The 55,642-nt window shown below is 57.7% G+C and carries 62 protein-coding genes (1 of these 62 cut by a window edge); 30 read left to right on the plus strand and 32 right to left on the minus strand.

The window, feature by feature from the left end; genetic code table 11:
• Window positions 1–42 precede the first annotated feature (42 nt).
• The 9 genes from LQ232_RS22445 (at window position 43) to LQ232_RS22485 (ending at window position 7,250) form a co-directional block, all read left to right on the plus strand.
• Window positions 43–687: a hypothetical protein gene (locus LQ232_RS22445; RefSeq protein WP_230182629.1), complete on the plus strand. Its 645-nt coding sequence runs from the start codon at window positions 43–45 to the stop codon at window positions 685–687.
• A 72-nt stretch (window positions 688–759) separates the two neighbouring features.
• Complete coding sequence (locus LQ232_RS22450; RefSeq protein ID WP_230182630.1) at window positions 760–1,320, plus strand: phospholipase D-like domain-containing protein; 561 nt, start codon at window positions 760–762, stop codon at window positions 1,318–1,320.
• A gap of 11 nt (window positions 1,321–1,331) precedes the next feature.
• Entirely contained in the window at window positions 1,332–2,519 is a 1,188-nt protein-coding gene (locus LQ232_RS22455) for a replication protein RepA (protein ID WP_230182631.1), read from the plus strand.
• A gap of 1,396 nt (window positions 2,520–3,915) precedes the next feature.
• A complete protein-coding gene (locus LQ232_RS22460; protein WP_230182632.1) occupies window positions 3,916–4,284 on the plus strand; it encodes a single-stranded DNA-binding protein in 369 nt (122 codons plus the stop codon).
• Between the two features lie 4 nt (window positions 4,285–4,288).
• Window positions 4,289–4,735, plus strand: a complete 447-nt coding sequence (locus tag LQ232_RS22465; RefSeq protein ID WP_230182633.1) for a hypothetical protein — start codon at window positions 4,289–4,291, stop codon at window positions 4,733–4,735.
• Entirely contained in the window at window positions 4,692–5,489 is a 798-nt protein-coding gene (locus LQ232_RS22470) for a ParA family protein (RefSeq protein ID WP_230182634.1), read from the plus strand. Before LQ232_RS22465 ends, LQ232_RS22470 begins: the two co-directional genes overlap by 44 nt.
• A 5-nt stretch (window positions 5,490–5,494) precedes the next feature.
• The gene (locus LQ232_RS22475) at window positions 5,495–6,556 is read left to right on the plus strand and encodes a ParB/RepB/Spo0J family partition protein (RefSeq protein WP_230182635.1); all 1,062 of its coding nucleotides are present in this window, start codon (window positions 5,495–5,497) and stop codon (window positions 6,554–6,556) included.
• A 70-nt stretch (window positions 6,557–6,626) separates the two neighbouring features.
• Window positions 6,627–7,025 (plus strand): hypothetical protein, encoded by a 399-nt coding sequence (locus LQ232_RS22480; RefSeq protein ID WP_230182636.1) that lies wholly within the window; start codon window positions 6,627–6,629, stop codon window positions 7,023–7,025.
• Between the two features lie 3 nt (window positions 7,026–7,028).
• A complete protein-coding gene (locus LQ232_RS22485) occupies window positions 7,029–7,250 on the plus strand; it encodes a hypothetical protein (RefSeq protein ID WP_230182637.1) in 222 nt (73 codons plus the stop codon).
• Here LQ232_RS22485 and LQ232_RS22490 read toward each other — a convergent pair.
• Window positions 7,247–7,954, minus strand: coding sequence for a sprT domain-containing protein (locus LQ232_RS22490; RefSeq protein WP_230182638.1), 708 nt, complete (start codon window positions 7,952–7,954; stop codon window positions 7,247–7,249). The two genes, LQ232_RS22485 and LQ232_RS22490, sit on opposite strands and share 4 nt — an antisense overlap.
• Before the next feature lie 197 nt (window positions 7,955–8,151).
• Here LQ232_RS22490 and LQ232_RS22495 point away from each other — a divergent pair, with 197 nt between their 5' ends.
• The 6 genes from LQ232_RS22495 (at window position 8,152) to LQ232_RS22520 (ending at window position 14,725) form a co-directional block, all read left to right on the plus strand.
• A complete protein-coding gene (locus LQ232_RS22495; protein WP_230182639.1) occupies window positions 8,152–9,204 on the plus strand; it encodes a DNA-binding protein in 1,053 nt (350 codons plus the stop codon).
• A 1,269-nt stretch (window positions 9,205–10,473) separates the two neighbouring features.
• On the plus strand, window positions 10,474–11,031 hold the full coding sequence (locus LQ232_RS22500; RefSeq protein WP_230182640.1) for a hypothetical protein: 558 nt from the start codon (window positions 10,474–10,476) through the stop codon (window positions 11,029–11,031).
• Entirely contained in the window at window positions 11,028–12,068 is a 1,041-nt protein-coding gene (locus LQ232_RS22505) for a relaxase/mobilization nuclease domain-containing protein (RefSeq protein ID WP_230182641.1), read from the plus strand. The genes LQ232_RS22500 and LQ232_RS22505 overlap by 4 nt, the downstream gene beginning before the upstream one ends.
• Before the next feature lie 48 nt (window positions 12,069–12,116).
• A complete protein-coding gene (locus tag LQ232_RS22510; RefSeq protein WP_230182642.1) occupies window positions 12,117–12,545 on the plus strand; it encodes a hypothetical protein in 429 nt (142 codons plus the stop codon).
• Window positions 12,546–12,585: 40 nt separating this feature from the next.
• Window positions 12,586–13,419, plus strand: a complete 834-nt coding sequence (locus LQ232_RS22515) for a hypothetical protein (protein WP_230182643.1) — start codon at window positions 12,586–12,588, stop codon at window positions 13,417–13,419.
• Between the two features lies 1 nt (window position 13,420).
• The gene (locus LQ232_RS22520) at window positions 13,421–14,725 is read left to right on the plus strand and encodes a type IV secretory system conjugative DNA transfer family protein (protein WP_230182644.1); all 1,305 of its coding nucleotides are present in this window, start codon (window positions 13,421–13,423) and stop codon (window positions 14,723–14,725) included.
• Between the two features lie 172 nt (window positions 14,726–14,897).
• On the opposite strand, the gene LQ232_RS22525 is transcribed toward LQ232_RS22520, so the two are convergent.
• The 6 genes from LQ232_RS22525 to LQ232_RS22550 form a co-directional block, all read right to left on the minus strand.
• On the minus strand, window positions 14,898–15,161 hold the full coding sequence (locus LQ232_RS22525) for a hypothetical protein (protein ID WP_230182645.1): 264 nt from the start codon (window positions 15,159–15,161) through the stop codon (window positions 14,898–14,900).
• Window positions 15,162–15,163: 2 nt separating this feature from the next.
• The gene (locus LQ232_RS22530) at window positions 15,164–15,379 is read right to left on the minus strand and encodes a hypothetical protein (RefSeq protein ID WP_230182646.1); all 216 of its coding nucleotides are present in this window, start codon (window positions 15,377–15,379) and stop codon (window positions 15,164–15,166) included.
• Between the two features lie 14 nt (window positions 15,380–15,393).
• Window positions 15,394–15,729, minus strand: a complete 336-nt coding sequence (locus tag LQ232_RS22535; protein ID WP_230182647.1) for an H-NS family nucleoid-associated regulatory protein — start codon at window positions 15,727–15,729, stop codon at window positions 15,394–15,396.
• A 647-nt stretch (window positions 15,730–16,376) separates the two neighbouring features.
• Window positions 16,377–16,601 (minus strand): hypothetical protein, encoded by a 225-nt coding sequence (locus tag LQ232_RS22540; protein ID WP_230182648.1) that lies wholly within the window; start codon window positions 16,599–16,601, stop codon window positions 16,377–16,379.
• A 227-nt stretch (window positions 16,602–16,828) separates the two neighbouring features.
• The gene (locus LQ232_RS22545) at window positions 16,829–17,494 is read right to left on the minus strand and encodes a Fic family protein (RefSeq protein ID WP_230182649.1); all 666 of its coding nucleotides are present in this window, start codon (window positions 17,492–17,494) and stop codon (window positions 16,829–16,831) included.
• Window positions 17,491–17,691: an antitoxin VbhA family protein gene (locus LQ232_RS22550; protein WP_230182650.1), complete on the minus strand. Its 201-nt coding sequence runs from the start codon at window positions 17,689–17,691 to the stop codon at window positions 17,491–17,493. The genes LQ232_RS22545 and LQ232_RS22550 overlap by 4 nt, the downstream gene beginning before the upstream one ends.
• A gap of 122 nt (window positions 17,692–17,813) precedes the next feature.
• Between LQ232_RS22550 and LQ232_RS22555 the strand changes: the two genes are divergently transcribed.
• The 7 genes from LQ232_RS22555 to LQ232_RS22585 all read left to right on the plus strand — a co-directional run bounded on the left by LQ232_RS22555 (window position 17,814) and on the right by LQ232_RS22585 (window position 21,141).
• Complete coding sequence (locus LQ232_RS22555; protein ID WP_230182651.1) at window positions 17,814–18,077, plus strand: antitoxin; 264 nt, start codon at window positions 17,814–17,816, stop codon at window positions 18,075–18,077.
• Window positions 18,070–18,525, plus strand: coding sequence for a type II toxin-antitoxin system VapC family toxin (locus tag LQ232_RS22560; protein ID WP_230182652.1), 456 nt, complete (start codon window positions 18,070–18,072; stop codon window positions 18,523–18,525). Before LQ232_RS22555 ends, LQ232_RS22560 begins: the two co-directional genes overlap by 8 nt.
• Complete coding sequence (locus LQ232_RS22565; protein ID WP_230182653.1) at window positions 18,522–18,860, plus strand: hypothetical protein; 339 nt, start codon at window positions 18,522–18,524, stop codon at window positions 18,858–18,860. The genes LQ232_RS22560 and LQ232_RS22565 overlap by 4 nt, the downstream gene beginning before the upstream one ends.
• Before the next feature lie 245 nt (window positions 18,861–19,105).
• On the plus strand, window positions 19,106–19,462 hold the full coding sequence (locus LQ232_RS22570; protein ID WP_230182654.1) for a hypothetical protein: 357 nt from the start codon (window positions 19,106–19,108) through the stop codon (window positions 19,460–19,462).
• Window positions 19,463–19,468: 6 nt separating this feature from the next.
• Window positions 19,469–20,233: a hypothetical protein gene (locus tag LQ232_RS22575; RefSeq protein ID WP_230182655.1), complete on the plus strand. Its 765-nt coding sequence runs from the start codon at window positions 19,469–19,471 to the stop codon at window positions 20,231–20,233.
• Between the two features lie 78 nt (window positions 20,234–20,311).
• Window positions 20,312–20,701, plus strand: coding sequence for a hypothetical protein (locus tag LQ232_RS22580; RefSeq protein ID WP_230182656.1), 390 nt, complete (start codon window positions 20,312–20,314; stop codon window positions 20,699–20,701).
• 14 nt (window positions 20,702–20,715) lie between these two features.
• Complete coding sequence (locus LQ232_RS22585; RefSeq protein WP_230182657.1) at window positions 20,716–21,141, plus strand: hypothetical protein; 426 nt, start codon at window positions 20,716–20,718, stop codon at window positions 21,139–21,141.
• A gap of 278 nt (window positions 21,142–21,419) precedes the next feature.
• On the opposite strand, the gene LQ232_RS22590 is transcribed toward LQ232_RS22585, so the two are convergent.
• From LQ232_RS22590 to LQ232_RS22610, 5 genes are all read right to left on the minus strand, one after another.
• Window positions 21,420–22,709, minus strand: a complete 1,290-nt coding sequence (locus tag LQ232_RS22590; RefSeq protein WP_230182658.1) for a diguanylate cyclase — start codon at window positions 22,707–22,709, stop codon at window positions 21,420–21,422.
• Between the two features lie 353 nt (window positions 22,710–23,062).
• The gene (locus LQ232_RS22595; protein WP_230182659.1) at window positions 23,063–24,154 is read right to left on the minus strand and encodes a DUF3365 domain-containing protein; all 1,092 of its coding nucleotides are present in this window, start codon (window positions 24,152–24,154) and stop codon (window positions 23,063–23,065) included.
• Between the two features lie 2 nt (window positions 24,155–24,156).
• Entirely contained in the window at window positions 24,157–24,774 is a 618-nt protein-coding gene (locus tag LQ232_RS22600; protein WP_230182660.1) for a response regulator, read from the minus strand.
• 17 nt (window positions 24,775–24,791) lie between these two features.
• Window positions 24,792–25,316, minus strand: coding sequence for a superoxide dismutase (locus LQ232_RS22605; RefSeq protein WP_371820369.1), 525 nt, complete (start codon window positions 25,314–25,316; stop codon window positions 24,792–24,794).
• A gap of 204 nt (window positions 25,317–25,520) precedes the next feature.
• A complete protein-coding gene (locus LQ232_RS22610; RefSeq protein ID WP_230182661.1) occupies window positions 25,521–26,219 on the minus strand; it encodes an EAL domain-containing protein in 699 nt (232 codons plus the stop codon).
• Between the two features lie 223 nt (window positions 26,220–26,442).
• Between LQ232_RS22610 and LQ232_RS22615 the strand changes: the two genes are divergently transcribed.
• Entirely contained in the window at window positions 26,443–26,736 is a 294-nt protein-coding gene (locus LQ232_RS22615) for a hypothetical protein (protein WP_230182662.1), read from the plus strand.
• 214 nt (window positions 26,737–26,950) lie between these two features.
• Here LQ232_RS22615 and LQ232_RS22620 read toward each other — a convergent pair whose 3' ends face one another.
• The 20 genes from LQ232_RS22620 to LQ232_RS22715 all read right to left on the minus strand — a co-directional run bounded on the left by LQ232_RS22620 (window position 26,951) and on the right by LQ232_RS22715 (window position 49,134).
• Window positions 26,951–27,703, minus strand: a complete 753-nt coding sequence (locus LQ232_RS22620; protein WP_253074362.1) for a TraX family protein — start codon at window positions 27,701–27,703, stop codon at window positions 26,951–26,953.
• A 4-nt stretch (window positions 27,704–27,707) separates the two neighbouring features.
• Window positions 27,708–28,541 carry an HDOD domain-containing protein gene (locus LQ232_RS22625; protein ID WP_230182663.1) on the minus strand — a complete coding sequence of 278 codons (834 nt, stop codon included), beginning with the start codon at window positions 28,539–28,541 and terminating at the stop codon, window positions 27,708–27,710.
• 6 nt (window positions 28,542–28,547) lie between these two features.
• A complete protein-coding gene (locus tag LQ232_RS22630; protein WP_230182664.1) occupies window positions 28,548–31,106 on the minus strand; it encodes a DNA topoisomerase in 2,559 nt (852 codons plus the stop codon).
• 97 nt (window positions 31,107–31,203) lie between these two features.
• Window positions 31,204–33,927, minus strand: a complete 2,724-nt coding sequence (locus LQ232_RS22635) for an LPD7 domain-containing protein (protein WP_230182665.1) — start codon at window positions 33,925–33,927, stop codon at window positions 31,204–31,206.
• Window positions 33,924–34,679, minus strand: a complete 756-nt coding sequence (locus tag LQ232_RS22640; protein WP_230182666.1) for an OmpA family protein — start codon at window positions 34,677–34,679, stop codon at window positions 33,924–33,926. The genes LQ232_RS22635 and LQ232_RS22640 overlap by 4 nt, the downstream gene beginning before the upstream one ends.
• A gap of 10 nt (window positions 34,680–34,689) precedes the next feature.
• Complete coding sequence (locus LQ232_RS22645) at window positions 34,690–35,253, minus strand: hypothetical protein (RefSeq protein WP_230182667.1); 564 nt, start codon at window positions 35,251–35,253, stop codon at window positions 34,690–34,692.
• A 62-nt stretch (window positions 35,254–35,315) separates the two neighbouring features.
• Entirely contained in the window at window positions 35,316–37,607 is a 2,292-nt protein-coding gene (locus LQ232_RS22650; RefSeq protein WP_230182668.1) for a type IV secretory system conjugative DNA transfer family protein, read from the minus strand.
• Window positions 37,608–37,614: 7 nt separating this feature from the next.
• On the minus strand, window positions 37,615–38,727 hold the full coding sequence (virB11, locus tag LQ232_RS22655) for a P-type DNA transfer ATPase VirB11 (RefSeq protein WP_230182669.1): 1,113 nt from the start codon (window positions 38,725–38,727) through the stop codon (window positions 37,615–37,617).
• Complete coding sequence (gene virB10 / locus LQ232_RS22660; RefSeq protein ID WP_230182670.1) at window positions 38,708–40,183, minus strand: type IV secretion system protein VirB10; 1,476 nt, start codon at window positions 40,181–40,183, stop codon at window positions 38,708–38,710. Before virB10 ends, virB11 begins: the two co-directional genes overlap by 20 nt.
• 9 nt (window positions 40,184–40,192) lie before the next feature.
• A complete protein-coding gene (locus LQ232_RS22665) occupies window positions 40,193–41,083 on the minus strand; it encodes a TrbG/VirB9 family P-type conjugative transfer protein (protein ID WP_230182671.1) in 891 nt (296 codons plus the stop codon).
• A gap of 10 nt (window positions 41,084–41,093) precedes the next feature.
• Window positions 41,094–41,825, minus strand: a complete 732-nt coding sequence (locus LQ232_RS22670; protein ID WP_230182672.1) for a virB8 family protein — start codon at window positions 41,823–41,825, stop codon at window positions 41,094–41,096.
• 24 nt (window positions 41,826–41,849) lie between these two features.
• On the minus strand, window positions 41,850–42,569 hold the full coding sequence (virB5, locus tag LQ232_RS22675) for a P-type DNA transfer protein VirB5 (protein WP_230182673.1): 720 nt from the start codon (window positions 42,567–42,569) through the stop codon (window positions 41,850–41,852).
• Window positions 42,570–42,582: 13 nt separating this feature from the next.
• Window positions 42,583–43,611: a type IV secretion system protein gene (locus LQ232_RS22680; protein WP_230182674.1), complete on the minus strand. Its 1,029-nt coding sequence runs from the start codon at window positions 43,609–43,611 to the stop codon at window positions 42,583–42,585.
• A gap of 2 nt (window positions 43,612–43,613) precedes the next feature.
• Window positions 43,614–44,021, minus strand: a complete 408-nt coding sequence (locus LQ232_RS22685) for an EexN family lipoprotein (RefSeq protein WP_230182675.1) — start codon at window positions 44,019–44,021, stop codon at window positions 43,614–43,616.
• Window positions 44,022–44,033: 12 nt separating this feature from the next.
• Window positions 44,034–46,478 carry a VirB4 family type IV secretion/conjugal transfer ATPase gene (locus LQ232_RS22690; RefSeq protein ID WP_230182676.1) on the minus strand — a complete coding sequence of 815 codons (2,445 nt, stop codon included), beginning with the start codon at window positions 46,476–46,478 and terminating at the stop codon, window positions 44,034–44,036.
• A complete protein-coding gene (locus tag LQ232_RS22695; protein ID WP_230182677.1) occupies window positions 46,475–46,807 on the minus strand; it encodes a type IV secretion system protein VirB3 in 333 nt (110 codons plus the stop codon). Before LQ232_RS22695 ends, LQ232_RS22690 begins: the two co-directional genes overlap by 4 nt.
• Window positions 46,808–46,815: 8 nt before the next feature.
• Window positions 46,816–47,202, minus strand: coding sequence for a TrbC/VirB2 family protein (locus LQ232_RS22700; protein WP_230182678.1), 387 nt, complete (start codon window positions 47,200–47,202; stop codon window positions 46,816–46,818).
• 127 nt (window positions 47,203–47,329) lie between these two features.
• Window positions 47,330–47,968 (minus strand): lytic transglycosylase domain-containing protein, encoded by a 639-nt coding sequence (locus LQ232_RS22705; protein ID WP_230182679.1) that lies wholly within the window; start codon window positions 47,966–47,968, stop codon window positions 47,330–47,332.
• Window positions 47,969–47,974: 6 nt separating this feature from the next.
• Entirely contained in the window at window positions 47,975–48,598 is a 624-nt protein-coding gene (locus LQ232_RS22710) for a hypothetical protein (protein ID WP_230182680.1), read from the minus strand.
• Window positions 48,599–48,804: 206 nt separating this feature from the next.
• A complete protein-coding gene (locus tag LQ232_RS22715) occupies window positions 48,805–49,134 on the minus strand; it encodes a hypothetical protein (protein WP_230182681.1) in 330 nt (109 codons plus the stop codon).
• Between the two features lie 856 nt (window positions 49,135–49,990).
• On the opposite strand from LQ232_RS22715, the gene LQ232_RS22720 reads away from it, so the two are divergent.
• The 7 genes from LQ232_RS22720 to LQ232_RS22750 all read left to right on the plus strand — a co-directional run.
• Window positions 49,991–50,605, plus strand: a complete 615-nt coding sequence (locus LQ232_RS22720) for an LPD29 domain-containing protein (RefSeq protein ID WP_230182682.1) — start codon at window positions 49,991–49,993, stop codon at window positions 50,603–50,605.
• A gap of 11 nt (window positions 50,606–50,616) precedes the next feature.
• Window positions 50,617–50,835 (plus strand): hypothetical protein, encoded by a 219-nt coding sequence (locus LQ232_RS22725; protein ID WP_230182683.1) that lies wholly within the window; start codon window positions 50,617–50,619, stop codon window positions 50,833–50,835.
• Between the two features lie 23 nt (window positions 50,836–50,858).
• Window positions 50,859–51,146, plus strand: coding sequence for a hypothetical protein (locus LQ232_RS22730; protein WP_230182684.1), 288 nt, complete (start codon window positions 50,859–50,861; stop codon window positions 51,144–51,146).
• A 15-nt stretch (window positions 51,147–51,161) separates the two neighbouring features.
• On the plus strand, window positions 51,162–52,103 hold the full coding sequence (locus LQ232_RS22735; protein WP_230182685.1) for a hypothetical protein: 942 nt from the start codon (window positions 51,162–51,164) through the stop codon (window positions 52,101–52,103).
• Window positions 52,097–53,200, plus strand: a complete 1,104-nt coding sequence (locus tag LQ232_RS22740) for a hypothetical protein (RefSeq protein ID WP_230182686.1) — start codon at window positions 52,097–52,099, stop codon at window positions 53,198–53,200. The genes LQ232_RS22735 and LQ232_RS22740 overlap by 7 nt, the downstream gene beginning before the upstream one ends.
• 50 nt (window positions 53,201–53,250) lie before the next feature.
• Window positions 53,251–54,099: a DUF5131 family protein gene (locus tag LQ232_RS22745; protein WP_230182687.1), complete on the plus strand. Its 849-nt coding sequence runs from the start codon at window positions 53,251–53,253 to the stop codon at window positions 54,097–54,099.
• 692 nt (window positions 54,100–54,791) lie between these two features.
• Window positions 54,792–55,642 carry the 5' portion of a DUF3560 domain-containing protein gene (locus LQ232_RS22750; RefSeq protein ID WP_230182688.1) on the plus strand. The gene runs 631 nt beyond the window's last position, so 851 of the gene's 1,482 nt are visible here — the first part of the coding sequence; its start codon is at window positions 54,792–54,794; the stop codon falls past the right edge of the window.

Consider the following 55,642-nt stretch of genomic DNA (forward strand, 5'->3'; position numbering starts at 1 on the left):
CCAAAGAGCAGAGATCAACGAGACGAAGGACGAAGGCAAACCATGAACGCAAGCACAACCAACACCGTCGCGCCCACCACCGATTCGGGCTTTCCTCCCGAACCCTCCGAGGCTCACCAAAGAGCAGGCAATTTGGGGGCCAAGATTCAGAGTTCCTTCATGGTCATTGAAGCTGTACGTGACATCACGGGGCTTCGCTATTCAACGAAAGCCGGTGAGCGTCGTGAGATCCGTTTCGGCTATGGTGATGCGAGTTTTGTGCCGCGATTGGTGGAGCAGGCCCGCGCTGGCCAAGCCATTGATTGGGGTGGTGCTGCTGTTCAGCCTGGCTATTACCGCGTGCTGTTCGATGGACCTGGCCCGTTGCCTGCGCAGTTTCGCAGCTCGTACAGCGTGCAAGAGGTGGCCAACCGCTTGACGCCGGATGCTGCTGGCGACTTGAACCACGGTGACGTGGTGCGCGACCTGGCTGGCCGCGAGTACCTGGCCATGGGTGCTCGGCATGACTGGCTTGAGGTGGCGCCGATTGAGAACGGCAAGGCTCAGGTGAGCCGCGATACCTGTTTCAAGTTCTTGTTGTCGCCGGACAAGCAGGACGCTTATCCCGAGTGGCGCGCGGACCCTGTTTTCTTTGCTGGCCGCAACTTGTACCAAGAGGCCTGCAAGGTCCGTGGCTGTACCATCTAACAGGCAAAAAAAACGCCCAGGGGGGCAAACTCCTGGGCGCCGTCATAAATCGTAATTTTCGGGAAACTCATCATGACGTTCAAACATCTTACCGCACTGGCCGCTGGCTTGGCTATGGCTTTTGGTGCCACCAGTGTCAACGCCGCAGAGCGTGTGAATCTCAACGGTGGTGCCGTTGATGTCTACACAGCACCGCAAGACGACATCACCATGTACGTCGTGGACTTCATCAGCAAGAACCAGCGTCGCGTATGGGTGGCTGCCTACGTGTTGACTCATCCCGACATCGCTCGGGCCATCGCACAAGCCAAAGCCCGAGGCCTTGATGTTCGCGTCGTGCTCGATGCAAAGGAGGCGGGCAAAGGGGATAGCGGTGCAACCTATCTGCGCAACAGTGGCGTGCCAATTTGGCTCCATGGTAGTCGCGCGATAATGCACCACACGTTCATCGTTGGTGATGATGAGCGCGTCGGGTTCGGTAGCGCCAGTTTCACCAAGGCTGCGATGAGTGGTCGCAAGGGTGATCCGCTGAAGTCGAACGCCGAGAATTTCAATCTCTTTGTCGGTGTGCCTGCGCTGAATAAGCAATATGCCGCCGAGTTTGAGCGCCTGGTTGCCGAATCGTCACGCTAAGGAGCCGCAGGATGGATGACAAAGACACATCAGCCTTTGACGAGGCCGCGTTTCGTGAGCGCTTGATTGAAGGCGGTATTGCCGCCGAAGCCGCAGCCGAGACGGCGCGAAGAACCGCCGAAGGCCGTAGCAACAAACCGCAAGCTGCAATCAAGGCCAAGCGCGCGCCTCGGGCACCGAAGATGCCTGCCGAGGGCGATTTGTTCACCCCGTCTGCCGACGCACCAGGTGCGTCATCGCAGCTTGATCGGCTGCCCTCTGGAATCCTTGTGCCGAAAACTGTGCGCAAGCTACTTGACGACAAGATCGTCGATGCCAGCACAGAGATTGCGAGCAACCCGCCCAGCTCGTCAGAGATGGCTTTCATGCACGCGATCATGTGTCAGGTGGGCTTGCCGCGCTCAAGGGTGGGACACAAAGACAGCGCCACAGGCAAGTGGGTGGACGTGTTCGAGTTCGAGCGCCAATGTGGCAACGCGGCCCTGAGCTTGTCCGCTGGCAAGTTGTGGGATGGCGCCAAGTTCGTGCAACAGCCCATTCCCTACGGCACGTTGCCTCGCCTCATGTTGGCGTGGATGAACACGTATGCCGTGCGGTATCAGACCCCCGAGGTGGCCGTGGGCAACAGTGCCAGCGACTTCCTGCGACTGCTGGGCAAGGACACGAGTGGCGGGGAAAAAGGCACGTTCACGATGTTCCGCAAGCAGATTCAAGCCTTGTCGGCCTGTCAGATGACTTTGGGTTTCAACGCGGCTGGCCGCGCGTACACCTACGACGGCAAGCCGATCCGTCAGTTTCAGGCTTGGTTGGCCAAGTCTGATGACCAGCCCGCTTTGTGGCCAGGTGTCGTGACCTTCTCCGACGAGTATTACAAGACGTTGATTTCGCATGCCGTGCCACTCGACATTCGCGCCTTGAGTGTGCTGAAAGGTTCAGCGCTTGCCATGGACGTGTATACGTGGCTTGCTGATCGGCTGCACCGCATTGACGGTCGCCCCGTGCTCCTGCATTGGGCGAACATCCGTAACCAGTTCGGCCAGGAGTACCAAGGCAAAGACCCGGACAAGGACTTCAAGAAGAAGTTCCTTCCTGCCTTGCGCGATGCTTTGGCCGTCTACCCAAAGGCCAAGGTCAAACGGGTCACTGGTGGCCTCTTGCTCCTGCCCTCGCCCCCTCCTATCCCTTACAAGGGCTCCTGATCTCTCGTTCGTTCTTTGCCTCCCTCGCCGGTCATGCCGGTGTTGCGGGCCTCTTCGGAGGCCCTTTTTTTTGGCATTGCGCGCCGTAGGCTCACGCGGGATCGGACCCCCCAGCCCATCGCGGCGCCTTGTCGTTGCGCCAGGCCGGTGTTGCTGACTGGCAGGCACGCGGGATCAGACCCCCTTGGGGCCTACTGATCGCGTTGCCTTGGCCGCGCCCGATGGTGAAGTTGTCCACACATTTGCATCAACTGAGATTTGCCGCTTGAAATCCGTGGACAAGCCTGTGATTCGCAGAAGTTGTCCACGCGGAATTGGCCCCCCCGTTGCGCGGGATCAGACCCCGCTTGTACGCAGGATTAGACCCCTTTAACCACGCGGGATTCGACCCCTCGGCCGTGCGGGATCAGGCCCCCCCTAAACCTGTAAGGTTTGCCTTTAGGTTTTCCGGTAATTTTTCCTCTATGAATTGCTGGTAGTGGGAGGCTCGCGCGCTGTGGAAAAGCCAAATTTCGCGAGGGTCTCCGCCGCCTCACGCGCTTCGCGCTCCGGCTCCTCCGGCTTCGCCTCCGCCCGGGGCCTTTGGCCCCTTCCCGCCCGGGAACAGCCAATTCCAGCGCCGCAAGCGGCGTGCATAGGAACCAGAGGCGGCATCACCAGTCAACACTTGAAAAAGACTGCGGCCCAGAACCGGAGGATTGAATAGCCCCGCAAGCGGGGAGAACTGGTCCCCACACACGCGCAGACCGCATCAAGAACAGCAGCGACTTACTGGCACGAACCAAATACCAGTCTTGATGGTGGAAGTCGGTTTTGGCCAGGCTGGTGCATCAACAACCGACATGGCACTGCGACCGCTGGCCCCAACCCCCCGCCCTTCCCCGCCCTGCGGGGAAGGGAGCCAAATACAGGGCGCATACGCGCAGCAATTGCGTCGGGCGCCCCAACCCATTGACTTGGCCAAATGCGTGCGTTGTAGGCCCTGTGGTGGCCTGCTGGCCTGCCTTGCAGGCCTGGGTGTGAACTCAATGCCGTCTTGATGGCGCGAAGAGGTTGGGTTTGCTGGGGAAGAGCTGCACTCGCGACAAACCTGGGTGGCATGCCGATGCACATGGTCTACCAGGCGGTGGCGTTCAACGCTGATCTCCGGGCGGCCTTCGGCCACCCACCATGCAACCTACCAGGCTTCGATTGAGAGTGCTGCTGACTGGCCAGCTCGGGCGGTGCGATCGTGGTGGGTGGTGATGGTGGTTCGGATGAGGTCGAAAATCCGGTTACTTTGTTTTACACGTTCTAATGTGTTTTAATCGTTTTATGCTTGCTTGTTTGTTTTACTTGCGTTATACTTTCTTCTGTCGGGTGATGCCGACGCTTCTTCAACTTCGGGAAACTCATCATGAGCAACAAAGGTTTTTTCACTGGCCGCGTGGCCAAGGCCCCCATCTTCCGCGACGGCGGCAAGACCCCGGTGTGCTACTTCACGCTGATCCGCAACGAGTATGCGGGCAAGGACAGCAACACGGGTGATGCCCGTGAGCGTCAAGTCTCCATTCCCTTCACGGCGTTCGACGCGAAGGCCAAGTCCATCGCCGACCATGTGTGCGTTGGCGATCAACTGATCGTCGAATACCGCCTGGACAACAACAACCGCGATCTGGGCAACGACCAGGTGGAGTACGGTTTCAGCTTCATCATTGATGAATTCGAGTTCGGTGCCCCTGGCGCCATCAAGCGCGAGAAGCTGGCCGCGAACAACCGAGGCTGATGGCATGAGCAGCGATGCAGTTACAGCCGAGGAATTCGATCGGATAGCAAGGCTGCATTGTCGTCGCTGGGAGGCCCGCTCGCTCGATGTTGTGCGGGCCTTGCTGGTCGATCAGCGACGGATTTCGGAGGTGGCTGAAGCATTCGGGATGAAGCCACAGCAAGCCAATGTCTTGCGCACCCGGTTCCTCGATCGCATGAAGAGCAAAGGGGCGGTCAAGCTGCCTGCCGAGCAGTTCATGCAGTCAGTGAACCCAGCAGCTCAAGCATCGGTCCTTGATCCTTTCAAAGACGACATCAAGCAGCTTGTCAAACGCGGTTACTCGGAAGCGCAAATCACTGAATTCCTGAACGTCAACGATGTGCAGGTTTCAGACACCGAACTCACCACTTTTTTAGGGGCAATGAATGAAAACCTTGGTTCTGGCGAATCAAAAGGGCGGCGTCGGTAAAAGCGCTGTCGGTAGCCAACTCGCCTACTACCTGGCCGAGAAGGGCAAGCGTGTCTTGTTCTTGGACTTCGACCATCAGAAAAACTCAACAAAGCCGATCGTCAAGAGCGGTCGAGCAGCCGTGGCCAGCTTTCACACAACCGACCTTCTGTTGGGTCAGGCCGGTGTGATGCCTGATGGCAACTTCGTGATCGTGCCTGGCGATGACTCGCTGAGCAGCTTGGAGCGTCAGCCCGACAAGCACAACATCATCGCGAACGCGCTCAAGGCCTTCCTTGAAAAGTACGATGCTCAGTTCGATGTGTGCATCGTCGATACCAACCCCAACCCTGACATCCGCTATGCGGCTGCGCTGATTACCGGCGACTTCGTGTTGTCCCCCATCCAGCTCAACCAAGAAGCGATTGACGGCATTGGCTCACTGCTGAATCACAGCCGTTACGGGTATCGCAAAATCAAGCAGGCGATCAATCCAAAGCTCGAACTGATTGGCATCTTGCCAAACATGGTTGAGCCCACGCCCTTCCAGCGCGCTAACTTCGCCCAGCTCGCCAAGCACTTCGCTCAACTGCTGATCGCCACGGGCAATCCTGACATGCCTTACGCCCACATCCCGAAGCGCTCTTCGATTGCCGAAGCGCAGGCAGAAGGTGCGTTCCTGGCCACGGTCAAGAAGACTGCTGCGCGTGAGGCCTGGCGTGAGATCAAGCCTTCGTTTGATGTCATCGCCCAACGTATGAAACTTGAGGTTTAAGCACCATGGCACTTGATCTTTCTGCGCTGGATGATGCGCCCTTTGTTGAGCCTTCTGCGAAGGCTGCGGCACCCACTGGTGTTGCGCCCCGAGCCCCTTTGTCTCAGTTCGTCGAAGACCCCGACCAGCCCCGGACCGAGTTTTCCGGCCCTGAGTGGGAGGACTTCAAAGCTGATGTCAAAGCACATGGCGTGCTGCAACCGATCATCGTGATTGTCTTGCCTGACGGCAAGCTGAAAATCCGCTTCGGTGCTCGCCGCTACCGTGCTTGCTGCGAACTCGGCCTGGCTGATGCACCCTACGTCGTCACCGAAGACGAACGGCAGATGGATGACTACGCCCAGGTGTCCGAGAACGAGCAGCGCAAGCCGCTGCAACCTCTTGAGCTGGCGACCTTCATTGCGAAGAAGCTGGCCGGTGGCGCCGCTAAAAAGGAGGTAGCCGCGAAGCTGCGTATTGACCCAAGTGCTGTCACGCACTTGATGTCCCTGGTTGAAGCGCCTGACTTCATGCTTGAGCTGTATCACAGCCGCAAGTGCCGCGCGCCGCACTACCTGTACGAGCTGCGCAAGCTGCACACGAAGAATGCCGAGATCGTGGAGCGTCGCTGCGCCCAGGCCGAAGACATCGACAAGGCCTTGTTGGTTGCGATTGCCGCCGAGATCGATCCCCCCAGCTTTCCCGATGCTCAAGGTTCGGGCAGCGTCAAAGATGCGCTGGACAACCCCGGTTCATCCGGTGGTGGCAACGGTGGTGGTTCTGGTGACGCTGGCGGCGGTGCCGGTGATGACCTCGGTCAAGGCCAGTCCGATGCGAAGGTCAAGAAACTGCCTTCACACAATCCCGAGATCGAGAAGGACAACGGGGGCAAGGCCGATGATCCGAGCAAGATCAAGAAGCCTTTGCTTCTGGCCAAGTACAAGGACCGTGAGGTGATGGTCGTTTTGTCTCAGCGCCCATCGACCGAGGGCATGGTTCTGATCCGCTACGAGGATGGCAGCGGTGAAGAAGAAGTCGTCATCGGTGACGTCGTTTTGACGTTGCTGACCGAGGCGAGCAAGGGCTGAATTCAATCGGCGGAACGGGGCGTTAGAGCGCCCTGCCCGCCTGACCACATTGCACTATTGGAGAGCGCAAATGGCTGTCATCAATCTTAATCCTTTCATCGCCTTCGTCATGGGCGCTGTGCTGATCGCTGGCATCGCTCGCGTTATTGGCGCGACCCCTCGAACTGCCATGGGCGTATTCAAGGCTCGCCCAATGTTGGGCCTGTTTGCGATTGGCGCCGCGTTTCTGGCGCCTCAGGCTCTGTTGGCCAGCATCGTTGCTGTCCTGGCCGGTGTGTTCATGCTGGCCAGCAGCTTGACACCGCAGGTGACAGCCGTCGCCCCGACCGTCGAACCAACCCACCAGGTCGTGACCGTAGCTGAGCCGGTCACTCAACGCATCTTCCTGGCCGGCGGCGGCGTTGTGGTATTCACAGAGATCAACGGCAAGCTCGTCAGCCGGTTCTACCGCGATCACATCAAGGCTTGAGCCATGGACAAGCCCAAACCATTGTCAGAGCGTGGCAAGCACCGCTTGCGCCTTGCTGCGGGCTTTCTGCGCGCAGACGGCTTCAAGCTCGATTGCCCTCGCGATCAGTTCTACGACAAGGTTCAAGAGGTCTTGGCCAGTCTCCCTGCCGACAAACAGGCCGACCTCAAAACCCTGGTTGATTGGGTCGAAGACTACGACCGTCACGACCCCACGCAGCGCTAGTCGCCCGCGTCCACAAACGCAACCTGGCAGTCACCGCAGACGATGTTCAGGGTTGGCTTGCCCCATGCGTTGTTTGAGCAGTTCGGGCAACTGAATTTGCGCCTGGTTGACTTCGTCTCACCTTGTGCAGGGTCTTCAACCTCAATGCCAGCCGCAGCAAGGGTTTCAACGTCGATGCCCTCGACTTCCCCGGCAATGACATGCTCAAGTTGTTCCTGGTCGGGAAAGCGATCCTTCCAACTGATCGCAAAGCCACTGCTCACCAGCTCGTCGCAAGCCACCTCAAAACGACCGCCAGGGATGGCGTAGTCGTCCATCTTTTCGCCGACCCTCTTTCCACCGGGCTCCCCGGTGTCTGACGGCATCACCCCAATCTCTTCGAGCTTCGCCGACCACTCGGTGTTGTGATACCCACGACGCCCAGGCGTGCCGAAGTGGCTTTGCCATTGGTGCGTCATGCAGTGCACCAGCTTGCGCAACACGAACGCAACCGGCTGGACGGCAAACGTCGCCGGGTTCAACGCGATCTCGTCTGTCTTTACCTCTGCGTCTTTAGCGAACCTTTCGGACGAGAAGTACCCATCGCTCCGGTTATCTCGTTGCAGGGTGATAAGGCACCCCGGCAACTGGCCGTCAAACAGAGCGTCATTCATGTGCGCGTAGGCAGTCTGTAGCTCGCCATACGCCTCTTCCGTTGGTTCCATGGTAGCCCCGTGGATTGTGCAATCCATAGTGTGCCTTTAAGTGCTGGATTGTGCAAACCAGAGAGACGCCAACCCCCTCGCACGCTGCCCCAGGCCTCACGTCCGGGCGCTTGAAATTTTCAAGAAATAACGCTTGACCAATAATAAGAAGAAGATTATTATTCTTCTTATGTATTTTTGGGCCCGGGAGATCGCACATGGAAGTCAATCAGGAGACGCGCGCCAAGATCATGGCCGCAGCCAATCAGCTCTACGAGCGCGCCGAGCGTGCTGGCTTCCCTCGTGTCGATGAGGTGCGCTCATTGGCCAAGGTGGACATGAACGCCGCCAGCACGGTCATGAAGGAGTGGCGCCGGATGCAGACGGCAATCCCCGCGACCGTGGTCGCCGCCGTCCCCGATCGTCTACGCCTGGCTCATGAAACCGCCCTCACCACTTTGTGGGGTGAGGCCCAGGAGATCGCGAACGAGGCATTGAAGGCGGCTCAGGCGTCTTGGGACATCGAGCGTGCTGAGGCCGATTCGTTGCGCGATGAGGTGTCATCGGCTTACGAGGCTCAGGCGGTCGAGCTGCGTGAGGCCTTGGCCAAGACGCAGGAGCAAGCCGAAATGCTGGAAGACGCGGCGAAGAAATCCGCCGACGATGCCGAGCTATTGGCCACTGTCACCAAGGAGCGCGACGAGGCTTTGACTCGCGCAGCCATCGCCGAGCAGAAATCGCAAGACCTTGAGGCTCGCGTTACTGACCTCAAAGGTGAGTGTGACCGGGCTTACGCTGACTCAGCCCGACTCAGGATCGAGCGTGATGAGGCCGTCAACCAGGTCGAGCACATCCGCCAGGAGTCAACGCACCAAGTTCAGGCTGCGCAAGCACGAGCCGACCAGGCCAAGGAAGAGGTCGCAGGGGCAAGCGCCAAGCTGGATGCATTGCGCGACGAGCTGGCCAACGCTAAAGCCAAGCTCTCAGCAGATGCAGCGGGGCATGCAGAGCAGCAGCGCCTTGCAACACTTGAGGCGCAGAGACTGACCGATCTCGTGGCCACTGCGAATACCGCCCGTGACCAGGCGGTGTCAGCAGCATCCCTTGCCAAAGAAGAGGCAGCAAACCTGCGTGGTCGCACCGAATCGCTTCAAGCGCAGTTGGCCTCACTGATGACCTTGCTTGGTGATCGAAAGCCTGAATCGCCCTCCCCTGCCCCGGCTGACCAGAACCAGAAGACCACCGGCAAGGGTGGCAAGAAAGGCGGCTGACATGATCGACTTTTTCGAGTGGAGTGGTTCAATCCTCGGTTTGCTGGGGGCCTTGCTCTTGGCCTCACACACTCGCGTTTCTCGTTATGGTTGGGTTGCGTTCTTCCTGGCTAACGTCGCAATGATCGCCTTCGCCTATGGGCTTGACCGTCGTGGACTTTTGCTGCAACAAGTGGGGTTTATGGGGACGAGCCTACTTGGACTATTCCGGGTTGGCCTTCTGCCTGTGCCTCGTTTTCCGTCTCGTGGGTTGAGGTGAGCCCAGATGTTGGACAAAACTCCGACCGCCCAATGGGCTCCGCGTGATGCGAGTTGGTATAGGCACCCCAGGACAACAGGCGTACCTCGTTGGCATGTGCTGCGGCCAGATGGAGCATCCGCATGCCGCCTGATCCCTGTGCTCGATATTACACAGGCCAGCATTCAGGCGCCTAGCGAAACCATGGAGTGTCGCCTGTGTGCCAGATGGCTTATCGCGCAGCACGAGGCGCAGGGCGCCTAGCCAGGCAAAGCCTGTCCTTCAAGACGAGGCTAACCACGGAGGCCCACAGGGTGGGCCGTCGAGCTTGCGCAATTGCCGAAAAGCGAACCGCATGGACTTTCTCTGATTTTCAAAACAGACGGTTCCCGTGCGTGTGAGCGCAGGGCGCTTTCATCCTGGCGAAGCCAGTCCTCAAGACGGGCTAAGAACTCAGGCCCACGGGGTGGGCCGACGAATCACGCCAATCTGCGCGATTCACATGGCATGCCGGACGCTTGAAATTTTCAAGCGCTGCATGCTCGCGTAAATGTGGATTGCACAATCCACATTTACGCAAGGCGTAGAAGCGCCGCCTATCGTCAGGCGTCTATCATTGTGGATTGCGCAATCCACAACTGTCTAATCTCGGTTTGGGTGCCACCTGTCGGCTCACCCAAAGTGGTCTGTTGTCGATATGGATTGTGCAATCCACATCTTGGCTTGAACGAGCCTAAAGGCTCACTGGTTTGCCGATCTGTTTGGATTGTGCAATCCACTGATTCGGCAAACTGTCTTGAGGTCAGTCCCAGAGGGCCTGACCTAGCAACCGGGGAAGTCCGCGTGAGGTCCGTCAAATGCACAGCCCTCACGCGGACCACCCCTATTGAAAACCTCGAACGGCTTGAAAATTTCAAGAAACGCATGGGTGGTGGAGTCTAGTGCAGGATAGGCTCGCGCCACAATTTGCAATGCAAATGGTTTTTTGGTACGCTGTCGCTTAGTGAGTTGAGAGATCATCAAAAGAACCCATGTCTGAAGCCCAGAAACGCCCCAATCAGGTCACGATGGACCTCGGGACACTCAAGAAGCCCTGGCTCGCTTGGTGCGAGGCGCAGGGCTTGAAGCCGACTGCGGCCTTTAAGGAGATCGTTTCCAGGCTGGTGGCGAAGCAGGCGGCTCAGGCATCGCCGGTTGCAACGCCAGCCGTGGAACCTGACAGTCCAGAAAAGTCCAAGCACCGCAAGTGGGTTGTCCTCACGGACTCCGAGCTTGCTCATGCTCAGACCTTTGCTGATCGCGAAGGCTTTTCAATTCCCAAGTGGCTTCATGCCCTTGTTAGGGCGCGCCTCACTGGCGCCCCCCAACTTGGCCAACGTGAGTTGGAGCTACTTGCCGAATCGAACCTTCGCCTGCTGGCCATTGGTCGCAACCTCAACCAGGTCGCTCGCGTGCTCAACGGCAACCCGAACGACCGAAGTTTCTACAGGGTTGCATTGATCGAAGAACTTGAGTCCGTCATCAAGGCACACACGAAAGTTGTCTCAGCAGCGATGACGGCCAATGTCGAAAGGTGGCGGATCAAATGAGCGGTTCAACATACGTCGATGGCATCTTGGTCGATTGGGGTAGCAGCCTTTTCAACCAACGCCCTGTAGCAGCCGTGGCGCCCAAAAAAGGCCTGACGGGGGTTCCACTTGGTCCGCGCAAAAAGAAGGCTGGGGCAGGGGGCGTGATGGGTAGCGGCGGCAAGGCCGACGCGAAGGCTATTCGTAGCAAGCTGGGCTCAATCACCAAGCGCACCCCTCAGGTCATGGTGAAGATTTCTGGCGGCGGCAAGGGGATGAAGCAGATCAAGGACCACCTTGACTACATTTCGCGCAACGGCAAGTTGGAGGCCGAAGACCAAGACGGGGACAAGATCAATGGTCGGGATGAGGTCGGTGATTTGCGCGATGAGTGGCAACACGGTGGTTTCGCCATTCCAGATGAGGGGACCAGGCGTGAAGCATTCAACATCGTCTTGTCGATGCCTGCCGGCACCGATCCAATAGCTGTCAAGCGTGCAGCAAGGGACTTTGCTGCGGGGGAGTTCGAGGGGCATCAGTACGTGATGGTTTTGCACACCTTCGACACCGATCCAGACCCCCAGCCATCAAAGAACCCTCATGTCCATTTGTGTGTGAAGGCAAGAGGCAATGATGGGACGCGCCTGAATCCGCGCAAAGCGGATTTGCAGCGCTGGCGTGAGGGCTTTGCAGAGGCCTTGCGTGAGCACGGCGTTGAAGCTGCGGCGACTAAGCGTGAGCAGCGTGTACTGAGAACGAAGTCCAGCAAAGAGACTCACTTCAAAGACACCGAGAAGCAGCTTGGGAAGAAGGGGAGGGCGCCGACCAAGGTGAAGCGTTCCACTCCGAGTCCTGAGCGCATCGCTAAGGCAAAGAAGACCGAAGTCACTGTGATTCGGCGCTACAAAGAAATCTCGAAGGCTCTTGCTACATCACCCGATGTTGAAGACCGACAACTAGCTGTGAGCCTGGTGCATCACCTTGATGCACAGCTCAGGCCGAAGCAACGTGATGGTCAGGAAGACCAGCGCGATCAAGACAAGGGTGTCCAGCGCTAATTGCTGGCATCTGTTTGTGCAACCTAACGTGAAAATTGGAGAACTCACATGGACATGGCACTCGCATCTTTTGAACCCGGCACCTACATCGAGATCAACGACACGATGAAGGGATTCCGCAAACTCGGCCTGGTGGCCGACGTGGGCACCATGTATTTCGATGAAGCGAGCGAGACGGCCACCCCGTTCCCGATCTACGCGGCATTGGCGCCCAAGGCTGTCGGCAACGTGGTGTCATGGGGCCTTGAGCTGGCCGACAAGAGCCCCGTCGAGCATCGCCAGTTCAACGAACTGAACGAGCGTCTGTTGGAGGCGGGAATCGACACCATCACGCTCAACCGTGCGATGCATTGGGCGGTGACCAATCACAGCTATGACTATTCACGCGCTTTGGCTGCTGGCAAGGCCGCCACAGCACAAGTGCTGGACTCGCGCGTGATGATGGATCGGATCATCAAGCGTGCAGCAACAGCATGAAGACGTTGTGACCACGGCTTATTGAACCAAGGGAGTACCAATGAACGACATGGCCATGCCTATTCAGGCAACGCGCGAGAAGATCGAACAAGGCTTGCTGGCTAAGTTCGGGGAGGCTTTCGAGAAGGCCGCAGAGCAAGCCAAGGGGATCATTGACCCGGCAAGGCGCGAGCTGGGTGCAGCCCGTATCGCGCTTGAGCACGCGGTGTTGCAAACCGCGATTGAAAAGGATGTGCCTACGAAATCAGTGGCGACGATGCTTGAGAAGGCTTCGCCGCAGCAGGTTGCACATTTCATTCGCGCGGGTAAGACCAGCATCCAACGCAACTATGGCGTGCAGGCCGATGCCATGGTGGCTGCGTTGTCCGCGCAAGTGGCCAACGTCGATTTACCACGAGGCATGGCTCAGACTGAAACCGTCCGCCAGCTCGTAGAGCAGGGCAGGGGGCTTGTTCAGAAGGCCGTAACTGAGTCCTACCAGGTGCGGGGCCAGTTCGAGAACTATGGGCCTCGATCGGAGATGGTGACGGCTCAAACCCCGGCGATAGCTGCATCTGCCAAAGAGCAGTTGAAGAACCACATGGTCTTCATCGAGTCTGCGATTGACTATGCGGTGCGGTCAGGCCGCATGAATGGCGAGCAGGGGCAAATGCTCAAAGATCGCGTGGAGCATCAAATCTTTCATACCCCCGCTGACACCAAGCTCTCCGCTCAGTTCAAATCCTTCTACGACAAGGAAGGGCGCGACATGCGGGGTGATGTCATGCGGGAAGCACGCAAAATCACCAATGACAAGACTGTTGCCGAGATCGCCGAGCGCTTGCATGAGGCGCGCGATCGCGTTCAACGAATGAGATCATCAATGGAGCGATGACATGACATTACAAACCATCATTTCAGGGTTCATGGGCAAAGGCCGTGAACAACCGGGCCGCGAGATCAAACACATGGCGATCCTCCCGGTGGAGCCGGAGCAGGGCGCTACGGTCCTGGGCGCGGCAAGACTTCAAGGCGGACTCACGCCGCTTTACGACCATTCCATGTCGCCTGTCCTTGGTGTTGGTGCGTGCCGCACCGGCAAAAGCGCGGGCTTCGTCGTGCCGTCGCTTTTGTCTTGGCGCGGGAGCGCCGTTGTTCATGACGCGCGCAGCGAGTTGCGCGAGAGCACATCACCATGGCGCACATCCCAGGCGGGCAATCGCGTCATCCAGTTCGACCCGTGCACGACTTCGGCAGGGGATAAGTTCAATCCAGTCGATGCGATTCGCGTCGGCACTGACCATGCGCTGGATGATGCCCAGCACTTGGCCAGGTGCTTGATTCCCGACACGTCTGCCGCAGAAAATCCCATGTGGTTTGCTTGGGCGCGCAATGAGCTTTACCGCTACTTGCTTGCGGAAGCGTGTAGGGGCGGTTCTCTGGCCAAGGTCGTCGAAGCCGTGCATCAGACCGATCTTGATTGTCCGGTCTTCGACGTGACGGGGGTGCGTGACGAGCACCCCAAAATTTATGCGGCCATCGTGGACGCAGGGATCAATCCCTACTTAGACAACGCGAAGGCGCATCAAGCGGTCCTCAAGATGATCTGCGACGCGCTCGTTGAGTTCACGACACCTGAGGCCACGGTCAACACCGCGTCAAGCACGTTTGATCTTGACGACCTGGCCGACGCCATTCAGCCCACAACGCTTTATCTGGTGACGCGACCTCAAGACCTGCGTCGGACAGAAAGCATCCGGCGCGTGGTCCTCGCTCAAATCGTGCGACGACTTGCTGAGAAGAACGAGCATCGGCACAAGGTGTTGATGATGCTTGACGACTTCTGCGCATTCGGCGAGCTGTCGTTCATGCCGGATGCTGTTGCGTTCTTGCGGACGCATGGCGTCAAGTGCTGCATCACCATTCAAAGCCCCGCTCAACTTGAAGCCGTCTATGGCCACGAAGGCGCGCTTACGTTCTATCGCAGCTCTACGGTCCTCGCATTCGCTGCGGCCACGCCAGCGTGCGCTATGCCGCTGTATGAGGCCACAAACGGCAAGATAACCGTAGACCAGCTCATGGCCCTTGAGCCTGGCCGTCAGGCGTTGCTGTTCACTCCGCTTGACGGGGAGTTGTCAAAGGTTGCTGTGCCCATGTACTTCGACACGGCGCCTTTCCAAATGCGCGCCAAGCGAGGGTAGGGGGGTCTGATTCCGCGTGCGCTTGCCCGCACTTTCTGTCGTGACGACATAGTGTGTGGGCAAGGCCGGGGTTTACCTGGTCAGGAGACTCGCGTGAAAGATCAGATTGACCGACTGGTGCATGGCCAGAGGTGATGCCTCTGGCCATTTGCATTTGCCACCAACGCAAACGCTAACCAGCCGCCTTGTTGGCGTATTGAAGCAGGCCCGACCATCCACCCGGATAAACGCCGGGTGCAATCACCTTGAACAAATCATCGCAGGCTTCTTCCAGGCCAGCTTTCTTACCGTACAAGCTGACATAGCCGTCAACGGCCTCGCTGAACTGTTCCTTGCGTTGCCGCCGCAATGCAACTTGAGTGGCATGCAGAACTTCGCTCAACTCGTCTGTGCTCATGCTGGCCAGCTTCGTCTTTACGTCTTCGAGGGTGCTCATGGTCACTTGTGCGAAGGGTCGATGTGCCTGGCCACCGCATCGCGCCGAGCGCCGATTGGAAGCCGGTCCAACTCGGTCTTGTTCTCGTTGTAATACGCAACCGCTCGCTGAACTTCGCTGCTTGAGCATTCGCGCCCGAGTCGATCCAGGCCGCACCCGACAATCGACCCGACTTCTTGCGAATACATCGAGCAGAGGTGGTCTCTGTAGTTGCTCATCGTGCGTCCTCCCGTTACTGAGCTTGTTGTGCGATGGTGAACGACTCCAACGTCTTGCCGTCATTCGCGATTGCATCCTTGATCCATCGAGGTTGCTGGCCGCGCCCGGTCCACGTCGCGCCAGTCAACGGATCACGGTATTTGGGCGGGACTCGACGGCCGGCGCTGGGGTGAGGCTTGTAACGCTTGATTTTCTCGCCGACGAACAAATCCGGCACGGTCAAGCCATGCTCTGCCATCAGCGACTTGATGCGCGCTATGGCTTCGATCCGATCCTTGTTGCGGATCACATCGAGTTGATCCTGAATGGCGCGCTGCTGGCGTTCAAGCGCTGCTTTCTGTTCCAGCAAATTTTGGAGATTAGTAGTCATAGGTCAGGTTCAGGTTGGACAGATTAAATGCTTTGTGTTATGCTTTGCGTTTAACGCTGCAAGTTAACATAATCCTTATTGTGGCAAACAAACGAGTGTTTTTGGCAAGGATGTCAACTCGCTTTGATTGTCGGGTTTTAGCGCATGAACTCAAAGGTTGCATGCAACCAATCGAAAACCGGAATGCTGAGTGCCAGGCCGAACAATGCGCCTGCAACGACCAGCATTCGCCATTTATGCGGAATCATTAGAAACCTTCGATGAGTGTCGTGTTATTGCTGGCCACAGGATCGCGATGAGACAGGCCCAGCAAACGCCAACGACAGGCAACCACGCCCGCCAGTGCATTTCCCAAGGACGGATGCCGTTCGGTTGGAAGGACATTACCGTGTAAGTGTCCTCATCGAATCGAACGGGTAAGCCCGTGGCCAGGGCTAGCTGCCAAGAACCTCGCCATTCCCGCGACAACTCGCCTTTATACGACCGTCCATCTTTCAGTGTTACGGTCACATTGGCTGTCGGGTTGGCTTGGCTGTTCCAGATGCCACCGTACTTAATTGCCATTTGCATTGCGAGGAACCACGCAATGCAAATCACTCCTAGCCGCAGTATTTCCCTACGTTCGCTCATTGCTGAACCTGCTTTTTGAACGGGTTGGTGACGATCATATAAATCGCCATGGTGACGCAAGCAGATGCCCAAATGAGAAAACCTTCAATGGGCATCTTGTCTGCCATGTATTCAGTCAGCACCAGAAGGAACATGAATGCTGACGGCACAATGGCTCCCGCAAGCCATATATTCTCGAAGACGGGCCGCAAGCGGGCCTTGAGTGTGATTTTCTCGTTCATAGCTTTGACCTCCTTGTTTACTTCCCCATTCCCCCGCCCTTCCCCAAGGGAAGGGAGCGAGTCGCCCTCTGTCCGCAGAGGGGAAGGTGACGCCTTTGGCTTAATGCCCTTCCCCTTGCTGCTGACGCTGTTTTCGTGGTTCCCGCGTCAAGGATTCGTTCCACCTGGTGCTCACCCGGTCCCCTACGGGGCTGCGGCCTCCGCGCCAGTCCTTGACCCCTGCCCCACTACCTTTCTCTACCTGGTTGCGCTTTATCGCGGTCCCTAATGGGTTCCACGATCTGCTTGAAAACGTCCTGAATCAATGAGACATCCGCTTTGCGGGTCATGTCCGGGTCCGCGCGGTTTTTCTGAGGCATGCTGCGGGCGGCGGCATGATTCCAATCGTCTTTGTCCACCTTGTCATATTTGAGTTCGTACCCTGCTTCCCGTGCGAGCTGGGACATGAAGGTTTGAGTGCTTCGCCCGTTGCCTTCGGGAAACGGGTGCATGTAGTTGACCTTCACGTATACCGCCGTGATGGCCGCTGTGAAATCAGACTGGTTCATTCCCTTGAGGTAGTTCCAGGCCTTGAGATCGTCGTTGATGGAGTCGGAAACGTCTTTGATCTTTCTGGCCTGGGCAAAATGGCTTGCCCATTCGGGCTCTTCCGCATCCCTCTTGCTGAAATTCACCGTGCGCTCTTTGCCTGCCCACTCGTACAGGTCTTGAAAGATGTGCTCATGCACCTTCTTCAAGTGATCGAGGTCAAACTTGCCTTGGATGGGGTTCACGCGCAGCTCGGCGATCCGAAGATCGGTCACAGCGTATTCAACCTCTCGCAAATCGTCCCGATCGCGGATGCCCAGCTTGTTGTAGTGGGCGCCGGTCGTGGGGTCGATGTACGGGTTCACGCACTCTTGCCCTTGCTCTTGGCTTGGTCGATGGCCGTCTTCACGGCCTGGTCGAAGGTGACGCTACCCTGAATGACTGCCTCTTGTACCTTGGCCATCTCAGGTGTCTTCTGAAAGCCTTCGAGGGCCATGATTGCATCGGCCTCGGCGAAGGCCTGGCGGCGTTCTGCTGGTGTGCTCTTGTGGGCATTGTTCATGATCGGTCATCTCTTTCTGACGATGTTGGTAGTGTAGCCGGTATGGCTCTTGATATGTACCGAAGAACCGTGTAAGATGATGGTATGTATCAAAGTATGTTGCAAAAGTGCGAGGTTAGACCATGACCGACACCGCCAAGATTTTCATGACAGGCCGCAGCCAAGCTGTTCGGTTGCCGCTTGAATACCGCTTTGATGGCCATGAGGTGTTCATTCGGAGGGATGAGATCACGGGTGATGTCGTGCTGTCAAAGCGCTTGCAGTCTTGGGACTCGTTCGTTGCCCTTGATGCGACCACGACCGTTCCTGATGACTTCATGGGGGACGCTGATCGTGTTCAAGGGGAACACGATCGCGATCCATTTGCGGACGGTGTTCATGAGTGACGCGACGAAAGTGGAGAAAGCAGCGAATGATTCGCCGCCGATCTATATGATCGACACGAATATTGCGAGTGACATTATTAAGGGCACTGTGCCTTTTGTTCGTGAAAGATTGTTTTCTATAGCAATTAGCCAATTGGTTGTGTCAACCATAACGCAAGCTGAGTTGTTATATGGAGTATCCAAGCGTGGTTATCCTTCTGGATTGACTGCGCGAGTAAATGAGTTTTTGGCGAGGATGGATGTTCTGTCATGGAGCCCGCGTGTTGGTCGTGTATATGGTGATCTTCGGGCGCTTTGTGAATCGAAGGGCATCACCTTATCGCCTCTTGATTTGATGATTGCGGCACACGCAAGGGAAGTAAATGCAGTTTTGGTGACACGGGATCGGGTATTTCGCTTGGTCCCAAATCTGGTGATAGAGGACTGGTCAAAGGAGCGAGAATCATGAAGCGAGCACATCTACAACTGGTGGCCAACAATGTTGGTTCGGCCCGAGTTCGCACCGTTCGCGGTGCAGCAGCCAACAATGCTGCGGCAGAGGCCGCGCATGTCGATTTTCAAGCGCTTGCCGCCAAGTCACGGCATTGGTTTGCCGTGGCCTTGCTGATCCTGGGCGCTCCGTTTCGCTTGGTTGCAGCCGTTGGACGCATGGCCGTCGCCACTGGCCGTGGGTTCTTCACCCTCGTATACCGAGTGGTGATGGGAACGATTGGCCTGGCCATGATCGGCATTGTCGGGTACGGGTTGCTGCGAGTTCTCCTGCACCCGCTTTTCACTCACTAAGCGTAACCTCACAACTCTGGGTTTAATTATGGCAACTGTTGGCTTAACTATGCAATGGATATTGCTGTTGTCAGTATGGAATGGCAGTGCTGGTGTGCATACTTTCACCATGCAAGAGTTTAATTCTCAGGAAACTTGTGCCGTTGCTGGAAAGCGGATTGTTGCGATGACGATGCCGATCACAGAAAAAGCAGTCGCTAAGTTTGAATGTGTCAAGAAATAGTTAATAAACTAGGCAGGGAACTATGAAAATACTCAAGGGATTGCTTTGGGCTATGGCCGGTTTGACCGCGCTGGGTGGCTTTGTCGGCTACAAGTTTATGGACCAGGTGGGCGTCTTGGCGGATGCCCGTCGCGAAGCGATTGCTCAATGGCAAGGTGACTCAACAGAGCGGCGAGCCTTTGTTGCTCTCTATCGCCAAGCCTGCGAGCACGCCGCCAACCCTCAATCTGTCGAAGAATGCGTGCGCGTCGTGGCCAATGATTCAGCCGTCAACGTAGGGCTGACCATCGAGCAGGCCAACACGCTCGCCGTGGCCATCAGACAGGCCTCAGAGCGCGTTCCGGCACCGCAGACATACCAACGCCTGGTCAAGCAGTGAGGCGGCATGAGCGGGCGCCAACCAATGACCGTTGAGGTTGTTCCTCAGATCAAAGCAGACTTGGCCGAGCTGGTGGCGACGTTCGACCCAAAGGCATCGGCAACCTACTCTTTCGCGTTGATGGCTTCCGTGTTCTACGACATCGAGGCGGCGCTTGATGCCGGGGCCACTCAGCGCCAGGTCGTCGAGATATTCGCGAAGAACCAAGCCGCGATTCCGTTGCATCGCTTTGGCCAAGACCTGACGCGCTTGCGAGGCCTTTTCCCAGTTCGCCACCGTCCGCCTGATGTCCGGTCCGATGTGATTGTCGCTGTCGCATCCGAACTCGCTGCTATCGCTCCGGCTCCTGTGCTCCCACCAACTGTCACTTTGACACCTAGACGGAAGATGACCCGGCATGTGCCGCAGCGTGGGCGGGCCATCGTAGTCCCCATGCACGACAAGATGACGTTCTGTGGTGATGCCGTTCTTGAGATCGCAAAGGGCGCTGTCAAGGACTACGACAAGTTCGCGGCAGGCCTGCGCGCACGCCTTGGCCCAGGCTGGACCGTCAAGACAACTTTGCAGTTTGTCGCTGGTAGCAACTTCGAGGAATGGCTTGAAGCGCCATGGCAATCAGATGCGGAGCGACAAGGTTTGGTGATGGCTCACCACATTGCTCGCGCCCTTGTTGACGATCGAAAGAAGTTGCCGCCGATCGACCAATTGCCGAAGCTGGCATCCGCCGCTTACAAGCGATTGCAACAAACATTGCAGCGTGCCACCCCATAGCGTTGTGCTCCAACCGCATCACCGCTGATCGCGTCTAGGACACCTATATCCTCTGATTCACTCAACTCAGGAGCTTCTATGAAATCCAAAATCGCCACCCGTATTGCCATGGTTGCCTGCGTCATCGGTTTGACCGCCTGCGGCACTGTTCCAGGCTTGTCCGACCTCGGTGCCATGAAGACGGGCACGCAGGTCAGCGCAGAGCAGATGAGCCAGATCGTGGACAACAAGAGCAAGCAAGAAGACGTGATCGCCGTGATTGGCCACCCGAATCGCAAGGCTCAAGTCGGCAACAAGGTGATCTGGTATTACGACTTCACGCAAATCGGTCAGGCCGTCATCGGGCGCAACATCAGCGAGACAACCTCGGTCGAATTCAATGCGAAAGGCATCGTCACGGCTCACTACAAGACTGGTGGCCAGCCGGGTAATTCCAACAATGCACTGCTTCGCGCTGCTGGCCAATAACGCAGGGACTTGGAATGAGCAAAGACGATTCTTCCTTTCTCTTTTCCGAGGTGTCCGACAACTCGGAGCGATCCAGGGCCGACCTGGTTGAATCGTGGTTTGGCTATCGAGCTGCTGCATGTCGCAATGCCGCCGATCGCGCCAAAACCATTGCATTCAGTGGCATCGATGGCAATGAAAGCACCACGCCCGCCGAGCTGGTGCAAAAGATCGAAGCCCTTCGGCTACAGATCAACTTTAACAGTCTGTTGGCCTCTCGTTCGTTTGAGCGAGTCTCGCCAAACTGGACCGGACTCAGCGCCGAGAAGTTGACCATTGTGGTTCAGTCTAAGCTCAAGGACATGGCCGACAGCGTGAACCAGGTGGCCGAGCTGCTGACCTTTCTCACCAAGGTCAAGGAGCAATGTGGGGGTATCACCGTAAACCCGCAGAATGGGTGATTGCCGGTCGATCTGGGGTGCATGGGATGGTCCGTGCCGGTGCTTAATCGGCCTCAGGTGGGCCTAACGCACAAGCGCCCTACCCTTGCCAGCCTCATGAGCGCGCAGGGCGCGTAAGCAGGCAAAGCCTGCCCTTCAAGACTACACAAGCTGCACCGCAGGGCGGGCAGCAAAGGAAAAGGCCCTTCAAGGGCCTTTTTCATTGGTCTGTGAGGGTGTGGCGTCCAACGAGGACATCCGGGCGCCTTGCGCCCACCATGCAACGTACCTGGCTTCGATTAGCAAGGTTGGTCTTGATGGTGGGGGGTGTGGGTGGATGCGTCGAGTGTCGATGCGGCCACCGCGCGATCTCTACCGCGATGCTTGGCAGCATAAACAGCCTTGTCGGCCCGAGTGAGCGCAGATTCGGATGCCTCTCCCTGTTCGACCTCGGTGACTCCAAAACTGGCGGTGACTACCAAACTCACGTCATTGCCGTTTTGGTCTTTCACCTCGAATGGCGCTGATGCCAAGGCAGCGCGGAGGTTGTTGGCCAACACCATGGCTCCGGCCTCGTTGGTGTCCGTCAGAAGGATGGCAAATTCTTCACCGCCGTACCTGGCCAGCATGTCGGCTCGCCGGATTGTGTTTTGGATGCGCCTGGTCAGTTCGCGCAACACGTCGTCGCCCGCCTGGTGGCCGGGGCCGTCGTTGATGCGTTTGAAATGGTCAATGTCCACGAAGATGACCGAGACAGGGTGATCGCTGCATGCTTGTTTCACCATGAGGTCAAAGACATCGAGCAGACTGCGCCGATTTGCTGCACCAGTCAGCGGGTCTTCTGAGGCCAGCTTGCGCCATGCGTCGCCGGCAGACTCCATGGGACGGACAACAGCTTGACGAAGAGCAATGCTCAGGATGCCGAATCCGGCCATGGCCAGGACCAATGACGTGCTCAGGTAGTGCAAGAGCGTGTCGTTCCTTCTCTTCATGGCAACATCAGCAGGAATGCTCACCACTTGTGCGCCGATGGTTTCGCCAAGCTGCCATCCAAAGCCACTTATCGTGCCGTATTTGGCCAGCATCGTGCCTGGTGCCGCATCGGGTGTCCCGTGGCACCCAAGGCAGGTAGTCGAGTTAACCTTGATCGGCTTCGCATAGTGAAGCGTCATGCCATTGCTGTCGGTGGTGATGGTGGACAGGGATGCGGCGTTTGTGCGCTGGAATTCCTTGATTGCATCGACCTCCCAGCCTTTGGCCAAGTTGTGCCGATTCGTCGGATTCAACGCTACTTCACGATAGCTTTGGCCAGGATAGGTAGCCTGCAAATACTGCATGGTTTGGTTGGCGGCAAAACTCGGTACAGACGAAGGGTGAAATTCCCGGCTGTCTTGCAAAAGAGCTTGCCGAACGTGATCTGTCGTGAACTTGCGGACGGCTTGGGCGGTTTGCATCTGACGTTCAGATGCTTCCGCCAGATCGTGGCGGTATTGGCGGTCGATCTGTTTGTAGAAGAACAGACCAGCCAACGCGTAGACCGTTACGAAGGTAGCGGACAGAACGAGGTTGAGTCGATTGAAGAGGTTCATGGCAGACCTATTGATCGGAATATGTGATGCACTCTTGAGAACAAAAAAACCGGCCTGCGTGGCCGGTTTTGTCGTTGCTCACCGCTCTGTATCTGTGAACAGGGCAACGTGTGTGTCAGGGTGTCGATCTGTTGGGTTGCGATCTGTCACTATTTGCAAATAAGCCAAGCCGAGGCTGATGACGGCTGTACAGATGAAGAGCCCGGCTGCGAAGCCAAAGGGTGCATCGCCAGTTTCGTAGCCTTGCCAAATCTTCGCGCAGAACACAGATCCTGGCAGGATGCACAGTGCTATCCGTATGTGAAGAAGCCACTCACGAACCCGGCGTTTCCAAACAGATCGAGACATGCGTTTCATGACCGTTCCTTGTCTGCGCGACCATCGCGCACCTTGCGATACAGAATCCTCACTGAATGGCCCAACTCCGCGATTGCTTGGCCGAGTCGATGGACCTCGTTGTTGGTCTTGCCATCGACCATCGCGAACTCTGGCACCTCGAACTTGTCACCAAGGCCTGCTGTCGCCAGCTCTTCGGCGTACTTGCGCAGCTCGTTGACGGGCGTGATGACTTTGCGGCCAATGAAGATCAGGATGCCCAATCCGATTACAACAACGCTGACCAACGCACCCCAGCCAGCAGGCGTGAGACTTGAGGCGAGGGCATCGCGTGGATTCGGTAAAGGAATCGTCACGCTGATGATCCCTGCTGGCTTGTTGGCTTCGTAGCCAAAGCCACCACCGCCGTTGAACTGACTGTTCGAGCGCAGGAATTCAGGGGCGCTTTGCAAGCTCGCGTGACACTTGAGGCAACTGGCCTGAGCAATCAAGGCGCGGGCATAAAGCACTTGACCGCGTTCAACACGCCAATATTCAAGTTTGCTCTTAGACGCTCCCTGCTCGCCTTTGCTGCTGCTGTTGAAGGCCGAGTCAATGGCAACCAGCGCATCACGCTCGAAAGGGTTGGCTTCATTGTTCTTGTTCAGCACTGACTTTGCAGTCAAGCGAAACTTCGCATTGGACGTGGATGCGGCGGCAATGTCGGAAATCTCCCGCTGGATCAGCGCAGGGTTTTTCCAGTGGTACGCATCAACACGACCGAGCGCGGCCATTTCTTCAGCTTGAGACAACCGTTCGCCATTGGTGCCATGCCATTCGCTAAGAGCGGCTTGGTCTTTCGCATTGGCTGCATACACGGCTCGTTCAAGGTATGAACCTACCGTGCCGGTGTCGCCTCCGCTTCGTTTGATATGGACGCCGCCATACTGCGAAGCCCACTTGCCGATGTGCTCCGTCATGTCGGCCACCGTGCGACTCTCGTTAACGGTTTGGCTGACCACGATGGATTGGCCAATGATCGACACCGCCGTAATCACGACGGTAATGAGGACCGTCATCATGACGGTGAATTGAACTCGCAGCGAGAAACGCTCAAAGAAACGAAACATCATTACCTCCCTTTAACGACATTGAACGAATTGAGGAAAGCCGTGCGATCTTCCGACCGCAGAATTTCCTTGGCGACTCGCTTGGCCAGCTCGTTCACCGTTGGTGTGGCGCCTTTCTCGGCGACCAGCGCATCAAGGGCATCCCGAACCACGAGGGTTCGAGCTGGCCCCATGCGACCGTACTTTTGAAGACGGTCGCTCACTGTTGCGGCCACCGCGTCAGGCGATTCATCAGCGGGGAAACCGCTGGGGAACTCTGATACACGCGGGGCCTTAACGCTGGAAGGCAGGCATGCAGTGATCGCTTTGGCCGTGCGCTCGATCACGTCTGTAGCGCCATTGCGTTGCGCCCAGACTCGGTGATGCGGTTGCACCTGGTCAGCAAGCAAAATCACCACCACGTCGATGCTTTCCTTGCGGAGAGCAGCCGCCAATCTCGCGCCGGTCATCCCGTCGCCGAGTTCACCAAAATCGGCGAATACGAAGGGATGGCGGGTTTGTTGCCACTTGGCCAGCGCTTCGGACGCTGACCCTGCCAGGTCTGCCCACGGCAACTCCCGCGATGACGTTTTTTTCGTCACCATCAGAACCGCGTGGGGGCCTTGAATCACTGCACTCATGTCATTCCCCGAGGCCGTTAGGCCTTGAAATTCCCTTCGGCGAACGTCCAGTTCGCCAGGGATGCCAAGAACACATCGACAAACTTGGGCCGCGCATTGCGGTAGTCGATGTAATAAGCGTGCTCCCACACGTCGATGGTGAGCAGGGCCTTGTCGCCTGTGGTCAGCGGTGTGCCGGCATTGCTGGTGTTCACGATGTCCACCGAGCCATCAGGTCGCTTGACCAGCCACGTCCAGCCTGACCCGAAATTGCCAACCGCCGCTTTCTTGAAAGCGTCAGCAAACGCGCCATAGGAGCCGTACTTGCGGTCGATGGCAGCTTTCAAGGCGCCCGTAGGTTGACCACCGCCTTGTGGCTTCATGGAATGCCAGAAGAACGTGTGATTCCACGCCTGGGCCGCGTTGTTGAAGATCGGCGATTCAGGTGCTGCGGTCTTCACCAGGCCTTCCAGCGTCGCGCCTTCGGCCAATGGTGTGTTGGCCAAGAGCTTGGCAAGGTTGTCGAAATAGCCCTTGTGGTGCTTGCCATAGTGGTACTCCATCGTCTCGCGCGAGACATGGGGTTGGAGCGCATCGAGGGCATAGGGCAGAGGCGGCAATGCCAGTGGAGCAACCTTGCCCGCAGCAGGCGCCTCGACCTTGTTCAGATCGGACGGAATCGACTCGTTCGCAGCGTGGGCCAGGTGCGAAGCACCACCCGTTGCGACAACTGTGCCGATGGTTTGAAGAAGAAGACGACGGTTCACTTAGTGACTCCTGTTGTTGCGGATTTCATAAGACTTCAACTTGATATGCAGGTCATCCAGAAGATGGCCTTGCACCAAGTCAACACCAATGCTTCGTGCGACATCAAGCAGAGCTTGTGTTTCGACGCACTCAGCGATCGACAAAATGCCCTGAGCACGCCATTGCGTGACCAGGGCACTAAGTGCTTCTTTGGCTTCACTGCGCCGTGCCGCTGCACGCAACAGGCCCTCATCGACCTTGATGCAATGAACGCGATCCAGTGAATAAAGCCGGGCAAGGCCATCCATACCCGCGCCAAAATCGTCAATGGCCCACCGCAACCCCTTGCGGGTCAGCCTGTTGACCTTTAAGGCAATCGCTTCGAGTTGTTCGACATTCAAGATCGTTTCGCTCAACTCAAAAATGACGTTGTTGGCGTCGGCCACTGCCTCAAATACGCCGTCCTCTTGATTGAGCAAGGTTTCGGACGACAGGTTGACAAAGAGCGTGACGCCATGGAGGCGATGCAGTGCCAGATAGCGGAGCACCTGGTTGTCGATCTGGCACCAGCGACGGGGCTCGATGCCCCGATAGAGCACTTCGTAGCCATAGACATTGGTGTTGTCATGAGCAAGCGTCACTGGCTGAATGTGAAACGGTAATGAATGCAAGCACTCATCGGCGTGGACCGTGAACCGTTGATTTGGAATGTCGAGCATTGCCCCTCCCGTGGCGTGGTTGCTGCTGTGCGGTTTCGCTTGTCAGACAGCGTTATTTATATCACACTAGCGACAATTTGCAAGCGTTATTTATCTCACTCTTATGTGACAGCATGACCAATGGGTGGCTTAGACAAAGGGCCACGTTTTGGGGGAGGCTGCTACACTTTTGCGCATGCCGAACAACACCAATAAGACTCCGACAGTGGTCCGAAGCCTCCGCTTGAGCCAGAAGGCCGACAAGCTGCTGCGTGCCCATGTGGAGCGGAAGGGTGATGTCTCGATGCGCGTGGTAGCTGCGCTCAATGGGACGGATTTGCGCGCTGTTGAGGTCGCACCTAGGCTGAAAGCTCCTGGCTCCGGTCGCGAAACCTTCTTCGCAACCTCGGTCGAGTTCGAGCAAGCCTTGTACGACGCCGTGGCCGCAATCGCTCAAGAACGCGATGTGTCCACCGTCAGCCTGATAGATGCTGCGGTCGTGTCGTTCTACGCGAAAAAGCGCCGTCAGGCGCCTTGATGCCCATCCCCCCGCCCTTCCCTGCTGGGAAGGGAGCGAGTCGCCCTCTGTCGTCAGGGGGCTAGGGGGTGCGGCGCTTCGCTTGCTTCTCCTGCCCCATGACGGGGAGCGTTGTTGTCCTACATCCGAATCAAGGGTGCGCGTAGCCGCGTCCTCGCCCGTTCCCCTTCGGGGCTGCGGCCTCCGGGCACGCCCTTGACACGGACGCCGGTTTTCAAATCTTGGCCAAGAAGTGAGAAAGTGCCCACAGGACGGCAAGATGGGCAGGGTAGTAGGCATAGAAGGTACTGCGGAGACGAGGCACGCGTGGGTTGACCTTGGAGGCCAGGAAAAACACTGGAAATGCAGCCAGCGCCCAAAGGTTTCGATTGATGACGTACAGGCTGGCTACAGACAGCACGCACACGGCCAATGCTGTCCAGCTTGGGCGCTTGAAGTACCGCCAAGCGGCCACACACAGCGCCACACCGGGCCACCAGAATTCGACGAACGCACCACCGGCGAGAAAAACGGCCACAGCCGCCGCCGCGTCCCACTTCCCGCCTCTCTCCCATAGCCACATGATCGAGCTGGCCACGAACAGCATGGCCATGATGTTCAATGGCCACCAGCCCCAACCCAAGCCCCCAAGGGCAATGAAGGGCACGGACGAAACAGCACCGATCGTGGCCAACCGTTTGAGCACGCGGGAGTAGGCCCCCCCTTCAAGCGTGGCGGGCCGTGCCAAGTTGTAGGCCAGAGTGAAGGCGAAAAGCGGCATGGCCAAACGCCCGATTGCGAAGAGCCCAGGGTATGCGTCGTGAAGGAGGTACTTATTAACGTGGTCAAGCGTCATCAGGACCACGGCCAACCATTTCACGGCCTCGATGGCGCCATTGGTAAGGGCCACTTCTGGCGGGGTCGATGATTTTGACGACACAGGTGCAGGCGTCGATGCGGTTGCAATTCTTTTTGCTGTGGTGCCCATGGGCTTAGGCTCCGATGATGTCTTCCAGGCCTGCACTCAGTTCGGCGAGTGGAGGCATGTTGTCGATTAACTCTTCCCGTGACAAACCAGCCAGGTCACAGATGGCTTCGGGCCATGTGGCCATGAGGCCTTCAAAGTCAGTCTTCAGCTCGTCACTTTTAGCGCGCCACGAAGCCAGATGAAGAATGGCATGCAATGCGACTTGAGGTTCAGTTTCCAAAGGCAGTGCTGCCCCCGCAATTGCGGTGCAGAAACCATCTGGGAAATTCCAACGTCTCACAAGTTCAGAGCCTACATCGGCATAGCAAAAACCGAAGGCCTCACGCTCAGCAACGACCCGCTCTTTGCAGGGGTACGGTGGCACTTCCGAGTCGATCCGCTCCATGTCGTCAGGCATGCCACCCATCATGACCAGGCGCCCAATGCTGTGCAGTAAACCGACCGTGAAAGCCAAGTCCGCGTCAGCCCCAACAATTGCCGCCAGGTGGCGTGCGGCAACGGCGGTATGAAGGCTGTAGCGCCAAAACGGTTTGAGGTCTACGCCAGTGATGGGCTGAAAGCTCGACGGCATGGCTGCACTGAGAACGATGGTGCGAACCGTGTTGATGCCTAGCATCTTGATCGCTTCATCGACTGTGGCAATGGTGCGTGGCACGCTGTAGTACGCCGAGTTGGCCAACCGAAGCACTTTGGCACTCAACACCTGATCTGTGGCCAGCGTGCGCGCGATCTCGCTGGCCGACACGTCGGCCTGGTCGAGCGTCTGGATCAACTCTTGAACCACCTCAGGAATCGACGGCAGTGATGGGGTGTGGCGCAATAGGAGGTCAATGTTCATGGTGGCTCACTTGGGCTTGGCCGTGAAATCGGGCTTGCCCGCTTTGTCTGGATGTGTGGCCTTGCAGCCTTCCTTGTAGCGACTGCAACCCCAAAACTTGCCTTTCGGCCCAGGGATCGAGCGCAACTCGCCTTGCTTGCACTTGATGCATTTATAGACAGGCTTGGGCGCCATGTCAGGCTTGCCCAGCTTGTCCGGGTATGTCGTCTTGCACCCCTCGCTGTATCGGCTGCACCCCCAGAATTTGCCGTTGTCGCCACTGATCGACCTAAGGCTACCTTCCTTGCAGGATGGGCACTTGTAGACGGGCTTGGGGGCAGTGTCAGGCTTGCCGAGTTTGTCGTCATACCGTGCATCGCACTTGTCTGGTTCTCTGTTCCAGTTAGAACAGAACCAGAAGATGCCTTTGGCGCCGTCTTTGCGCCTGAGGTTGCCGGTCTTGCACTTTGGGCATGCAGCGCTGACCAGCAGAGGCTTCCCATTCACGTCCTGAAAACGCGCATCACACTTGTCGGGTTCACGGTTCCAATTCGCGCAGTACCAGTAAGCGCCCTTGTCGCCGCCATCCTTGCGGCGGAGCTGGCCACCCTTGCACTTGGGGCACACAACAGCCCCAGCGGCCAATGGCAGCTTCATCGTCAGATTGGATGCTGCTTGCACAATGGTCGTGATCCAGTCCACGGTGTCGGCGATGAACTTGTCGTAAGAGAGTTCCCCCTTCGCGACACGATCAAGCGAAGCCTTGAACACGCCTGCTTGTGCGGGGTCTTTGACATCCATCGGCAACGCTTCGATCAACGTGCGCGCCGTGCTCGATGTCATGAGCTTTTTTGCACCAGGCTTTACCGGGACGATCAACTCACGATCCTTGAGTTCTTGGATGATGCCGGCGCGTGTCGCTGTGGTTCCAATGCCGGCGCCGTCTCCATCGCCGCCGCCGTCCTTGAGGCGCTTGCGCGCTTTTTCGTCCTTGACGTACTTGTAGACATTCATCATCGCTTCGAGCAGCAGCTTGTCGTCGAAGCGTGTGGGTGGCGTTGTCTTGCGACTCACCTGGTCGCACTTGGCGCAAGTGGCCCTGTCCCCCTTCGCCATGGGTGGAAGTGTTTGTTTGCCCTCGTCAGACTCATCCGCATCGGCTTGGTCATCGTCCTTGTCTTCGACTTCGGCGAAGACGGCCTTCCATCCTTGAGCGACCGGCGTCTTGCCACTGGCGGCGAACCGTTCGCCTGCGATGTCGGCCTCAACGGTTGTTTGCATGAACTCGAAAGGCGGTGCAAATTGCGCAAGGTATGACCGCACAACCAGGTCATACACGTTGCGCTCGATCTCAGACCACGAAGCGATGTTCACTGGGATGTCTGGAACGGTTGGCACAATGCCGTGGTGGGGGTTGCCCTCCATCTTCTTGTCGTTGAATGCATCAGACTTCCGAGCTGGATTGATGACTGAAGTCAGGCCTGCCAAGTCCGGGCGACGCTTGAAGACCTCCGCAATAACTGCGGGGGCTTCCTTGTGCTGTGCTTCTGAAAGATAGCGGTTGTCACTGCGAGGGTACGTCGTCACTTTGTAGACTTCGTAGAGCTTCTGGCCCGCGTCCAAGACTTGCTGGCCGGTGTAGCCATACCGCGCGAAGCCTTCCATTTGCAGCTCGTTCATCGACAGCGGCAACGGGGCCTTCTGCTCCTTTTTGACCTTCGCGTAGGCCGTAATGCTCCCAGCTTGGCCGGAGAGCTTGCTGACCAGCGACGAGGCAACCGTGGGGTCAATCAGCCTGCCCGCGTCATCGAGGCCTGCCTGATCTTCCTTGGCCTTCCAATTGGCCTTGAACACACCGTTGTCGTGACGAAGGTGCACAACCAGAGAGAAGTAAGGGATGGGCTTGAATGTCTCAATGGCCCGATCCCGCTCATACACGATGTAGAGCAAAGGCGTTTGCACACTGCCAACAGGCAGGAGGCCATCAAACCCCAATTCCCGGCCGCGAAGAGTCATTGCGCGAGTGCAGTTCAGGCCAAGCAGCCAATCGTAATGACTGCGGGCAAGGCCCCACTTGTACCAACCGCGAAACATGGGCTCGTTGTTGTCCCTGATGTTGGCCAGCGACTGGCGCACCTTTGTTTCGTTGTAATCGTTCACAAGCACGCGCTTGACTGGCTTGCGGTTACCGTAGAACAGCAACGCCTCGTCAACCAGAAGCTGCCCCTCTTCGTCAGGGTCGCCCAAGTGGTGCACCACATCACAGGTTTGCAGCAACTCGGCGAGTTTGTCCAGGCGGCGTTGCTTCGATTCTTTGGGGAAGAGCGCCCAGACATCCGGCACCACTGGCAAATCACCCTTGCGCCACACCTTGCGCCCCGCGCTCGTCTTGGGCACATCGTCGGGCAAATAGTGATCCGGCATCGCTTGGTCAAACGCATGGCCATCCAGCCACACGAAGAAATTGTCACCCACCTGGTTGTGGGTCATGCCTTTGGAGTCCCATGGGCTCACCGGGTTGCCCAGGACCTTGCCGACAGCCTCAGCCAGCGATTTTTTTTCACCTACCCAAAGTACCTTTGCCATGTCGTTCTGCGTCTATTGGCGCTGGTCGCAACATCTGCCAACGCATTAAGTTAAAAAAAGGGCACCCGGTCGATGACCTGAGTGCCCGGGGCAGCGATCAGCCGCGTGCCCGCTCGTTTTCTCGGGCCGGTTCGCGTGTCGGTTCCGCCCTGGCCTCAGACCGCGGTGCGTCGCGGTCGTAGACCTTCACCAAGGGTTGAAGCTCAGCCTTCGACGAAGCATCAAGCACGCGCTCTTTGGCCTCTTCACGCAAGGATTCGAGCTGGCGCACATCCCATGTGTTCCTGTTGGCCATGATCTGGGTTTCGCCGATCACCTTGCCTTGAGCATCGCGCTCCTTCACGGTCACGGGCACTTCCTGCTTGCCCTGGTAAGCAATGACAACATCGTCACCAGGTTGAGACTTGCCTTCTGTCAACGCGCGCTTGAGATCAACACCCCACACCGTCTTCTCGCCGGAAGACGTTTCCAGCTTGACGTAGTAGCTGGGCTCGTTGTCCTTCTTGTGCTCGTATGGGGCCTCCCCGTGGTCCAACATCTTGCCCACGTAAACCCGGTTGTTCTGGAAGCGCTCAGCGGCCATTTCAGCGGCCATGCTGATGGCTTTATCTGAATCGCCACGCTCGCGCATGATCGCTTTCACCGTGTCGATGACTTGGCGTTGTTTGTCTGAGAGCGTGCGTTGATGCTCATCGACAACAGCGGCCCGATCGGGAATGTCTGCGGGCGCCTGGCTCTGGCTGCGACTTTCCTGACGACTTTCTTGGCGGTCAGCCTGACGGGCGCGTTCTGGGGCCTGGTCAATGATGTTCATGCCCTTGTCCGCACTGCGACCAGTTTCCTTGCGCAAGTCTTCCAGCTTGGCCAAGTCAACATCGCGCGGTTGAAACCCTTGAACCTCCATGCCCTTCAACGATGCCTGCAACCAGACCTCACGCTTGAATTCATCCGTGCCCTTGAGCTTGATGGAATTCCACCCTTTTGCCTCGGCCAGCTCGACCATTGAGCGAGCAATCTCAGGATCGTTGTGTTCTGTGGCCAAACGCTTGCCCTTGTCCTCGAAGGCCAGCTTGTTCTCTTCGTCCCGGAAGTAGAACTTATTCTCCGCTTGGAGGAAACGCTTGCGCAAGGCCTCAGGGGTCACGAACTCGGCATCGTCATCCTTCGGGCGATCAGCGGATCGCGCCGTGTCGTTGGTTTTGTCGGGCTCGTTCTGTTGGCCACGGCCAGCCTTCTTTTCTGCAATATCGTCGCCGTCAATGAACACGGGTTTGTCGATGTCACCGGGGCGGTACTTGTCCCAGAGTTGGGCGGCGCGCTGCCAGTCCTTGCCGGCAAGACGTTCAAGATCGCGCATCACGTCGTCAAGATCATCGCGGTTGCGCCATCCCAATTCTTCGAGCTGGGACTTCTCCATCCGCGCATCGAGGTTGGCTACAAAACGATCGTTGATGTCGTCATCATTGCGGCGGATGCCCAGGCTCTTCAAGGCCTCATCGCTGTCGCGTTCGCGTACAGCGGACAAGCGTTCAAGAGTGGTGTCGTCGATCGTTAGCGTGGCACGCTTTTCAGCATCGGGAACGACCTTCTCCCCTGCCTGGCTGGCCAGCAGTTCTACTGCTTGTGCAGCTTCTTTGTCCAAGCGCTCAAACTCGGCCTTGTAGACCGGGTTGCGCATATTCCCGGCGATCACCGTTGATGCATCGTCCAGACGCTCCGGTGTATTCAGGCGGCGGAGGTCTTCAAGGTCTTCGCGTGCTACCCGCTGAATCATGTCGGGTGCTGCGTTGTCATCCAAATCCCAACGCGAGCGATCACGCATCGCTGCCACCACAGACAGTTGCCCAGCTTCGAGGCCAGCCGTCTCACGCGCTGCGCGGTTTACTTCGATCTCTTTGGCCGTGTCAGGGAACTCCTGCGAAATGACCTGCGCGTAGCCCTTGTTGGCCTCCATGCTGCGAGCCATCGCATCAAGGGCAACGGACTGCTCAGTAGTGCGAACATGCTGCAAGGCGTTCACATCCTCACGCGCCCAGCGCTGGCCATTGGGCTCATCTTCTCTTTGTGCTTCCGACGACTGTCGCATTTCATGCGCAGCCGCTGCGCGCATTTCAATCTCGACGTATGCGTTCGATGCGGTGCCAAGCCTCGATTCATTGGGTGCCTGCAAGCGTTCCGCTTCTGCGGACAGGGCGCCCCGCTGAGCTGGGCCTTTGGGCTCGAAACCAGCATCAAGCAAGGCGTCCGCCCTCTCTTGATCCCTGGCGTCTTGCACCGCATCTACCGCACCCTTGGAAAAATTCTTATTCAACAGTTCGTCTTGCACGACGGCAGTTGGTGCGGATGTTCCGTAGCGGCCAGCTTCATACGCGGCAATTGCCGCATCTTCCAATCGGCCTTCTCGTTGATGCTCCAAGGCCGTCTTGACCAGGCTGGCCACCGCGACTTCTCGTGAGTCGTCTCCGAGCGCTTCGCGCGCAGAGTTCATTGCGCGCTCGCCAGCATCCAAGGCACTCACCGCAGCAACAGCCTTAGCGGCTGTTTGGGCGGCAGGGCCGCCGACATCCGCCGTCATCGTCACGCTCGCCGCAGCCGCTGCGACATCCATCGCGCGAACTTCTTTGCCCTCAAGACTGTCTTTTGCCAGCATGGCAGCGTCGGCCACGCCGACGGATTGCGCCGCAACGTGGGTGGCAGGGCCGCCCACTTCTGCGAACTGGGCCGCATGTGCGGCGCCGGCTACAACGTCGCGAGTTGTCAGCTTGTCATTGCGATCGGGCCCAGGGGCTTCGCGTTCTTGACCGTCGATAACTTCATTCATTTGGCGCTCCCAACTTGAGTTTGAGGTTGAGCGAGAAAGGCTGCGGTGTCGATGTCCATCGTTTCAATTTCGACGCGACGGTTCTTGGCCTTGCCTGCTTGGGTCCGATTGTTCGCCACATAACCACCAGCAGCGATGTAGCTCCATTTGATCTTGTACGGGCTGATGCCGTTGTTCAGCAAGAAGCGGCGCGCACGCAATGCGCGGAGCATCGCAATGTCGCGATCAATCACGTTGTCGCGGTCAGCATCGGTCCGCCCGCGAATTTCAATGTGTTTGGCTTCGCGAGCTGCTTTGAGTAGCTGCGCTTGCATATCACTCGAAGGCTTGAAGTCAGTTTTTGCGAAGCCCTGGCTCACGCGAAAAATCAGCGCCTGGTCGCGAATTTCAACTGTCTCGCCGCTGGTCCCAACGGTTTGCACCTTGCCTTCAACCACAGTTGCCGGGGCAACACCTTGTCGCGTTGTCGCGGGCTTGGGCCGGTTTTGGTCGGCATCCATCTGCATCATCATCATGTAGGCCTTGAGTTCGGCCATCTGACGATTGAGCCCGTCTACCTGGCGGGACAACGCGGTGCGCTCCGCTGCACTTGCCGTTTCCTCGGCGGTGCGGGCTTGATAGTTTTGAATCACAGCCGTCGAGTTCACTGGCGTGCGCTCACTGCCATCAGGGATGACCGGCTTGGGGATTGAAGAGCAGGCCGAGACAGCAAGTGCACCAGTCACAGCGAGGCAAATGACATTCATCTTCATGGCGTATTCCTTATCGTTCCAAAGGCTTGTGTTGGCGTTCTTGGGGTTCGGTGGGGCGCTGTTGGGCTTGGCCCGTGCGCTGTTCAAACTGACGGTTTTTGGCTTCGCGATAACGCTCGATCATCACTTCCTTGACTTCATCGAGCTGCGAAGCGAAGGTCTTGCCTTGAGGGGTGTCACCAAAGCGCTCATCGGCGGTCTTCTTGATCCGGCCAAACATCTCTTCGATCACGGCACGCTGTGGGTCGTGAAAGTACGATTTGGCCATGTCGCCTTCGTAGCGAATCGACAGATTCGCATCGTTCAGCCGGTTTGTGTCGTGCCGCTTTTGAAGGGCCTCGCTCGTCGCGAAGTCGATCTGACTGCGACGATGGAACACCACACTCTTTTCACCGACACGCTGGGCCACATGCTCATCGCTGACGAACACCGGCCCGGTGTAGCGCCCGTTCTCACGAGCTGCGCTGAACTCAACATTGACACCCCATCGCGCTTGCGCCTCTTGGCGCATCGAATGGGGGACTTGAGCCACATCGTGCAAGCGCTTCCCAGCGCGAGGCGACGTTCGTTCCATCACATCTTCCATCTTCCTCTCTCCTTAAAGTGCCCGTACTTTTAGACGGGCTGGTTTGGCATTTAGTTGTCCAACACGGACAGATCGAGCATTCCTGCCTTCGGGGCCTTGCTCACGGGAGCATGTGGCACGGGCTCAGGTGGTTCATCAATGTCGAATGCTGGTGTAGCCGGTTCCTCGAAATACTCATCACCTGGTTCGTCAGCGGGCGCCGAAGCAACTTCAAAAACGTCGTCGCTTGGTGCAGACAAGACCACAGATTCGGTGGGCGCTTGAACATCAAACACTGGTTCAATCTCGCCACCGGAAAAGCCTGCTTCTACCTCGATGACCGGCTCTTCAATTAACGCATCAGCGCCAATTTCGACGACGCCTTCCGAGGCGGGAGCACCAGTAATTTCACCTGAACCCTCATCGACCCAATCAAGTTGCGAGAAGAAGGCATCGACCAGGCCTGCAACGGCCTCTTCTGACGGGTTCTCGGGGTTGTCAAGCTCCGGCAGCGCATCCATGTTGACGGCCAGCTTGGACAAGTCGAGCGCTTCATCGTTCTTGATCGTGCGTGTACGGTTTTCCGTCTTGGCCTTGTGCAGATCAATGTTCATGCGGGGCACATGCGAGGACAACTCGTGCCGCACGAACGCCGCTTCTTCAAGCTGGTCCTTGGTCGGCATCTTGTCGCCGAGTGCGCGAAGTGACGGGCTGACACTCTTGAGGCGATCAATGAAAACTGGATCGTCGAAATAGCGGGCCTTCTCGCAGAGGATCGGCTTGGTGTTCTCAACGACGATGATTTCCTTTTCCTGCCCAAGCTCCTTGAGTTCTTGCGGCAACAGCAATGCGCGCTTCTGATCTGAGACGTTCTCGCTGGATGAGCCATTCGCGCCGCCGAAGCCGCTGCGTGGCCGGCTGATCCCCGTTGACACGGCTTTCTCGGTGAAGTAGCCGAGCATTTCGGAATACTCGTTGGCATCCTTTTGCTCACGCGGCGGATAGATCACCTGAGCGGCATGGTTGGTAATCATCGTGCGAGTGTCTTCCTTGCCGTAGGTGGACTCCATCTGCGCGATGCTTTGAATGATCGTCAACAACCGTAGGTTGTAGCCAGCCATGTACGCAACCGACTTGGCCAGGATGCCGATCTTGCCGGGGGCCGTGGCTTCGTCCATCAGCAGCAGACATTGATACTTCAATGCTGGATTGTTTTGTGGCAGCTCCTTCGTGTTGAGGTTGATGAGCTGCGAGAAGAACAAATTCACCAACAATGCCGCGTCTGCAAGTCGATTCGGCTGGATGCCGATGTAGATCGTCATCCGTGTCTTGCGAACGGCTGTGATGTCGAAGTCAGAAGCGCTTGTAGCGCAGTCAACAATGGGATTGGCGAAGATCGTCAGCGGGGCATTGAAGGTCGCCAGAATGCTCGCCATCGTGTTCTCTGAGGTCGAGCAGAACCGATTCAATGCATCAAGACATTCGTCGCTCAGGGCGTTATCGCCGTTCGAGCGTTCGGCCATGATCCCTTGCAGGTAATCTTTCAATGGCATGCCCTTGCCCGAGGATTGACGAAGCAATTCCCCAAGGGTGCAAGGCAGACCGGGTGTATCAAGCAGGTACAGCGTCAAGCCCAGGAACAGGTTGCGGGCCTGGTCGTTCCAGAATGCATCTTTCGCGTTGTCGTTGGGGTACAGGGCTTGGCCAACAGCCAGCACATCGCCAATTCGGAAGTTGCGATCACGGCTCACGCCATCGAGCGGGTTCCATCGGTGAGTTTGGCCATCCTCCGCAAACGGATTGAAGAGAAAGACCTTTTGACCGTTCGCAGCTCGAAAGCGTGAGGTCAGCTTGAAATTTTCAAGTTTGATGTCGGTGCAAACCACCGAGCCACCAAAGTTGAGCAAGTTGGGCAGCACGATTGCAACGCCCTTCCCGCTTCGCGTTGGCGCTGCAACAAGAACAAACTGCTGGCCGTCGAACATGAGGTACAGGCCCATGAACTTGCCAATGATGATGCCCTTTTCGGCGTGCAAGCCAGCCTTGCGCACTTCCGATGCGGTCGCAAAACGGGCATCACCATGAAGCGAGCGGCGGGTATTTCCAAGGGCACTGATGATGAGTCCAGGAACGACATAAACCAAGATCGCGGCAATCCCAGCGGACAATTGCAGGCGCTTGCGCTGGACGGGATCACTCGAATACCAATGCCAATATTGGCCCCAGGTGTCCAACGTGATGTCAGAAGGAATAGTCTTGTTGACAAGGAAATATGCGCCCCCTGCAACATATTCAGCGGCAAAGAAGCCCAGGACGACATAGGCCAGGACTGCGACGATGATTGCGACGGTTTTGCCGTTCATGAAGACCTCACGCGCTGCGATGAATAGTTGCCTCGCCGAAGCGAGCAAGGAGCTTGGCAATCGGGTCGTAGTGGACTTCGGCAACGTAGCGATCCTTATGGGTCGCATTGCCGTGTTCGTCGTAAACGATCTTCACGTTGACATGAATAATCACGTCGATGGTCAACGACACCAAGCGCTTGAGAGCTGCGGCGTCATAGATTGCGGCCTGTTCATGTTCCTTGCACATGAAGACGTAGCGTTCTGCGGCCAGGGCGCAGGACTCAGCGTGGTAAGAGGTGATTGAGCCACTGTGGCCAGTGGTCAACAGCTTGAGAAAGTCGAAGGCCTCGCCTCCGCGCAGTTCGGCCAACAGCACGCGATCAGGTTTCATCCGCATGTTGGAGGCGATCAAATCGGAGGGCGTCACCTTTGCAATGCCCTGCCCACCTTTTGAGTACAACAGGTGGACATGGTTTGCATGCAACGGCAAGAACAACTCGCGAACGTCCTCGATCGTGATGAGGCGTTCATGAGGTGGGATGCTCTGGCAAATCGACTTCATCAAAGTCGTCTTGCCTGAGCCTGTATCGCCCACCACAGCGATGTTCTTTTTGGCCTGCACAGCCAACTTCAAGAACTTGGCCAGGTCGTTCGATTCAAGGTGCTCAATCAGTATGGCCTCTGTTTGCTCAAGGTCGCCCCTGCGCTGGTCGAGCTGGGGGGACCGAGCCCACACATACCGATGAAACGCCCCGTCCTTCTCGTACTGTTCCAGTGTCTTGATGGACATGCTGGGCCGACGAATCGACATCGAAACCGTGTCTTGTTCGACGGCTGGCGGGACAACGATCTGAATACGCTCCCCACCGGGGAGCATGGCCGACAGAATGGGCTTCTGTGGCCCGATCTCTTGATCGGTGTATGTGGCAATGGCGTTCGCCAGTCCCAGCAGCCTATCAAGAGTCAATTCAGGGGCATCAAATCTCCGCCACTCAGGACCAATTTCGACGAACACCTCCCCTGGTCGATTCACCACGACTTCCGTCGCGTTCTCTTCCAGCAGGAACACGGCGAGCGGGCGCATCAGCTCCCGCACCATCGTGTCGCGGGCGAAATACTCAACGGGCTCGCAGTGCATAGACAGTACCAAAGTCAAGGTCACGGGCAACGTAGATCGAGCTGCGATCGCCCTGGTTCTTGTAGAGCGTTGGCTTGATGTTGATCGTGCTTTCCAGCACCTTCTCCGCCATCCGATTGCCAGTAGACGAAGTGTTTTGGTAGACGTTCGTCCCGCCAGGAGGTGTTGACTTGGCCGTTTCAAAAGCGATGGCGTCTTGAACCATCGACAACAAGAAGGCTGCGCCCAAACGCTCCCACCAGTGGTTGTCCACGTAGCCATCCAGGCCTGAGGTGCCAAGTGCGTCGGCACCAGGTGAATTCAAGTTGATAACCACGCCTTGAGGCGTCTTGATCCGTGTCCACAACACGAACAAACGACGCTGCCCTTGTGCCATAGCTGCAACGTATTCGCCCGAGGCTTCGGAGCCTCGCTCAAGCAGAAGCACACGCCCGTTGTCGCTGTAGACGTTCTGCGAAACAACGCACGATGCCATGCCAGCAACTTCGTTGACCAGTCGCATCGAAAGTCCGCAGTCGATCGTGCGACCTTTAGGCAAGAGCATGTTGCGGTCCCCAATCATCGACGCCGAGATCATCGGTGTCTGCGAAGGGGTCAACATGCTGCCAATGGAGCCTGGTGGGTTCGCTTGGGCATTCGTGGGCTGCTGGCCGGGGGCGCCCTGCGCACCACCGCCCATTGCCGGGCCACCCATGATTCCGCCTTGAGGCTGCTGATTTCGATTCATGATGCTCTGAATCATGGCCATCTGTGTCATGGGATCAGACGGGTTCAACGCGCCCTGCCCGCCCTGCGGGCCACCCGAAGACGAACCCACGATCACCTCACCAGAGTAACGGCTTGGTGCAGGAGTGCCGTTTTGCGTGACAGTGCGTGGTTGTGCTGCTCCCGCAGCCGCATTGACTTGGCCAGCCTGTCCGGCCTGGCCACCAATGGTGCCGTCTTGCTTCACCGCAGGGACCAAAACCGTCCCGTCCGTGCAGACGCGCATGGGCACGCCAGAAGGGGCCATCATGGGCTTGTGATCCGGGCCAAGCATGATCTTTCCAGGCATCTTGTCGGCACAGGTAAAGCTCGCCTCGGTGTCCGCCGCCGCCATGGCAGGAGACGATGCACCACTTGGCAGCGGTGGGGGATCACTGTCAAACGTGCGACGTGGGCCGACTGCTGCGGGCTTGTTCTCGCCCTTCGCGGTTTGCTCGACAAACTTCTCTTCAGCCTTCTTCGAATCCCGCCATTTGTTGTAGCCGATCAAGCCACCGATGACGAGAATGGCGAACGCGACGACAACAAACATGACCTTCGCAGCCATGTTGTCAGAGGTGCCACCACGGCTGTTCACCGACACAATGCCAGTAGGCTCGCCGCCTGGTTGTGTGTTCAATTGCGAGTCCAACTGAGAATTCAGTTGGGAGTCAGGGGCTTCCCCGTGCTGAGTGTGCTTGTTCTGTTCCATGTCTATTCCTCAACGGAGAGTCCGAACGACGCCTTCGACGGTGGTACCGTCTTTGGGGGCCACACCAGTGCCATCGAACGATTCGTTCCAAATGCCGACAACGGCCTTGCCGAGTCGAAGAACAAAGCGCCGGCCTGTACGCTGCACCACAGCCAAGTCGCCTTCCATGTGGAAATTGATGCGAGCCTCTTCGCCTGCTGGGTCGATGTAATAGATCGTCGGAATTTCCCGGTTGGCCGGGAACTTGAAGTAGGTGAATCGACCATCATCGAAGACCATCGCAGGAGCGATGTCATCGCCCCCTTCCAGCACCTGTTGCGTGTAGCTCCAATTCTTGGCGGCTGGCTTCGCTTGCCCCAAACGCTCATCGAGCAAGGCCCTTTCACTCACTTGTGCGTTGGCCGCGTTGATCGCCATGAAGGCCGAGGACGGAGGCATTTCAATCGGGTAGCGGAAGATCACGCGAAACATCGGCTCAGTCACAAGAACACGGTCGCTCGATGGCTTGTGGCCGCGACCATTCGTAGCGTCTTCGAGCACTTTGAATTCAAACGAGTAATCGCGCTTGTCAGTGCTCAGTTCCAGGTTGTTGTGAGTCGCGCCATCCTTGGGCTTCACAAAAATCTGTTTTGCACCGACCGCCGCTTCAATGCACCACTCGAATTCAGCCTTCTTGCAATCAGCAGGAAAGCCCGCTGCTGACACGGCAATCTTTTCGTCGTCGCCCAGGACGATACGGGTCACGGCGCCACGGCGCACGTTGACCACTGTCACATCGTCCTTCTTGTAGGTGACGTAGCGCACGCGCGCATCGCTTTCACTTGGCTGGGGGACTTCTGCGGCTTGAGCGACGCTCAAAGCCATCGAAGCAAGGACCGACGCCATCAAGAGTTGTTTCATGGTCGCTCCTTCACTTGGCCACAGGGGCAATTTCGGAGTCGATGCGGTAGCTGGTCACGCGATAACCCAACGGGTTCTGGATCAGGTCTTGCTCCTTACCGAACATCGACGGTTTGTACTCATACGAGAACGTCGCAATGAAGTACTGCGGCGCATCGGCGTTCTCAGCTTCCGTGCGTTTCGATGTCTTCTCGAAGCGCACGACGGCCTTGTTGCCCACATCGTCTTGCGACAAAGTGACGCTCAAGACCTTCACCTTCATTTCGACACTCGCGCCATACTTTTTGTCGCGTGCATTGGGGCCATCGAACAGCCTCGCGTAGTCACGGCCAACCACGTCTTCACTCAGGGCCAACACCGTGTCGTAATCCGTCTGCAAGAGCTTGTAGCTGTAGGACTCGCGGGCGACCACGTAGCGCTGCGCCCAATGCTTGTCCAGCAGCTCTTGGTAGCCGGTGACGGTTCGGTCATCGGCGGCGTTGATGAGCGTGCCATCACCCGTCGCCTTATCAACTGAGTAGACATAGGGAACCACCCGCTTGAATGGGGCCATTGACGCTGCGCCAATGACCGCAACCACCGCTACCGCGACGGCTGTCCCAGCGACCCACCAAGCCCGTTTTTCTGACTTCTCGCTGCGAGCTTGACGATCGGCTTCCCAATCGCTGCCTTGCTTGTAGAACTCAGCTTCTTCGCTGGCCTTAACGGGCTTGCCAACCTTTTTGTCTTTGGACGTCATCATGAGTTTCCCGAAATAGCAATGCAGTTAATTTGGAGCGGTGTAGACGAAGGTATTGGCTGCTGCGGGTGCTGTGCTGGCCAACATCTTCAAACCGCGCTCTTTGATCGCCTGGTCAGCGGCTTCCTTGGCCGATTGCGCATTGGCCTGCATCACGGCCAAGCGGTTCGCATCGTTGCTAACCTGCGTGTTTTCGGCCGCAATGCGGGCCTGCAATTCAGCGATGGCCTTCGGGTCTTGTGTGGTGTTGATCTGGCTTTGCAGAGATTGAATCTGCTGAACCCGTTGGGTGATGAGGCCCATCGCTGTTTGTTGCAGCGATTGAACCTGGGCGTTCGCGTTCAATGCAGCCTCGCAGGTCTGTTTGGCCTCGCCAGTGCGATCACCGCAGTTGTAGATCATCACGCCCTGACGAAGCGTTTGCGCAGCGCCTGTCAGGCTGTTGTAGCCACCACTGTTCACGCTGTTCAGTAGCGTGGTCACATCAGTTGGCACCACGTTCTGGAGCAACTGATTGTTCATGATGTCCCCCAGACCCCGGGACCCCACCAGCGAGTTGTATTGTTGGTTCAACTGCTGGTATTGCTGGACCATCTGTTGATACTGATTCGCCCAGGCGATCACCTGTTGAATCGACTGAGCGAGGTTTGCCGCGTCAATGACCGGGATGCCCGCGTGGGCGGAGCCGCTTCCGAAGAAGCTGCCCACCAAGGTAAGGGAGAGGAAAAACCGCTTGATTGATTTCATGATGAAGACTCCTTTAAGCTGACCGACGAATGTTGTCCAAGACGTTGCGTTGGTAAAGCGGCTGATTCCCGCCGCCGGACCCGGTTGCCGACGCGCGACCGGAACTGCTGGAACTGCTGCTCGAAGATGACCCCGAGCCGGCTTCTGCGACAGACCCACCAGTTTTGTTGGGCGATGCAGCCTTCTCACCGCCCATCATTTCCATGGCCTTGCGCCCGATCTCGCGGCCAATACCGCTGACAGAGGCGCCGCCTGACAGTGCGCTTGCGATGGTGGGCACATTGAGCATCACCACGCCAAGCGAACCCGACACCAGCAGCAAGGCCATGCAGTCCTTGATGATTGCCGTGTTACCCACGTTGCCTTGGATGTGTGCTGCGAACTGCGATGCGAACGAAGTCAGCATGGCGATGCTTCCCCCGATCAGCACGTTGACAAGTACGAACGTCATAGCCTGGCCAATCCAGCTTTCGGTAAAACGCTGAGTTGCCGGGAACATGGCGCAGAAGATGAAGGCAGGGCCAACAGCTAGGACCAGGGCCAGTGCCACCTTGGCCAAGAGATACATCCCAAGACCGACGATGAACAAAAAGGCTTGAGCAAGAGCAACAAGCCCAGCCGCTGCAACCAAGCTGAAATTCGGGAACACGCCAGTTACTGCCTCACTCCAAAGCTGCGTGCCCAGATCGTCATAAGGCTGCGACATGTTGTCGATCAGTCCGCCAATGGTGTTGGCGTTGCCGAATGCAGAAACAAAGGCACCTTGGATGCCTTGAATCCCATCGACCACACTCCCCTGAAACTCCCCAGCGCTAAGCGCAACTCCCGCGATCATTGAAATCTTGAAGAGTTTCCACACTGCTGTGTGGAAGGAGTCATGAGCTTCGCCGCGCATGATCGCCCACCCCATGAGGATGATGTAGATCGTCACGCCAGTGAGAGCCAGAGGAACCAACGCCGTGCAAAGCGCAGCCGACTTCGTGCTGACAAAGTTGTTCAGCAGTGTGTCGATCGCGGTTTCAACGGAGGTAGCAATCCCCATGATTACTTACCTCCCTTGCTTGCCGCTGCATTCGGGAACAACTTAGGGTCAGGCTTGAACTCGAAGGTGTCGGCAGCCGACTTCCCTTCGTGTTTGCGGGCCTGCCCTTGCTGTGTGCTTGGTGCAGATGAGGCCTGATTCGTGGGCACCTGGCTCTTGTCGAACTTGAACGTGTCCGCTGCACCAGGCCCTGACAGCATGGCCAGCTCCTTCGCCTTCGAGGCGTTGAGACAGTCCACGTCCGTTGCGCGCGCGGCATCGTTATTGCACCAGGCCAGCTTTTCGGTACGTTCGACCTCATGAGCCTTGTACCAATCAACGGTCTGATGCGACTTGTCACCACACCCGGCCAGCAGCAGAGCTGCGACCGTGGTGGATGTGGCGATAACGCGGATTCGGGTGTGCAGCATGGCTTGCTCCTGTTACTTGATCTGATTTCGGCGTGCGGCGATCTCTTGGAAGAAAACCGGCATCCAGTCCTTGGGGTTGTCGCCAACGCGCGCCCTGATGTTGTCCAGCAGCTCGACGTTATCCGTCGTGCCGCTGATGATGTTCAGGATGTCGCTCATGCCGCCGAGGTCGAACTTGACGACCGCCGAGCGATGACCTTGCTTGACCAAGAACATGCGGCTGGACTCGCCCAAGTTCTTGACGATCGAGTATTCCGCCTCGGTCAGCTTGAAGCCATTCACGTAGTCGTCGTGGTCTGCTTTCGGGTTCGGCAAATAGATTTGCGTAACGCTCTGTTCGACCATCGTCTTACCAAGACCGTGCTCGCCTTCCAGAACGTCGGATGGTGATTGCGTCATGAAGACGCCAAGACCAGACTGCTTCCGAATCGTCTTCTGCTTGTTCTTGGCGAAGTCGCTGAACATTTCATCGCTCAGAGGCTTCCAGAACTCATCCATGAAGTAGATGAATGGGTCACCAGTGATGAGCGATTCAGTGATGTGCAGCAGGTACGCCATGATCGGCGTGCGAACTTCCGGGTCATCCAGAAACTCGGTGTAGTCGTAACCGAAGAGCTTCGCACTCGACAAGTCTTGTGTGTCCCGTGGGTTGTCGAATGCCCAACCCAAGGGCTTGCCACGCAACCACTTCGCCAGGCGCTCACGCAAGCTGTTGTCACCTGTGTTGCGCAGGTTCTGATGTACTGCTGACAAGCAGCGCACATCGAACGAAACCTTGTCGCTCATGACGGTGCGAACCGCGTGGCTGATGTCGGCTTCTTCTCGTGCAGTGAGCGCGTCGCCAGCTCGCGCCGGCTTGACCAACTGCTTGACCAGGCGTTCGCAGAACTGGATGTTCGTTTCAGTGGGCTCGAACTGGAAAGGATTGAAGCCGGTGGGTTCCCCACGCTTCAAGGCGTAATACTTTCCTCCCATCGCCCGGATGCCAATTTCGGCACCACGGTCCTTGTCGAAGAAGACCGCCCGAAGACCGCGGTACTTGGTGGCGAACGCCAGCAACGCCATGACCAACGCCGTCTTACCGACGCCTGTCGTGCCGCACACGAACGTGTTGCCCGGATACTTTTCATCCTTGCTGTCCTTGTCTTCTGGCGAGACATGGAAATTCAGGTAATACGGCTGGCCGGATGGCGTCTTCATGAGCGCCAGAGCTTCACCCCAAGGGTTGCCGTCACGCTTGCCACGCGCGAAGTTGTGGAACGGGCTCAAGCTCGCAAAATTACGGCTTGTGATCTGAGCTTCGCGCGGACGCCAATCCCAATTGCCGGGAAGCTGGGAGAACCACGCGCATTCAGGCACCGCGTCACAGATGGCCATCTTGAAGCCTGGGCCGTCTTGCAAAGCCGATCGTGCGTGCGAAATGTTCTTCGACACTTCTTCGATCGTCTTGCCGAAAATCGTCAGCGAGTAGTGATACTCGCCGATTTCAATATGCCCATCAGACAAGTCATTCAATGCCTTGTCCATGTCCTCAATTTCTTTCGGACTGACTTCCTCAGACGCTTGGAGCTGCCCCTTTTGGCGTTCCAACGCTGTTTTGGCGTCCCGCTTGTTCAGGATGCCAAAAGACTGAGTTTCGATGTATTCGTAATTGCCATAGAGGATGACGTTGTTCATCCCAGGCTCAGAGAATTGCGGGTATTCTTGAAAATCCATGATCCCCGCGAATTTGTGTTCGCGCGGATGCCAGATTTCAACCATGCCGTTCTTGTCGCCGAAATGCAGGCGCGAAGTCGGCAGGTATTCGCCAATGCTGGCCCGACGCATAGGAATCTCTTCCCACACGCCATTGACCATGAAGCCCAGGAATGCGAGCATTTCGGAGAAGGCCACGTCACCTTTGGTGTACGTGCCCAAGCGCTCCGGCTCATAGCGTTTCATGCTGGCTTCGAGCTGCTTGGCCATGTCGTCGATCACGTCCAAGTCTTCGCGTTCGCGAGCCTTGAAGTCCTCAACCGTGCGACCGGCCAAGCGACGGATGACCCGCGCTGCGCGCGTGGCCGTTGGCCTGAAAACCACCGTCAAATACAACTCGGTGGCCATTTGCCTGTAGGTTTTGAACGTATCGTAGTAACGATCGTTCAAATCCCGGCAAAACTCGTTGTCGTATTTGCCGTTCAGGCGCTCATTCACCACTCGCCGAGCCTTGTGCGACCAGACACCCCAATTGCCGCCGCCAAGTGCGCGGAGGTAATTGATGAGGCCGTTTTTGCGCGTCAGAATCTCATCGAGATCGGCTGTTTCAAAGGAAATCCCTTCCAGACGCCAAATCGCGATGTAGTCACCAGTGCGCTGACACTTGATGACATTCGGCGCGACGTGGGTGCCGTAAGGGATGTAGTCAGCCGAAGGCACTTGCGCATCGGCTGCTTGTCGAATTTCTGCTTGTGATCTCATGGAGCCTTCCGCCGCTTGTATCGGATCGGGGAGAACGAGACAGCACCCCAAAGCGCCTTACCTGACCTTTGGCGCACCCTCATCCGCAGGCGCAACATCATTTGTCGAAGGCGTTGGTCATCCTTCTTGGTGATCTGGCGCATGGTGATGAAGAGGGGGATGTACGCGATCAGCAAAAACAGGGTGATGTAAGGGCTGACCAGGTAGAACATCCAGACCGCGAGCAGCAGAAAGACACCCGTGATGAGCATCAAGGGGATCATCGGCACGCCCGCGATCATCGCGGGCCTCGTGCATCCCCTGAAAATTGGATCGCGAAACCCGTCCATGACTTGCCTCAGTTGATGAGCCAGGCAGCGATACCCGCTGCGCCACCGACCAAAATGCCGCCAATCACGATGTTCGAGATTTCCGACCATTTGGCGTGCTGGAATGCCATCTTGAAACCGGCCCACATGATGGCCAGCGTGAACATGGTGACGGCTACGCCGACCAGCACCGTTTGCACGTTGGCCATCACCGTGTTGACCTTGCTGATCTGCGCGAAGGCAGGGGTTGCGGCCATGGCCAGGACGAACCCACCAACACGCGCCAGAGTGGCTTTGTTGGCGAGCGCAAAGGTGCGCTGATGCAAGGCTGCGACTTGAGTGTTTTTCATCTGAAGTTCTCCAAAACGGGTTACGAAATTAAAAAAGTGCTTGAACGTGAAATGTGCGCTGTGCACGGTTTTGTATGAGCCTTGACCTTATGGACACCTCCTTGCTCATGTCCGCAACCCGTGCAGACATGAGAATACGCCTTTGCACATACCAAAGTCAAGACTTTGGTATACCAAAGTTACTTGTTTGGATTCAGAACAACAGGGAGCTTTGAGCAGTGTTCGACGCATCAGCGGTCGCGTCTTCGCGCGCCGCCGTGGTCTGTGTTGAAGTCCCCCTGATGATGATTTTTTGATTGGCTGGCACCCCTTGCGCCACAATGCGCGGGGCTGGGCTCCCCTGCGTCACGAGACGCGGAACCGCCAGCTTTGCCTTGCTTGGCGCAAGGTTCGCCGACACAACCTTGAGCACGTAGCCGTGGTTGTAGCCGGTGATGAAGTTGCCCGAGTAATAGCAACTGAACGAATCACGCAAGGCTGCTTGTTCGTCACCTTTGCGTGACCTCAAGGCGCGAACGTAGCACTCCTTGAGAATTTCCCCGCCAGCTCGAACATTTGGGCACGCCTGAAAGGCTGTTTCCAACGTCAGGCCATACCGCGCGAAATTTTTCTTGTTGACTTGGACGAGGCCAACGCTGAAGTTGTAGCCATTACGCTCCAACCATTGCGCAGTGGCCAATGCTTCGTCCAGAGATTGGGGTTGCCTATCCAGGCGCCCCCCCACAACGCCAATGGCGTATGGGTTGAACGACGACTCAACACGTGCGATCCGGGCCATCGTCTCTTGGTGGACGGCCGGAGCGCACTGTTGGGCTAATGCCAGGAAGTCCAAGGCTGCTTACCAGCGAACGCGGCGATACAACGTGCTGTTCACAAACACGTCGATGATGTTGGGCGACCCGGCTGGATCGAGCAGCACCACGCGGTCATAGACCCCAGCCATGCTTGAACGCGAGCGGTAGCCATCGTAGTTCGACACATACGTGGTGCCAACTTCGTTGCCAACACAGACCTTTTGGCCCAACTGGCGGTCGTCGTATGGGCTCAGGCCATCACCTTCGCCAATTCCTGTATGGAACGCCTCGCTGTTGTTGTAGAAGCGCTTGGGTGTGCTGGCCGAACCCTGGATCGCCAACGACCCACTCTCCAAGGCCTTCGTTCCCGAAGGACATGGGTCGTAATACGACCAGCCCTGTTGAGCCCATGAGGGGCCACCAGTTTCAGGCGACGACGCCATTTCGCATGTGGGGAACGGACGGCCTTTCGACAGGTCGTGGAAGAGCTTGTTGATGTCGGGCACGCATTCCGAAACGGCCTTCGGCCCGTTCGGATTCGCGAGACACAACAGCACCTTGCAGCCATGGTCCGAGGCATGCGCCGTTGGCGTGAATGCGAGAAGAAGGCCACAGATGGCCAAAAAATTACCAAGCGAGCGCCTGGTCGAAGTGTGAAGTTTGAGCACTATGGTTCCCCTTTCGTTGTCAGCGGCAAGCTAGACCTTGCCTGTCTGATTGTCAGGGAACGCACACGGACTTGTCAACCAAAGTCCCGTGTTTGGCATGCCAAACTGTCTAGTTTGGTATCGCCTTTAAGGGGGGGTTTTGCGCCCAATGAAATTCGTTAAGAGGTTTTACCCCGAGACACCTTTGACGCGTTTTGTAACGACTGTTAATGCGTCAGGACTGTGAATTTGGTAACACCGAGCAATTTCGTCGCCGTGTTGATCGCCACGTCTACGCTCTTGAACTTACGTGGTGAATCGGGGATGCGCCTAGTCGCCAGGAAGAAAACTTCTCCTGTGCTACGCACTTCGACGCTGATGTTGAAGGTTTTGTCCTGCGGGTCGAAAGAAATGCGGCAATCCTTGATTCCTCCGACCCGAACTGCTGGCAAAAACTCTTCTTCGCGCAGGCATTTTTTCGGGGTAAGCATCGGCGAAAAAGCGATTTTTTTCAAATGGCTGAAAAGGTTGGATTTGGATAATCCAAACTTCCGCATTCTCTCACCCTTGTCCCCTCGGAGACAAGGGCCGCTATGTCGTGCTGCGCCCCTGTAGGGGCTTGCATCGAGCCGTTGTCGGCAATGCCTCCTAGTCTCTCCCCTGCCCCGCTGATCGCGTGGCGGCGGGCTTCCAGCGCTTTCGGACGGGCTGACGCCCTTCATGCGCAGGGCGCATCACCTTGCGGCTACTCGCACAGCGATAGCCGAACCCTTCCAAGCAGCTCGGCGAACGCTGTTCGCCTCCCTGCCGGTGTTGTCGCATCGACAACACAACCCCCGAAGTTAGAAGTGCCGCAGGGCGGCACTTGGAAGGCGCTGGCCCTGGCGGTCCCGCGCCGTGGTCATGGTGCCGGTGGAAACACTGTTTGTGCGCTCCATCCAGGCCTTTCGTCCTAAGCGCGTCGCCACTGCCCTTTGGCCCGCCTCTCTTCGACGCATAGCTCACTCCGGTCAGGGGGCAAGGGTTCGCTTCGCCAGGTTCTCGCCCGGTCCCTGCGCTTCGCTCCGGGCTGCGGCCTCCGAGCCTGCCCTTGCCCCCTGCCCTCCGCTCGCTCTTTATGCGTCGAGGCGGCTCCAAAGAGCAGAGATCAACAGGACGAAAGGCAAAGGCCAACCATGAGCGCAAAAACGACCACCGGCACCAAGACCACACACAACGCGGGTTTTCCCCCCCGCACCCTCCGAGGCTCACCAAAGAGCAAAGGGTTATGCAAGCCACCGCCCCGGGGTCAAGGGTGACACCCATTCGATCGTGCTGGACGGCTCCCGCCTGCACTTGAAACACAACGGCCAGCAATGGCTTGTTGAGCACACGACCAACGCCTAAAGCCAGCAACACGAAGGAGCCACGACCATGAGCACCCAACGCTTCACATGCACCGAAACCGCCAAGCTGATCCGCTCCGCCCTCAAGGAAGCCTTTGCCGGTGTGAAGTTCTCTGTGCGTGGCCGCGAATACAGCGGCGGCGCCTCAATCCGAATCGAGTGGATCGACGGGCCGACTACCGCCCAGGTCGAGAAGATCACCAACCGTTTCAAGGCTTCTTACTTCGATGGTTCCATCGACTACCAAGGCTCCATCAGTCAAATGATGGATGGCAAGCCCGTGAGCTTTGGTGCCGACCACATCTTCACCGAACGTCAAAACTCTGATGAGGCCGTGGCCCTGGCCATCGACGCTGTTTACAGCGGCTTTGCCCACAACTTCAAGGCCGAGGGCTTTGATAAGCCCACGGTCGAGCAGTACCGCAAGGGGGCTTTGATGGACTGGCGTCTTGCCGGTGTTCATGCAGACGGCAACGCCAGTGTGCAAGCGGACATCCGCAACGCCATGGCTCAGCGCAGCGCCCACACCGCCGAGGTCAAGCACAGCAAGACCGCAGGCCGCGTTTTTGTGACCCACGACGACGGCTACAGCCGCCAGCACGGCTGCGGCATGTCTGCTGTTCCCTGCACCGTACTTTTCTGAGAGGTAATGCTATGGCCTTCCGCATCAACGTCAGCACCGCAGACCCATCCACGGACGCACGCAACGCCCTGGCCGAAACCGCCGAGGCCTCCGACCGTCCAACGGTCAACAAAGTGACCCGCAACTTCCTGGCGCGTGGCTATTGGGTCGAGGTCTTCGACAACGACAGCGGCGAACTGTTGGCGGGGCCGTTCGACCCCGACCAGCCCGCCCCCTCCTACATCGTCTGAGCGAGTGCGCCATGCAAGACGGCTTGTTTGAATTCCAAGACCAAACCACCACCGACCACCTCACGCACGGCGCCGTGGCCGTGGTGGGCGCGTATCAGGTCCGCAGCTTCCACGGCTACTACCAGTCACGTCACGGCGCCAGCGGCAATTGGCTTTTTTATGTCAGCGGCTTCGGTCGAATCGTTGACGGTGAGCACGTCGAATGCAGCTTGTTGCTTGTGAATGGTGCTTATGAGACGGTGCCCATCGACCAACAAGACCGCATCACAGTCCGTGGCCGCAAGTATGGCCGCGCGCATTGGCAGCACTGAAAGGGAGCACACAACATGAGCGATCAATTCGGCTTCGACTTCGGCGGCGATCACGTCCCCGCCTACGCAGAGCAACCCGAGGGCACATGGCTGACACCCAGCCACACCGCCCCCGAACTGGTGGCCGTCTTCGCCAAGGTCGATGAGGTCTTGGCGAGATTGCCGGAGGCCGCACGCCCTCTGTTCCTGGCAGGTGTTCAGAGCGCGCGTGAGCAACACGCGCTCATGATCGAGCGCGAATGTCCGCAGCTTGCCGGGGCCTTCCAACTCTGGCGCTCGAACTTCGACGTTGCAGATGACGAGCTTCGCGCCTTCCTGGCTCTGTGCGAGAGCCGCAAGGGCACCAAGGCAGCAGGCATCGAATACAAGGTGCGTGAATTCGACGGTATCTCTGGTGGCATCTACGTGGCTGGCATGTGCGTTGAGGGCGCTGGCAGCGTTGTCGTTCACAAGTGGAGTGACGACAACATCGGGATCGACTACAAGCCGCACCGCGATAGCCTGTTTCTGACCAGCTACCGCGACAACCTGCGCCGCATTTTTGAGCCCTGCACAACGTGGGCCAAGGCCCATAGCGCATCGAAGTTTGCCGAATCGGGGGACGGTGTGGCCAGTGTGCCCACCTTTGCCATCAATGGCCGGGAGTACGTCAACACCGGAGGCATGAGCCACGGTTCCTATCGGTGCTGCAATGCTTGGACCTTTGTCGCCGCCTCAGAGTGGACCGGGCCGACTTTCACTTACCGCACGCTCATTCAAGCCTTCGACAAGGGCACCGTCGAGCGTGGTGACAAGCGCGGCACCTTGGTCCGTGTCCGTGGGCAACTATGTGTGATCGACGGCGCCGCCTTGATCTATGACGACAAGGCAACTGATCGCGTCATGCCGGTGGACGAGGACGAGGACCACGCCGACCACGCCATCGAGTTCGACGAAGAAGAGGAAGCGCAATGCTGATGCTCGCGCAAGGCCTCGCCGATCAGCGGCCTATGGCCGATGTCTTGACCGAAGCACAACGACAAGTGCTTCGGCGGACCTTGCAAGGGCGATTGATCGCCCTTTGCTTCGGCTCAGGTGTGGACTCAACGGCAATGATCGTGGCGCTTCGCGCCGCCGACATCCGCCCGGACGTTTGTACCTTCGCAGACACGGGTGGTGAAAAACCTCCCACCCTTGGGCACATCGACAAGATGAACGAGGTGCTTCGCTCATGGGGATGGCCGCTAATCGACGTGTGTCGCAAAGTGCCGAAGGCTTCCACCGGCTACGCCGACCTATATGGCAACTGCTTGGCCAATGAAACATTGCCCTCGCTCGCCTTCGGAATGAAAAGTTGCTCGATCAAGTGGAAGGCGGTCCCACAGGACCAGTTCTTGAAGGGCGCGAAATCGGGACCGAATGCCAAGCCGCCGCATCCGCTTTGGCTTGAGTCACTGGCCAGTGGCCAACGCATCGTCAAGTTGATCGGCTACGACTCGGGCAAAGCCGACCTTCGCCGATCAAAAAACCTCAAGCCAGCCGACGCCGACTTCGACTACTGCTACCCCTTGCAGCTCGTTCGCTGGACGCGCCGAGACTGTGTGCGGGCTATCGCGCTTGGCCTGGGCGCCCATCTGGTGCCGATCAAGTCGGCATGCTTTTTCTGTCCAGCTTCCAAGCATTGGGAGCTGTATTGGCTGGCCGCGCACTACCCGGAATTGCTTGAGCAGGCATTGCACATGGAGCGCAACGCACTCACCGGGCGGCATAGCCGGTTCGATGCCGTGGAGTTTGGCGCGAGCTGGGAAGAGCTTGTCCGCAACGCGGACAGCTTTCCCAGCAGCAACACCACGGTCGGACTTGGCCGCAGCTTCGCATGGAACCAGTGGGCGCGGGTCAATGGAATCGTCGATGGCGACTTCAAGGTGATCCGGTCCGAGCGCTCGCGCTTCATCGCCATGTCGGACGCGCTGCGCGGCGCCGACAACGCCTTCGATTCGCGCGGCGCCGATGGTTGCGAGGTCTTTGACCTCGATGACCTGGCCGGTGAACAGATCGAGCTTGCGCTCGATTGAATGGCCAGCGCAAAAGCGCTGGCATCAACGGTGGCCACAGGCTTTGCCTGATGGCCAATATCAACCCGCAGCCGACGCGCTGCAAAGGAGAGGATATGGCTGAAACAACTGGTATTAGCTGGTGCGATAGTACGTGGAACCCGTGGATTGGCTGCACGAAGGTTTCGCCTGGTTGTGACCACTGCTATGCAGCGGTCAGCACCCCGGCTCGCACCATGAACATCGTGTGGGGGCCGAACCAGCCACGCAAGCGAACCGGCGCCGACAACTGGCAGTTTCCCCATCGCTGGAACGCTCAGCATGACGAATTCTTCGCCGAGCACGGTCGTCGGCGCCGGGTCTTTTGCGCATCATTGGGTGACGTGTTTGACAATGAAGTTGATCCGGCTTGGCGCAAGGCTTTGTGGACGGTGGTCAAGAACACGCCCAATCTCGATTGGCTGATCCTGACCAAGCGCATCGGCAACGTCGCGGCGATGCTGCCTGATGATTGGGGCGACTATGCCAACGGCTACCCTAACGTGTGGCTTGGCATCAGCGTCGTCAACCAGACCGAGGCCGACCGCGGCATCCAAAAGTTGCTGCGCGTGCCCGCCGCTGTTCGCTGGTTGAGCATGGAGCCGTTGCTTGAAGAGGTTTCCTTTGAAGGACTCTTTGCCGAACATCCTGACCCGCGCGTTCATTTGAACGTGCTTGAACTGTTGGATTGGGTCGTTGTGGGTGGGGAAAGTGGCCATCATGCACGTCCAATGCAAGCCTCTTGGGTCGAGTCTTTGCGCGCTCAGTGTGAGGTCTGTGAAACACCATTTTTCTTCAAACAATGGGGTGGTAGCAGCAAGGACAAGGGCGGGTGTTTGCTGAACGACATCGAGGTCAAGGCCTGGCCTGTTGCTGCCTGAATGCAGGGGCTTTTCGCTTGCGCGAAAGCGGGATGCCCTTACAGGCCCGCGCCTTCGCGCTTGGTCCCTTCGGGACTGGTGGCAAGCCCCCACCTTCCAGGCCACCACTAGCCGTTGCGCCCATCCGGTCGCTGTCCCGGCGTGCAGGGCACGCAAAAAGGCGAAGCCGTCCTTTCAAGACGGCCATGGGGTCCAGGCCCGCAGGGCGGGCCGTCCCCTGATGCGGATGCGCCCGCTTCGCCCCACTCCCCCGCTGACCTCGGATCGGCCTGCCTGATGCCTGGCTAACGCCACGCGCAGGCCTCGCCGAACTGTCTTCGACAGATCGGCGCCGTGCCCAGCTCCCCCGCATCCACATCCAGTCAGCGCCGCTGCGCGGCGATAGCGCGCACCCCTTGACGGGCTGCGCCGTGGTGCTGGTGTTGTGGAAAACACTTCCGTCGCGGCCTTCCGGTTGCCTTGTGGTCACACCGCGTTGACTGCCCTTTGGACCGCCTCTTTTCCGACGCATAGCTCACTCCGGTCAGGCGTCAAGGGTTCGCTTCGCCGTGGCTTCACCCGGTCCCTGCGCTTCGCTCCGGGCTGCGGCTTCCAGGCACGCCCTTGCCCCCTGCCCTCCGCTCACTCTTTATGCGTCGAGGCGGCTCCAAAGAGCAGAGATTTTCAACAGACCACAAGGCAAAGGAAGAGCTATGACCGCGACTGCAATCCACAACACCAACACCACTGCCGATTCGGGCGTTCCTCCCGAACCCTCCGAGGCTCACCAAAGAGCAAATGGTTTTTATGAGATCACCGAGGGGGTGGCCAATGAAGGCCTTTACGGCTTGTCGGCGACGTATTCGCCAGAAGACAACAAGCTGCGCTTGTACTACACGAGCCGCCTTGATGATGCGACTTATGAGCGTGTCAAAGATGCCGGGTTCAAGTGGGCGCCTTCACAAGAACTGTTTGTTGCTCCCATGTGGACGCCTGCCCGCGCCGATCTGTTGATCGAGTTGTGCGGCGAGATTGGCGACGAAGATAAGAGCTTGGTCGAGCGCGCAGAGGAACGAGCCGAGCGCTTCGGGGAGTATCGCGACAACCGGATGCAGGACGCGAACAACGCGCGCGCATCGGTGGAGGCCATCACCGAGCATATCCCCTTCGGACAGCCCATCCTTGTCGGCCACCACAGCGAACGCCGTGCCCGCAAGCATGCCGAGAAGATCGAACAGGGCATGCGCAAGTCCGTGCAGATGTGGGACACGGCCCAATACTGGAAGCAGCGCGCAGCCGGTGCCCTGCGCCATGCCAAGTACAAGGCCGATGCAGGGGTGCGCCATCGCCGCATCAAAGGCTTGCAAGCTGATTTGCGCAAGGCTCAGAAGACCATCAAAGAGTCTGAAACCCTTGTGAAGCTGTGGAGCTTGGACGGCTTGACGCTGGATCACGCTAAAGGCATTGCGGGGCGTGATCGCTTGTCGGCTTGCTTTCCGTTGGACAAGTACCCTCGCGAAGCTCCGGCTTCGCAGTACGAAGGGATGATGTCGCTCTATTCGGC

The organism is Aquabacterium sp. CECT 9606 (assembly GCF_918741295.1).
Lineage (GTDB): Bacteria > Pseudomonadota > Gammaproteobacteria > Burkholderiales > Burkholderiaceae_C > Aquabacterium.

Bases quoted from the DNA above. Each gene is read 5' to 3' on its own strand.
- LQ232_RS22735 (WP_230182685.1), top strand. From the start codon at position 51,162: ATGAGCGATCAATTCGGCTTCGACTTCGGCGGCGATCACGTCCCCGCC.
- LQ232_RS22540 (WP_230182648.1), bottom strand. From the start codon at position 16,601: ATGAACGAGAAAATCACACTCAAGGCCCGCTTGCGGCCCGTCTTCGAG.
- virB10 (WP_230182670.1), bottom strand. From the start codon at position 40,183: ATGGAACAGAACAAGCACACTCAGCACGGGGAAGCCCCTGACTCCCAA.
- LQ232_RS22575 (WP_230182655.1), top strand. From the start codon at position 19,469: ATGAGCGGGCGCCAACCAATGACCGTTGAGGTTGTTCCTCAGATCAAA.
- LQ232_RS22645 (WP_230182667.1), bottom strand. From the start codon at position 35,253: ATGGAACGAACGTCGCCTCGCGCTGGGAAGCGCTTGCACGATGTGGCT.
- LQ232_RS22680 (WP_230182674.1), bottom strand. From the start codon at position 43,611: ATGGGGATTGCTACCTCCGTTGAAACCGCGATCGACACACTGCTGAAC.
- LQ232_RS22580 (WP_230182656.1), top strand. From the start codon at position 20,312: ATGAAATCCAAAATCGCCACCCGTATTGCCATGGTTGCCTGCGTCATC.
- LQ232_RS22560 (WP_230182652.1), top strand. From the start codon at position 18,070: ATGAGTGACGCGACGAAAGTGGAGAAAGCAGCGAATGATTCGCCGCCG.
- LQ232_RS22515 (WP_230182643.1), top strand. From the start codon at position 12,586: ATGAACGACATGGCCATGCCTATTCAGGCAACGCGCGAGAAGATCGAA.
- LQ232_RS22555 (WP_230182651.1), top strand. From the start codon at position 17,814: ATGACCGACACCGCCAAGATTTTCATGACAGGCCGCAGCCAAGCTGTT.
- LQ232_RS22565 (WP_230182653.1), top strand. From the start codon at position 18,522: ATGAAGCGAGCACATCTACAACTGGTGGCCAACAATGTTGGTTCGGCC.
- LQ232_RS22620 (WP_253074362.1), bottom strand. From the start codon at position 27,703: ATGGGCACCACAGCAAAAAGAATTGCAACCGCATCGACGCCTGCACCT.
- LQ232_RS22485 (WP_230182637.1), top strand. From the start codon at position 7,029: ATGGACAAGCCCAAACCATTGTCAGAGCGTGGCAAGCACCGCTTGCGC.
- LQ232_RS22605 (WP_371820369.1), bottom strand. From the start codon at position 25,316: ATGGAGTACCACTATGGCAAGCACCACAAGGGCTATTTCGACAACCTT.
- LQ232_RS22525 (WP_230182645.1), bottom strand. From the start codon at position 15,161: ATGAGCACCCTCGAAGACGTAAAGACGAAGCTGGCCAGCATGAGCACA.
- virB11 (WP_230182669.1), bottom strand. From the start codon at position 38,727: ATGCACTGCGAGCCCGTTGAGTATTTCGCCCGCGACACGATGGTGCGG.
- LQ232_RS22650 (WP_230182668.1), bottom strand. From the start codon at position 37,607: ATGAACGGCAAAACCGTCGCAATCATCGTCGCAGTCCTGGCCTATGTC.
- virB5 (WP_230182673.1), bottom strand. From the start codon at position 42,569: ATGAAATCAATCAAGCGGTTTTTCCTCTCCCTTACCTTGGTGGGCAGC.
- LQ232_RS22495 (WP_230182639.1), top strand. From the start codon at position 8,152: ATGGAAGTCAATCAGGAGACGCGCGCCAAGATCATGGCCGCAGCCAAT.
- LQ232_RS22640 (WP_230182666.1), bottom strand. From the start codon at position 34,679: ATGAAGATGAATGTCATTTGCCTCGCTGTGACTGGTGCACTTGCTGTC.
- LQ232_RS22450 (WP_230182630.1), top strand. From the start codon at position 760: ATGACGTTCAAACATCTTACCGCACTGGCCGCTGGCTTGGCTATGGCT.
- LQ232_RS22695 (WP_230182677.1), bottom strand. From the start codon at position 46,807: ATGGACGGGTTTCGCGATCCAATTTTCAGGGGATGCACGAGGCCCGCG.
- LQ232_RS22475 (WP_230182635.1), top strand. From the start codon at position 5,495: ATGGCACTTGATCTTTCTGCGCTGGATGATGCGCCCTTTGTTGAGCCT.
- LQ232_RS22455 (WP_230182631.1), top strand. From the start codon at position 1,332: ATGGATGACAAAGACACATCAGCCTTTGACGAGGCCGCGTTTCGTGAG.
- LQ232_RS22595 (WP_230182659.1), bottom strand. From the start codon at position 24,154: ATGTTTCGTTTCTTTGAGCGTTTCTCGCTGCGAGTTCAATTCACCGTC.
- LQ232_RS22570 (WP_230182654.1), top strand. From the start codon at position 19,106: ATGAAAATACTCAAGGGATTGCTTTGGGCTATGGCCGGTTTGACCGCG.
- LQ232_RS22600 (WP_230182660.1), bottom strand. From the start codon at position 24,774: ATGAGTGCAGTGATTCAAGGCCCCCACGCGGTTCTGATGGTGACGAAA.
- LQ232_RS22550 (WP_230182650.1), bottom strand. From the start codon at position 17,691: ATGAACAATGCCCACAAGAGCACACCAGCAGAACGCCGCCAGGCCTTC.
- LQ232_RS22665 (WP_230182671.1), bottom strand. From the start codon at position 41,083: ATGAAACAACTCTTGATGGCGTCGGTCCTTGCTTCGATGGCTTTGAGC.
- LQ232_RS22685 (WP_230182675.1), bottom strand. From the start codon at position 44,021: ATGCTGCACACCCGAATCCGCGTTATCGCCACATCCACCACGGTCGCA.
- LQ232_RS22630 (WP_230182664.1), bottom strand. From the start codon at position 31,106: ATGGCAAAGGTACTTTGGGTAGGTGAAAAAAAATCGCTGGCTGAGGCT.
- LQ232_RS22500 (WP_230182640.1), top strand. From the start codon at position 10,474: ATGTCTGAAGCCCAGAAACGCCCCAATCAGGTCACGATGGACCTCGGG.
- LQ232_RS22460 (WP_230182632.1), top strand. From the start codon at position 3,916: ATGAGCAACAAAGGTTTTTTCACTGGCCGCGTGGCCAAGGCCCCCATC.
- LQ232_RS22480 (WP_230182636.1), top strand. From the start codon at position 6,627: ATGGCTGTCATCAATCTTAATCCTTTCATCGCCTTCGTCATGGGCGCT.
- LQ232_RS22590 (WP_230182658.1), bottom strand. From the start codon at position 22,709: ATGAACCTCTTCAATCGACTCAACCTCGTTCTGTCCGCTACCTTCGTA.
- LQ232_RS22470 (WP_230182634.1), top strand. From the start codon at position 4,692: ATGAAAACCTTGGTTCTGGCGAATCAAAAGGGCGGCGTCGGTAAAAGC.
- LQ232_RS22490 (WP_230182638.1), bottom strand. From the start codon at position 7,954: ATGGAACCAACGGAAGAGGCGTATGGCGAGCTACAGACTGCCTACGCG.
- LQ232_RS22635 (WP_230182665.1), bottom strand. From the start codon at position 33,927: ATGAATGAAGTTATCGACGGTCAAGAACGCGAAGCCCCTGGGCCCGAT.
- LQ232_RS22715 (WP_230182681.1), bottom strand. From the start codon at position 49,134: ATGCGGAAGTTTGGATTATCCAAATCCAACCTTTTCAGCCATTTGAAA.
- LQ232_RS22740 (WP_230182686.1), top strand. From the start codon at position 52,097: ATGCTGATGCTCGCGCAAGGCCTCGCCGATCAGCGGCCTATGGCCGAT.
- LQ232_RS22670 (WP_230182672.1), bottom strand. From the start codon at position 41,825: ATGATGACGTCCAAAGACAAAAAGGTTGGCAAGCCCGTTAAGGCCAGC.
- LQ232_RS22585 (WP_230182657.1), top strand. From the start codon at position 20,716: ATGAGCAAAGACGATTCTTCCTTTCTCTTTTCCGAGGTGTCCGACAAC.
- LQ232_RS22745 (WP_230182687.1), top strand. From the start codon at position 53,251: ATGGCCAATATCAACCCGCAGCCGACGCGCTGCAAAGGAGAGGATATG.
- LQ232_RS22530 (WP_230182646.1), bottom strand. From the start codon at position 15,379: ATGAGCAACTACAGAGACCACCTCTGCTCGATGTATTCGCAAGAAGTC.
- LQ232_RS22445 (WP_230182629.1), top strand. From the start codon at position 43: ATGAACGCAAGCACAACCAACACCGTCGCGCCCACCACCGATTCGGGC.
- LQ232_RS22505 (WP_230182641.1), top strand. From the start codon at position 11,028: ATGAGCGGTTCAACATACGTCGATGGCATCTTGGTCGATTGGGGTAGC.
- LQ232_RS22625 (WP_230182663.1), bottom strand. From the start codon at position 28,541: ATGAACATTGACCTCCTATTGCGCCACACCCCATCACTGCCGTCGATT.
- LQ232_RS22520 (WP_230182644.1), top strand. From the start codon at position 13,421: ATGACATTACAAACCATCATTTCAGGGTTCATGGGCAAAGGCCGTGAA.
- LQ232_RS22465 (WP_230182633.1), top strand. From the start codon at position 4,289: ATGAGCAGCGATGCAGTTACAGCCGAGGAATTCGATCGGATAGCAAGG.
- LQ232_RS22510 (WP_230182642.1), top strand. From the start codon at position 12,117: ATGGACATGGCACTCGCATCTTTTGAACCCGGCACCTACATCGAGATC.
- LQ232_RS22610 (WP_230182661.1), bottom strand. From the start codon at position 26,219: ATGCTCGACATTCCAAATCAACGGTTCACGGTCCACGCCGATGAGTGC.
- LQ232_RS22690 (WP_230182676.1), bottom strand. From the start codon at position 46,478: ATGAGATCACAAGCAGAAATTCGACAAGCAGCCGATGCGCAAGTGCCT.
- LQ232_RS22720 (WP_230182682.1), top strand. From the start codon at position 49,991: ATGAGCACCCAACGCTTCACATGCACCGAAACCGCCAAGCTGATCCGC.
- LQ232_RS22725 (WP_230182683.1), top strand. From the start codon at position 50,617: ATGGCCTTCCGCATCAACGTCAGCACCGCAGACCCATCCACGGACGCA.